The organism is Endozoicomonas acroporae (assembly GCF_002864045.1).
Lineage (GTDB): Bacteria > Pseudomonadota > Gammaproteobacteria > Pseudomonadales > Endozoicomonadaceae > Endozoicomonas > Endozoicomonas acroporae.
Window position 1 is genome coordinate 1 of the sequence record NZ_PJPV01000147.1, and the last position, 48380, is coordinate 48380.

Genomic DNA, 48380 nt, shown 5'->3' on the forward strand with positions numbered 1-48380 from the left:
TACACAAAACGGCTAGGCGTTACTATAGAGACTGCATCCATGCAGTCGTGCGGTTGCGATAAATTGGTCTAAAAATTCCTGCTTCTTCGTCAAATAGCCCCGCTATTCTCCTCAGAAGCAGAAATTTTTATCCTCAATTTCTCGCAATCCTCGCTACGGGGTCGCCTAGACGGACGCTTAAGTCCGACAGGCTCCTAGAACTGCTCTTCTTCCGTAGAGCCGGTTAATGCTGTTACTGAAGACTGACCACCCTGGATAACCGTTGTCATATCATCAAAATAACCGGTTCCAACTTCCTGTTGGTGGGCAACAAACGTGTAACCTTTTTCCGCAGCGCCAAACTCTGGCTCCTGGACCATCTCGACATAATGCTTCATACCTTCGCCCTGGGCGTAGTTATGAGCCAGTTCAAACATGTTGTACCACATGTTATGAATGCCTGCGAGGGTGATGAACTGGTACTTGTAGCCCATATCACTCAGTTCCTGCTGGAATTTGGCGATGGTTTCATCGTCCAGGTTCTTCTTCCAGTTAAAGGAGGGTGAGCAGTTATAAGCCAGCAGCTGATCCGGGTACTCAGCTTTGATCGCTTCTGCAAATTTACGGGCTTCATCCAGGTCTGGAGTGGCGGTTTCACACCACAGCAGATCCGCGTATGGCGCATAGGCAAGACCACGGGCAATTGCCTGATCAATACCGGCCTTGGTCCGGAAGAAACCTTCAGGGGTTCTTTCGCCAGTCAGGAATGCTGCATCGTAAGGATCGCAGTCAGAGGTGATCAGATCAGCAGCGTTGGCATCGGTACGGGCCAGAACAATGGTCGGTACATCGGCAACGTCAGCAGCCAGTCGGGCCGCAATCAACTTCTGTACAGCTTCCTGGGTGGGAACCAGCACCTTGCCGCCCATATGGCCACATTTTTTAACGGAAGCCAGCTGGTCTTCAAAGTGCACACCGGCAGCACCGGCTTCAATCATGCCCTTCATCAGTTCATAGGCGTTCAGTACACCACCAAAGCCTGCCTCTGCGTCCGCCACAATCGGGGCAAACATGTCAACATAGCCTTCATCACCCGCTTGTTTACCGGCTTTCCACTGAATCTGATCAGCACGACGGAAACTGTTGTTGATGCGTTTGACCACTGCCGGCACGGAGTCAACCGGGTACAGAGACTGGTCAGGGTACATGGTGCTGGCGGTATTATTATCTGCCGCAACCTGCCAGCCGGAAAGGTAGATCGCTTCAATACCTGCTTTAACCTGTTGCACGGCCTGGCCGCCAGTGAGGGCACCGAGACAGTTGACATAACCTTTTTTAGACTGGTTGCCATACACCAGGTCCCAGAGTTTCTCGGCACCCTGTCTGGCAATGGTGTTTTCGATTTTCACCGAACCTCTCAGACGAACCACGTCTTCTGCACTGTAGGTTCGTTTGACATTTTTCCAGCGCGGGTTCTCCGCCCAGTCCTTTTCAATGCGGGCAGTTTCTTCAGAGCGGTTATAGCGAGCCATGTTATTTTCCTCCCCCGGACAGCGAGGTGTAGTTATGCGACTGTTGAAATTCAAACAAATGTTTGATTAACGTCGCACATCCTAAACACCTGAGAAAGATTCTGGTAATTTATAAGAGTTATCTCGGGTATTTACAGAATGAATATTGCACGCATTGATCTGAATTTGATGGTTTACCTGGATGTTCTGCTCAGGGAGCGCAACGTAACCCGTGCCGCGGAACAGTTGGGAATTACCCAGCCCGCCATGAGCAATGGGCTGCGCAGACTGCGGGAGTTGTTTAATGATCCTCTGTTGATCCGGACCAGCGAGGGGATGACCCCAACAGAGCGTGCGCTTGAACTCCAGCCACTGATTCGTGAGGCATTACTGGCCATGGAGAAAACGATTCAGCCAAAAGAGAAGTTTGATCCTGAAACCAGTCAGCGGGTATTCCGGATCATGGCTTCTGATTATGCTGAATCAACCCTGATCCCTCTGGTGTTGAAGCAGGTTCGCTCATTGGCTCCGAATGTGACGCTGGATGTCCTGACGCCCAGTGATGTGAGCTTTCACGACGTGGAGCAAGGTTGGGTGGATATGGCCATTAACCGTTTTGACAGTCTGCCTCAGTCGTTTTACCAGTCACGGATCTGGCAGGATGATTTTTCCTGTGTGATGAGCAGGGAAAACCCGATACTGACTAATTTTACCCTGGACAGCTATCTTCAATCCCAGCATATCTGGGCCAGCAAAACCGGAATGGGGATTGGCGTAGGGGTTAATCCTGAGGATGTACAGCGACTGGGCTGGGTCGATGAAGCGCTGGCCGCTGTTGGCAAAAAACGTAAAATCAGTGTTTTTACCCGTCATTATCAGGTGGCGATGCTGTTGTCTGTCCAGAATGATCTGATCGCTACACTTCCCAGTCGGCTTGCAGATATTGAACGATTCAGTACCATGCTCGCTGTCGTCAGGCCCCCGTTTGAAATTCCATCATTTGACCTGTCCATGGCCTGGAGCCCTTTACTGCATCATGACTCTGCCCATCAGTGGCTGAGACAGATTATTAAATCCGTGGCGGAAAAGTGACCTTGTCGTTTGTTTTCACGCAGACAAACAAATAACACCATGAAATAACAGTCGCGACTGTTATTCTTTGTTTATCTGTGTTCTAATTTGCTTGCTTTCGCTGATTTGCGCGAAACAGAAGAGGAAAGTAAGACGTTATCCTCCGTTAAAGAAGTACAAAATCAGTTGGATTATTGGAGATAAAAATGGATTGGCTGAGTGACCTGGAAGCAGAGCATGCACTGTTTGATGTTGCCGAAGAGTGCAAGGAATTTATCGCCGAGTCATACTACTTGTTAATCTCTGAGCAGCAGCAGGGTGTTGTCCTGGACGACTGATTGACCAGAGCAGGCGTTATTGAAAAAGCCCTTTTCTTTTTCCCAAAAGAAAAGGGCTTTCTTTTTCCCTTCACAGAATCTGAAGCCGGACCAGACAGAACATCCGGATTTTGCACACTGGTTTCAGTTATATGTATTTAAAGACCGGGATTTTACCCGGCAGTTGATGGAAAGAGCCAGAAAGGCAGGTTGTAGCCATGGATCTACCCATCATGGGACAAAGGCATAAAGATGTAAAAAACAAGCTTTCAGCCCCTCCTCGGTTAACGGCTACATCACTGATTCAGTTCCTGAATCGCCCTGGCTGGTGTTTGAAGATGGCTTGCACATCACATCATACTTTCGGGAATATTGGCGAGACGAAAATCTCCAGCCTGGGCGCTCATAATTTGATTATTCCCGATCAATTTTCGATTTAACAGTCACCATTCACAGGATAAATAGACGTCATTGCGGGCATTAATTGGACATACCTTCTCGCTTCGATAAGATTGACGGTTGGATTGTTGTGTTTGTACATGGTTGCAGCATAATGTATACGTCAGTTGCATAATAATGATCAGGAAGTGAGGTTGAAATGACTGAACGCATCCAGAAAGGCGGCCTGCAAATCGCTCGGGTACTCCATGATTTACTGGTAAATGACATTGTTCCGGGAACCGGTGTGGACCCGGAGAAGTTCTGGCTGTCCCTCGAAGCCTTGGTTAATGACCTCGCCCCTGAAAACAAAGCGCTTCTGGCGCGTCGGGATGAACTTCAGCAGAAGATTGATGCATGGCACCAGCAAAACCGTTATACCGAAGAAACTAAGTCTGAGTACAGGTCTTTCCTTGAGGAAACAGGCTATCTGCTGCCTGAAGGGGATGACTTTGCCATCTCCACCAGCAAGGTCGACAGCGAAATAGCTCGTCAGGCAGGGCCCCAGCTGGTAGTTCCTGTTATGAATGCCCGCTTTGCCTTGAATGCAGCCAATGCCCGCTGGGGTAGCCTGTATGATGCACTGTACGGAACGGACGCTATTTCGGACAGCGAAGGAGCAGAAAAGGGCAAAGGATATAACCCCGTTCGTGGCAGAAAAGTGATTGAGTTTGGTCGTGAATTGCTGGATACAGCGACTCCACTGGCTTCCGGTAGCCATAAAGACGCCGTTCGCTATCAGGTGCTGGAGAACAGTCTGGCCATTTCACTTGAGGATGGTTCAATCACATCCCTGAAAGAGCCGGAAAAGTTCTGTGGCTATACCGGAACACCTGAAAAGCCCGACTCAATACTGTTGAAAAATAATGAGTTACACATTGATATTAAGATTGATTCTGAAGGTGTGATCGGCAGGGATGACGCTGCGGATGTACAGGATCTGATCGTTGAGGCGGCCATTACCACCATAATGGACTGCGAAGATTCCGTGGCGGCAGTGGATGCAGAAGACAAGGCCCTGGTATATCGCAACTGGCTTGGACTGATGAAAGGTGATCTGGAAGATACTTTCGTTAAAGGTGGCAAGCCGGTGACCCGAAAGCTGAGTTCTGACCGGATTTACACGGCACCAGACGGCAGTGAGCTGATCTTACCCGGCAGAAGCCTGATGTTTGTCCGAAATGTCGGCCACCTGATGACCAATGATGCCATTCTTGATGCTCAGGATAATGAAATCCCGGAGGGCATTATGGATGGTATGTTCACCGCCCTGATTGCCATTCACGACCTGAAGAAAAAAGCAGGTAACCAGCAGAACTCCCGGGAAGGCAGCATTTATATCGTCAAGCCCAAGATGCATGGTCCCGAAGAAGTCGCCTTTACCTGCAAGCTGTTTGCACGTATCGAAGCGGCGCTTGATCTACCTGCCAACACCTTGAAGGTGGGCATTATGGATGAAGAGCGCAGAACTTCCATAAACCTGAAAGCGTGTATCCGTGAGGCCAGAGATCGTATTGTCTTTATCAACACCGGTTTCCTGGACCGTACCGGGGATGAAATACACACCAGCATGGAAGCCGGACCTGTTATTCCCAAAGGAGAGATGAAACAGTCGACCTGGATCCAGGCCTATGAAGATCAGAATGTTGATATTGGTCTCCATACAGGACTGCCCGGCAAAGCCCAGATTGGTAAAGGCATGTGGGCGATGCCAGATGAGATGGCCAAAATGATGGAGCAGAAGATTGCTCACCCCCTGTCAGGGGCTAACACCGCCTGGGTGCCGTCGCCCAATGGCGCAACACTTCATGCCGTTCATTATCACAGAGTTAATGTTCTGGCCCGTCAGGAGGCGCTGTCCCGTCGTCAACAAGCCAGTGTTGATGACATTCTGCAAATTCCGATAATGACCGATCCAGGTAAATTATCCGCAGAGTTGATCCAGAAAGAGCTGGACAATAACGCCCAGGGCATTCTTGGCTATGTGGTGCGCTGGATTGATCAGGGTGTTGGCTGTTCCAAGGTTCCGGATATCAACGACATTGGTCTGATGGAAGACCGTGCCACGCTGCGAATTTCCAGTCAGCACATTGCCAACTGGCTTCGTCATGATATCTGTTCAGAAGCGCAGGTAATGGCAACCATGAAGCGTATGGCTGTGATTGTAGACCGACAGAATGCCGCTGATACCGCCTACCGGCCCATGGCACCAGACTTTGACGAGAGTATTGCCTTTGCGGCAGCCTGCGACCTGGTTTTCAGGGGTTGTGAGCAGCCTAACGGTTATACCGAGCCTGTACTTCATCAACGTCGAAAAGAGTATAAAGAGGCTCATTTTGCTTAAATGACTGACTATTCCGGTCGAATAAAAACGCTCTCAATCAACCGGTTAGCGGGTTAATTGAGAGCGTTTTCTCTATTGGGTCAACGATTCTCCCTGATCTTCTTTAACATTATTTTTAATGACTATGTGTCAGTGTTAAATAGCCAGAGCCTGCTCTACCGCATTACCAACATAGGTGGCTGGTGTCAGCGCTTTCAGCTCGGTCTTCACCTTGGCAGGAAGCTCCAGATCATCAATAAACGTTGCCAGAGTCGCTTTGGTAATGCCTTCCTGACCACGGGTCAGTGCTTTCAGCTTTTCATAAGGCTGTTCGATACCATAGCGGCGCATGACGGTTTGAATCGGTTCTGCCAGCACTTCCCAGGCGTTATCAAGGTCTTGCTGAAGACGGGCAGGGGAGGCTTCCAGCTTGCCAATACCTTTCAGGGTTGCGGCATAGGCAATCAGACTCTGGCCCAGACCAACGCCCATATTGCGCAGCACGGTGGAGTCCGTCAGGTCGCGCTGCCAGCGGGAAACCGGTAGTTTGGCAGCAAGATGCTGCATAATGGCGTTGGCGATGCCCAGGTTGCCTTCAGAGTTTTCAAAATCAATCGGGTTGACTTTGTGGGGCATGGTGGAAGAGCCTACCTCACCGGCCACCGTCTTCTGTTTGAAATACCCCAGAGAGATATAGCCCCAGACATCCCGGTCAAAGTCGATCAGAATGGTGTTGAAACGGCAGATGGCATCATAAAGCTCAGCAATGTAGTCGTGGGGTTCAATTTGGGTTGTGTAGGGGTTCCACTCCAGACCCAGGCTGGTGACAAACTGCTCGGCATGTTCAGCCCAGTCCACTTCCGGGTAGGCTGACAGATGGGCATTGTAGTTGCCGACAGCACCATTGATTTTCCCCATGGGGGCAATACTTTCGATGTGTTTCAGCTGACGCTTCAGGCGGTAAGCCACATTGGCCATCTCTTTGCCCAGGGTGGTCGGGGAGGCTGTCTGGCCATGGGTTCTGGACAGCATAGACTGGTCGGCATGGGTTCTGGCCAGCTGTTCAATGGCTGTGATGATGTTACGCATCTCAGGCAGCACGGCCTCGGTCATACCGGTTTTCAGCATCAGGCCATGGGCGAGGTTATTGATATCTTCCGATGTGCAGGCAAAATGGACAAACTCACTGATCGCTGACAGCTCATCATTGTTCTGAAAGCGCTCTTTGATCAGGTATTCCACCGCTTTCACATCGTGGTTGGTGGTGCGCTCAATCTCTTTCACCCGCTCAGCTTCGGCCATGGAGAAACCACTGACCAGACTGTTCAGCAGCTGGCTGGCTGGTTCAGACAGTGACGGAACCTCGGTAATGGCAGAATGGCTGGCCAGAGATTGCAACCAGTTAACCTCCACCGCAACCCGAAAGCGGATCAGTCCATATTCACTGAAAATGGTTCTGAGGGATTGGGTCTTATCACCATAACGTCCATCAATGGGAGAGACGGCGGTCAGTGCATTCAGCTCCATGTTTTATGCCTTAAGCTCAAGGGAAAAGGGCGCATGATAACGGATCCCTCTGTCAGATTCTAATCATTGGCCGGTTGGCCTGCAGAGAATGCTGAGCAGGAGGGAGATCACAGCCGGTTTTCCGATGCAGTGGATGGGGCGGGCACCGGGAAGTGCCCTTTGAAATTCAGCTATTAAGTCGCTTGAGGCCATCAAGTAACTTACTTCGGCTGATGAACAGGTGCCAGCGACTGCCACCACACTGACGCCAGAGGGCGGCCGAACGGATACCGGCCAGCAGGATGGCTCTGATCCGGTTGGCGTTAACCGGGTTTTGCAGGTGGCGCATATCGCCAGCCACCTGTATCCGGGTTTTAAAGGTGCTGATGGTATCCAGGTAGATGCTGGCCAGGCTGGCAATCACATTGTCATGCAGCATGCCAAAATGTTCGACCTGTTCTTTGGTTCGGTTGAGACGCTCACCGATGGTACTCAGCATCTTCCGGTTACGACTCAGCTTTTTCTCAATGTGAATCAGAGCCAGGGCATAGCGGATAACATCCCCCTGAATGGCGGAGCTGTCCCTGCTTAACACCGACTCCAGGGTTTTTCGTCCCATGGACAGACCATTGAAACCACCGTAAACCTGGGAAACATCATCCGGTGAGGTGACAAAAATACTGTGGATGGATGGGGTCAGAGCCTCTTCACTCCACTGCCCGGTCCTGGCCAGCTTGTCTACCAACTCTGCGGCCTGGAACACGCCAGATAATGCCGCCGCCTGGTCCTTTGTCGAATATCGCACCAATCTTCTTCTCTGGGATTTCCGTTGTCGTTGATAAGATTTTCAGTTTCGTGAAGGTCAAGCTGACGCTTGTATTCGTGTTTCAATAACACCGCCGCCAAGGCATACGTTCTCACCATAAAGGTCATCATAAAAGACCACCGACTGGCCCGGAGTGACTGCCCGTTGCGGCTGATCAAAGATAACCCGGTAATCACCGTTGGCTTCCTGGGTAAGCGTACAACGCTGATCCTGCTGGCGATAACGCACTTTTGCCTTGAGCTGACAGGGCATCTGTGGCGCTTTTCCTGAAACCCAGTCGATGTGCGAGCAGGTCAGGCTATCTGAGAAGAGCAGGGGGTGATCCTTGCCCTGGCCAGCGATTAGCACATTTCTTTCAAGGTCTTTATCAAGTACATACCAGGGCGCTTCATCGGCATTTTTCAGTCCGCCGATCCCCAGTCCCTGTCTCTGGCCAATGGTGTGGTACATCAAGCCCGAGTGTTCACCAATCACCTTGCCATCTTCCGTTTCAATAACGCCGGGTTGTGCTGGCAGGTACTGCTGCAAAAAGTCCTTGAATCGGCGCTCGCCGATGAAGCAGATGCCGGTGCTGTCCTTTTTGTTATGGGTAATCAGTCCGTGTTCTTCGGCAATGCGTCGAACTTCAGTTTTTTCCAGGTCACCGACCGGAAAGAGAGTGCGGGCAATCTGTTGTTCGCTTACTGCATGGAGGAAGTAGGTTTGATCTTTACTGTTATCAACCCCTTTCACCAGATAGCTATGGCCATCACGATCCACACGACGGCAGTAATGCCCCATCGCTATGTAATCGCTGCCGAGGGTGAGTGCGTAATCCAGAAAGGCTTTGAACTTGATTTCTTTATTGCACAGGATATCCGGATTCGGAGTTCTGCCGTTTTTATATTCATTGAGAAAATGTTCGAAAACATTATCCCAGTATTCAGCGGCAAAATTGGCTTTATGAAGATGGATGCCAAGTTTGTCACAGACGGCCTGGGCATCGGCCAGATCGGTCATTGCGGTGCAGTATTCAGACCCGTCATCTTCCTCCCAGTTCTTCATAAAAAGTCCTTCCACCTGGTAGCCCTGCTGTTGCAGAAGCAAAGCGGATACGGACGAGTCAACACCGCCGGACATGCCAACAATCACTTTGGTTTGGGAAGGATGCTTTATCACTGGGGTATACTGCCACCTGTCAAAAAATAGCTGGTCATTTTACCTTTCCCGCTAAATAAGCGCCATACCGCTGGAAATTTATAGTGGTAAATGCAGATGCTGGTTTCGCTTTTGTAACAAAACTTCATTTATTCCTGGCTAAGGATGGTATATGGTATACGCGTTTTTGTGCGGTCAGCTTGCCGTTGTCAGTGGTGCTTTTACCCTGCTGACACAGCTGTTGGATATGGCTGCATGCTTTAAATAACGACAAGAAGCGTTGAACCAGTCTTTGATCTGGCTAAACCGATGATTAGAGAACGGAGTTGATAATGGGATACCAAAAGATCAAGGTGCCTGCCAACGGTGACAAAATCACTGTCAACGAGGACCTCTCCCTGAATGTTCCCGATACCCCTGTCATTCCTTATATTGAAGGCGACGGTATTGGTGCTGACGTTTCACCAGCGATGCTGAAAGTTGTTGATGCTGCTGTGAAGAATGCCTACAGAGGGCAGCGCAAAATCGAGTGGATGGAAGTTTTCTGCGGTGAGAAGGCTACTCAGGTTTACGACGATAACACCTGGCTTCCGGAAGAAACACTTGAGGCTCTCAAAGAGTATGTTGTCAGCATTAAAGGCCCACTGACAACGCCGGTTGGTGGTGGTATTCGCTCGCTGAATGTGGCTCTTCGTCAGGAGTTGGATCTGTTCGCCTGCATTCGTCCTGTGCGCTGGTTCAAGGGTGTGCCAAGCCCGGTAAAAGAGCCGGAAAAAACGGATATGGTGATCTTCCGTGAAAACTCGGAAGATATCTATGCGGGTATCGAGTGGCAGGCTGGCAGTGCCGAAGCCGAAAAGCTGATCAACTTCCTGCGCAATGACATGGGCGTTACCAAAATCCGGTTTGAGCAAGATTGTGGTATTGGTGTCAAGCCTGTTTCAAAAGAGGGTACCGAACGTCTGGTGAAGCAGGCAATTCAGTTTGCCATCGATAACAACCGTAAATCGGTTACCCTGGTTCACAAGGGTAATATCATGAAGTTTACGGAAGGTGCTTTTAAGGATTGGGGCTATCAGACAGCTGTTGAATATTTCGGCGGCCAGCCTCTGGATGGTGGTCCATGGCATACTGTCAAAAACCCGAATACCGGTGAAGATATTGTCATCAAGGATGTGATTGCTGACGCTTTCCTGCAACAGATTCTACTGCGTCCGGCAGAGTATGATGTCATTGCCACCCTGAACCTGAATGGCGACTACATTTCTGATGCGCTTGCCGCCCAGGTTGGTGGTATCGGTATTGCTCCTGGTGCCAATATCGGTGCGCCAACGGCCGTCTTTGAAGCCACTCATGGTACTGCTCCAAAGTATGCAGGCCAGGATAAGGTAAACCCCGGTTCCGTCATTCTTTCTGCCGAAATGATGCTTCGTCACCTGGGTTGGAATGAGGCGGCAGATCTCATTATCAAGGGTATGGATGGTGCTATCGGTGCCAAGACCGTAACCTATGATTTTGAGCGACTGATGGAAGGCGCAACGTTAGTCAAGTGCTCTGAGTTTGCCGATGAAATAATTAACCACATGTAAGTTTTCAGTTAACTTTTCATCAGTTAAAGCCGGAAATTCATTTCCGGCTTTAATATTTTACCCCCCCTTTTTTATTGTACTTTCCACGTTTATCTCCTGTTGTTGTGAGTCGCCCGATCAATTTTCGAAAGTCGGTCATTGTGATTTGCTCCAGTATCTTTAGAATGAGAAGATAAATCCTGGCAAATTTGTCAATTTATTAGTAGGTGTGCACTAATTTATCTTCTGTCATCAAATGTCTGTAAACCGTGCCGATCAGTATTTTGTGCTCGTTGTTTTTATGATTAGCTTTTATGATTGGCAGTAGTAAATACTTGCGGTGCCATGAGTGTGCTGTTGGTTACCAGACAGTTAAGTTACAAATCGAAGGTTGGCAGTCATAAAACCATGAGTAATCTCGAACTGTTTCGTCTAAGCTTGCAAAAAGAGGGAGAGGAACAGGAAGGTGATCTGAGCGTTGCAGTCGTTCCGGAAAAAACCAGACTGGCTCCCCCTCCCATGTATCAGGTCTTGCTCCTGAATGATGATTTTACACCAATGGATTTTGTTGTTGAGGTACTGGAGAAGTTTTTCAGTATGCCAGAAGGGAAGGCGACTCAAATTATGCTGATGGTACATACCCAGGGAAAAGCCGTTTGTGGTGTATACAGCAAGGATGTCGCGGAAACCAAGGCTCAGCAGGTTAATGAATATTCCAGAGAAAACGACCATCCCCTGCTGTGCAAGACAGAAAAGGCCGATTAGCGTTTTCAAGGTTACACCATATGCTTAACAAAGACCTCGAAGCAACACTGAATAATGCATTTAAAGACGCCCGCGATAATCGTCATGAATTCATGACGGTTGAGCATCTTTTACTTGCTTTGCTTGATAATGAATCCGCAGCCAGAGTCCTGGTTTCCTGCGGAATTGATCTTCATAAACTTCGCCAGGACCTCACTGAGTTTGTCAGCTCAACGACCCCATTAATCCCCGGCGATGACCATGAGCGTGAAACGCAGCCAACACTTGGCTTTCAGCGAGTACTGCAGCGTGCTGTTTTTCATGTGCAAAGCTCCGGTAAAAAGGAAGTGACCGGTGCCAATGTACTGGTCGCTATTTTCAGTGAGCAGGAAAGTCAGGCTGTCTACTTCCTGAAGCAGCAGGATGTGGCCCGCATAGATGTTGTTAATTTTATTGCCCACGGAATATCCAAGACGCCGGGGCAGGAGCTCGAAGAGCTTGGTCACGACTTGTCCGATGATATGGAGCCGGAGAGCAGCAGTGGTGGCAGCAGCAAGAACCCCCTCAAACTGTATGCCACTGATCTGAATGATCAGGCGCGTCTTGGCAGAATTGATCCCCTGGTTGGTCGGGCTGAAGAAGTGGAGCGGGTCTGCCAGATTCTTACCCGTCGGCGGAAAAACAACCCTTTGCTGGTTGGCGAGGCCGGGGTAGGGAAAACGGCCATTGCTGAAGGCCTGGCCCGTCGGATTGTTGATGGTGACGTGCCTGAGGTTTTATCCAAGGCTGTTGTTTACTCCCTTGACTTGGGTTCGCTTCTGGCCGGGACCAAGTATCGCGGTGATTTTGAAAAGCGTTTCAAGCAGTTACTGAGTGAACTTAAGAAACTGGATCATGCGATTCTCTTTATCGATGAAATTCATACCATCATTGGTGCAGGTGCAGCTTCTGGCGGAGTGATGGATGCCTCAAACCTTCTGAAGCCAATGCTGACTTCCGGCGAGCTGCGCTGTATCGGTTCTACCACATTCCAGGAGTTTCGTGGGATCTTTGAAAAAGATCGGGCACTGGCAAGAAGATTCCAGAAAGTGGATATTGTCGAGCCCAACGTTGAAGACACCTTCCAGATACTGCTTGGACTGAAGAAGAAATTCGAAGAGCATCATGCTATCAAGTATCAGGATGAAGCCCTGAAAGCGGCGGCCGAACTGGCAGACCGCTACATCAATGATCGTCATATGCCCGATAAAGCCATTGATGTTATTGATGAAGCAGGGGCGTATCAGCGGCTTCAGCCTGAGTCCGAACGGAAAAAAGTTATTGATGTCGATGATGTGGAAAGGATTGTCGCCAAGATGGCCAGGATTCCGCCAAAGTCTGTCTCTTCCTCTGACAAGGAATTGCTTGGCAAGCTTGAGCGCAATCTGAAAATGGTGGTGTTCGGACAGGACGAGGCGATCACTTCATTATCCACGGCTATCAAGCTTTCAAGAGCAGGCCTCAAGGCACCTGAAAAACCCGTTGGCTCCTTCCTGTTTTCCGGACCAACCGGTGTCGGCAAAACAGAAGTTTGTCGCCAACTGGCAAAGGCCCTGGGTATTGAGCTCGTGCGCTTTGATATGTCTGAGTATATGGAAGCCCACACTGTCTCACGCCTTATAGGGGCACCCCCGGGTTATGTCGGGTTTGACCAGGGCGGTCTGTTAACTGAGGCCATCAATAAAACGCCGCACTGTGTGCTGTTGCTCGATGAAATAGAGAAAGGCCACTCCGATGTGTTTAATCTGTTACTGCAGGTTATGGATCATGGCACCCTGACGGACAACAATGGTCGTAAGGCTGATTTCAGAAATGTGATTCTGATCATGACCACCAATGCCGGTGCTGAAAACATGACCAGAAGCTCCATGGGCTTTCTTGAGCAGGATCATACCACTGACGGCAATGAGGCCATTAAGAAAACCTTCACGCCTGAATTCAGAAATCGTCTGGACGCCATTATTCCCTTTGCCTCACTCAATGATGAAATTATCAAGCATGTGGTTGATAAATTCCTCACTGAACTTCAGGCTCAGCTGGATGAGAAGCGCGTGCAGCTGGATGTTGATGACAAGGCTCGCAGCTGGCTGGCGGAGAAAGGTTTTGATCGCCAGATGGGTGCAAGGCCTATGGGGCGGGTTATTCAGGAACACTTGAAAAAGCCCATGGCAGAACAGATTCTGTTCGGAAAGCTTGCCGAGCATGGTGGTAATGTAAAAGTAACTGTTCGCAAGGGAGAGTTGTACCTCAAGTTTGAGGCAGCGAAAAGCCGTGCTTCCGATCTGGAGGCAATTGATGGTGGGGCAGGTTAGAAGACAGCGGGTAGGTGCTCAGGGGTGAGCACCGCTGTTAGCGAGAACGGTAAGTTATACGGCCTTTCGTCAGGTCGTATGGCGTCAGTTCTACCTTCACCCGGTCACCAGTCAGAATGCGGATGTAGTTCTTGCGCATTTTTCCGGAGATGTGCGCGGTAACAACATGGCCATTTTCCAGTTCTACACGAAACATCGTATTAGGAAGGGTGTCAATAACGACACCCTCCATTTCCAGACTCTCTTCTTTTGCCATTAAATAACTACCTCAAAGGGGTTGGTACGGCTTGGTTAAATTTGTTGGGCATTCTGCCTGAAAACAATTGGTAAAGCAAAGCACCCTTTACTGTCAGTCGTATTATTTCAATTGTCGCCATTCCTGACTGACATAAAGCTCCACGGGGTGGTATTCGATTTTGTAATTCATTTTCTGGCATTTCCGGATCCAATAGCCCAGATGGAGATAGGGTAGCCCGAGTTTTCTGGCATGATCGATAAGCCATAAAATACAATATCGACCAAGGCTGCGTTGTGAGCAATCCGGATCGTAAAAGGTGTAAATTGCGGAAAGACTGCTGCGTAAATGATCTACCACCGATACTGCAAGCAGTTGTCCGTCCAGACGGAACTCATAAAATGCGGTAAATTCGGTGCTTTCAACCAGAAAAGAGGTGAACTGTTCAATCGTTGCAGGATACATATCACCATCCTGGTGGCATTGATTGATGTACTTTTCATAGAGCAGATAATGTTCATCCTGAAAGTCTGAAGACACCTTGGCAACCCTGAGTGCAGAGTTGCGATTCCAGGTCTTTCGCTGCGTTCTTCTCATTTGAAAGGCATCTACGGGGATTCTTGCCGGTATGCAGGCCCGGCAGCGGTTACAGTGTGGGCGGTAAATATGCTGGCCACTTCGTCGAAACCCAACGTCGGCAAGGTCACTGCACAACTCTTTGTTCAGCGGAATTTCCGGATCCATAAATAGTGTGGTTGCCTGCTCCTCTGGCAGGTAACTGCATTCATGGGGTTGTGTGGCATAAAATTTGATATTTTTGTACTGGCTCATGATCGAAGGTCATTCCATTGCCATTCCTGTTTCCAGTCTGAACAGGAAGGTGCCTGTGAGCAATAGCGGTCCAAATAATCTACAAATCTGGATCTTGAAATCAATTTTGCCCCAAGAGAGTCCAAATGGTCTGAATAGACCTGACAATCAATCAGTTCAAATTGCCAGACTAAAAGTTGTTCAGAAAGGGCTGCCATGGCAATTTTGGAAGTATTGCTCTCTCGACTGAACATGGATTCAGCGAAAAAAATTCGCCCTTGAGCTACCCCATAAAGCCCTCCAACCAGTCTGTCTTCTTGCCAGACCTCAACAGAGTGTGCATGCCCGGCATTATGCAAAGCCGTGTAGGCGTCAATCATCTCATCGGTAATCCAGGTCCCTTCTGAGTCCCTGCGGATACTTGAGCAGGCCGTTATAACCGCCGCAAAGTCGTAATCAAAAGTAACCCGGTAGAGGCCTTTTCGCAGCAGCTTGCGTAATGATCGGGATAAATACAGCTCTCCCGGTTTCAACACCATTCGTGGGGAGGGTGACCACCATAAAATAGGGTCACCCTCATTAAACCAGGGAAAAATGCCTTGCTGGTAGGCCATTACCAAAGTGTCCACCGCAAGATTGCCCCCAATAGCCAAAAGCCCGTCCGGCTGTTTAAGCGCATGCTCAAGGGGAGGAAAGCCGATAACATGATCCGGCAAAAGTGTTATTGTCTCAGGCATTGTCTAACGTGTTGTTTTATCAAGCTGTTGAGTGCATTGGTGCGGTATCAGGATTACTGCTCCCATCAGAATACCCTATAACCCGGGCTTAGCCCATGAATTTGCAAGTTAGCCATGTATGGCTGCAACTTGGTAAAAAATTCCCTGAACAGGCAAAGTTATCTGTTCATTTTTCAGATAAGCCTTTCCATATGTCTTTTTATGTATTAGAATCCGCCAACTAGTCTACTGATATTCTGCTTTTAACCAGCCGCTTAATGAAGAATAACTCATATCTTCTTAATATTTCTCTCGCTTCAGTGCGTAACTCTCGCGCTGGTGGAAGCTTTTTATTAATTCCTATCTTATAAAACTCCCCGGAGGTAATCGAATCTATGGGTACCCTGAGCATGGGCGGAAGCATTGATACAAGCAGTGAAATGGATATCATTGAACAGCAACGCCTGGCAGCTCTTATTGAAATTACAGAGCAACACAACCGGGAAGTAAGCCAGCTCAAATCGCGCTTGGAAACTGCCGAGAAGAAAGCTGAAAAAGCTGCTGCCCAGCTGAAAAACATGGAAAATGAACTGAAAGATCTGAGAGCCAGCAATCCTGATCGAATGAAGAAGCAGATCAAGCGTCTTCAGGAACAGAATCGCACGCTTACTGGTGAAAACAGTGGTCTGAAAACCAAACAAAAGCAGCTTACCCAGCAGCTGAATACCGCAACTCAGGAGCTTGAGCAGCTGAAGTCTGAAGAGGCTGAAACAGAAACTGAGAAGGCGTAATTCCTAACCAGGATTACTGGTGACTCCTGGCAGTTCAGTAGGCATCCGGCAACCGCTCACCCCATGCTTTGGGTTGTTGCCGGTAAGTGCTTCGCAAGTTTCTTGTAGATATAGACTGCCTCGCAGGGTCTGTGTATTTTCTCCATAGCATGACCAGACAATTTACTTACCGGCATTTCTGGTGCCATCCCCTTATATTTGAATTAGACTGAATTTCGGTTTTTATTCAATAACAGGAGTGCACGTATGAATGACTGGGTTTCCTGTCAGTATGACAGCATTGATCATATTGAAAAATCCTTCGACTTTAAAAAATACTCTCGAGCTTTGGCATTCTGTAACGCCATTGCCTGTCTGGCTGAAGCTCATGTTCACCATCCGCGAATTGTTATTGAGTGGGGCAAGGTAGCTATTGCCTGGGGAACCCATCAATCCGATGAGGGTAGTGGCGTGCTGGCTATTGATCGGGCATTGGCACAGCGTTGCGATACTTTATATGAACAGATGAATGCCCCCGTTTCCTGATCCCCCGATACTCTGGGTATTTCGCCCAGAGTGAGCTCCCTTTGCGTGCGTATGAATCAGTGCCTGGGTCCTCATGCTTTGATTTTGAGAGTGGTTCATCCTGCTTCAAATCACACGCCCAAATGGCGAATGTGAGCCGTGAGCTATTGATTTCTTTGAATTTCTCTTAATATTATAAAATGATCTTAATCTTCAATGGACGTATTTTGATTCTGAATCATACTTACGATGCTGGTTTGATCGACTTCCCCCTACGATCAAATCAGCCTAGGTCAGTAATGACCTTGGTACTTGGATTGTGTACCTATGTTTCACTCCTAATGGTCTTAGCCCGTGTCTTCTTCCCCCAGAAGCGCGGGTTTCTTTTTGGCTGCCTTTTATGTTTCAGGCCTTGATCCACGAGGCTCTTAAAGATTTTTAGTTGGTCAGGCGAAGAACAAGTTGGCATTGTCTGCTTTTGTCTGCATGCACGGCATTTCGTTTGTTATGCATCAAAAACCCGGAAAATGATTAAATGGTATCATGCGCCTGGAGTGATCAGTGAGTTGAAGAAAAAGAGCCGCTCTCACCGCTGTTTTTCTTATCAGGAGAGAGGGGAGCCGCATCACTCAAAACCTCATGATCCACAGTGCTTTCTTTCTGTAGCTGCTCAATTTGCTGGGAAGACATATAAAAATCCGCTTCTCGACCCTCCAGCACCCGCTGACCATGCCAGGGCAATAGTCGATAATCTGCGTGATGACTGTAATCGAGAAATGGATACTTGATAATCTGAAAGTAGGGGGAGTAATCAAAGTCACGGGGCGTGCAAAGTTTCGGATTTCGTTGAAAGAGTTGTACGCCAGCATCGCCATCGTGTTTAACCAGGGGCAGGATGGGAAAGTGGATAAAACTAAAAGCTTCAGCAATCATGGTTGAGCAGACGGTTTTTGTTTCCTGGCCCGGAGAATGCTGAAATAATGAGGAGCCAAGTCTTCTGGGCAGGAAAGAGTAGGGGAAGAAGAACCGGGCAAGATCAAGAATCTGCCTGACATTGTAATCCATACCCAGGCGGCTGGTTGCGTAGTGTATGACTTTCTGGCTGTCACTGTAGCTCAGACCTTTAGGTCGGCATATCCGCAAATGCTCACCTTCATAGTTTTTCAGGGGCTGGATAGCGGTACCGATTCCCAGTTCACTCTCAATAATCAGTTGTTCATCAGGGGAGCCGCCATAGGATTCACTGACAATCTGGCGAATTCTGTCATCCTCAATATCGTGTAGTCGGCCAAGGTAAAGAATGGCATGGGACCAGGGGCTTTGAGTGGTTTGCTTGATAACCCGGCTGACTCTGGATCTTCCTTCAACCAACAGAACATCGCAGGGTTTAATTTCATGCCTGACACGTTCAAAATCACACAGAGGGCTTGTTCTTTCCTGAACGTTGTGGCTTAGCCAGTCTGTAAGGCATCCCGCAACCATTTTGAAGAGTTCCATACTCCAGTCCTGAGCCAATCTTTATTTCTTTATGTTAGCATTGGTTATTCTTTACATTATGAATTGATATAAATTTGACATTTTTTCATGAGTTCATCTGCTTGATGGCAAGCACCCTGAAAAACATCAAAAAGCTGTTATTACCAAATAAGGCATAATAATGGGCTGAATAGCCAGCAAGCATGGGAGTATGCTTTGTGAACAATGGATCAAAGCCGGAAAATATTGTGGCAAATCTGCAGTTTTTGAATAAGAAAAAAGGATTGCCTCCGGTACACAGCTGGAACCCTCCTTTCTGTGGTGATATTGATATGCGCATCAGTCGGGATGGCCGTTGGCACTACAATGGCTCCCCCATTGGCAGGGAATCAATGGTGAAGCTGTTTGCTTCAGTTCTCAGGCATGATGATGATGGCCATTACTACCTGGTTACTCCGGTAGAAAAAGTAAGAATTCAGGTGGATGATGCGCCATTTGTCGCGGTTTCTGCTGAGGTTCGGGATGGTGCGAATGGACCCGAATACCTGTTTACCACCAATGTTGGTGATGAGGTAGTGCTTAGCAATGAACACGGTTTGAAAATGATCAAAAGTATGAAAACCGGAGAATTCGTGCCTTATATCCGGGTTAGAGATCGACTGGATGCATTGGTAAATCGCAATGTGTTTTACCAGTTAGTGGCAGAGGCCGTTGAAACCCGGGTGGCTGAGGGGATAGAGTTAAGCATTCGCAGTCAGGGGCAAAACTATTCCCTGGGAGTTGTTGAGGGTGGCTGAACCACCCTCATCGCAGGAAAGGTCACATGTTTGGATAATTCGGGCCGCCAGCACCTTCCGGGGCAATCCAGGTGATATTCTGAGCGGGATCCTTGATGTCACAGGTCTTACAGTGAACGCAGTTCTGGCTGTTGATCTGAAACCGGTTTTCTCCGCTATTCTCGTCCACCACAATCTCATAAACCCCAGCGGGGCAGTACCTTTGTGCTGGCTCATTATAAGCCGGAAGGTTTTGCTTAAGCGGAATGGTTGCGTCTTTAAGCTTCAGGTGACAAGGCTGATCCTCCTCGTGATTAGTATTCGAGAGGAACACTGAACTCAACCGGTCAAAGGTGATCACACCATCAGGTTTTGGGTAGTTGATGGGGCTGGACTCTGCCGCAGGCTTAAGCTGGGCGTAATCCGCAGTGGTATCGTGCAGGGTGAATGGCAATTTGCCATTGAAAATATTGAGGTCTGCAAAGGCAAAGGCGGCACCAAAGAGGTTACCAAATTTATGCATGGCCGGACCGAAGTTCCGTTGCTGATGTAGTTCTTTATAGAGCCAGGACGCTTTGAATGCCTCATCAAAGGATTCCAGTTTATTGCCGCCCTCAGAGCCTGCACTCACCGACTTGAATACTTCTTCTGCCGCAATCATGCCGGACTTCATGGCGGTATGGGAGCCTTTTATTTTGGCGCCATTCATGGTTCCGGCGTCACAACCAATCAGGAGTCCGCCCGGAAAAGTCATCTCAGGTAATGATTGCGGCCCACCTTTGGCCAGTGCTCTTGCGCCATAGGAAACCCGTTTTCCACCTTCCAGGTATTGTTTGATAACCGGACTCTTTTTGAATCTCTGGAACTCTTCAAAAGGGCTAAGATGCGGATTTGAATAGCTCAAATCGGTAATAAGGCCCAGTACTACCTGATTATTCTCCAGATGGTAGAGGAATCCGCCACCGGTAGACCCGCTTTCAGCCAGTGGCCAGCCAGCAGTATGAACCACCAGGCCCTGTTGATGCTTCTCGGGTGCGATATCCCACAGCTCTTTAATGCCGATGCCATAATGTTGAGGATCACGCCCTTCATCCAGCTTAAAATGGCTGATAAGTTGCTTGCCCAAATGCCCGCGACATCCTTCGGAAAAGAGCGTGTATTTGGCGTGCAGCTCCATACCTGGCATAAAGCTGTCTTTCTCGTCACCGGAGGCTGAAATCCCCATATCTCCGGTGGCAATGCCCCTGACACTGCCATCGTCTTTAAACAGCACTTCCTGGGCGGCGAATCCCGGGAAAATTTCCACCCCAAGTGACTCGGCCTGCTCCGCCAGCCAGCGGGTGAGATTGCCGAGACTGATGATGTAATTGCCTTCATTGTGCATGGTTTTAGGCACAAACAGGTTGGGTACTTTTATGGATTTTTCTTCAGAACGAAGTACATAAATATCATCGGATGACACTGGAGTATTTAACGGCGCACCCAGCTCTTGCCAATTGGGAAACAACTCATTAAGCGCCGTTGGTTCAAAAACTGCCCCTGAGATGATATGAGCGCCAACTTCGGAGCCTTTCTCGACAACGCAGACACTAAGTTCTTTATCCTGCTCCTGAGACAATTGCATCAGCCGACAGGCGGCTGACAAGCCGGAAGGGCCTGCACCCACGATAACGACATCAAATGCCATGGATTCGCGTTCCATGATGAGCTTCCTCCCTGTCGGAGTGTTATTTTCAGAACGGTATTCAAACAACTGTTTGAAATTGCTTGGCATTATACTCAGTGTTTCCCCGAATGGACAACACGTCATTAGTTATTAATACCTATGCCCAGAAATGTTCCGGCTGCTGAACAGCTGCTATCTTGTCCCCCACAGCTATTCTGCAATCAGCAGAATCAGGTGTATTTCCGGTAATGCATAGTAACAGACACCTGTCTTAAATAAGAATATCTGAGTGAACTGATTGAAACATACGTTTGAACCCTTATTGACGTACTGGTAGACTGCGCTCAAGCAGATGTGTGAACACAGGTTGCTGAATGATAATAAAATTTGTCTGTCCGGTTGTTCGTTATCTGCTCGACAATTCAAGACCTGGCCAATAACGAGAAGGGAAGGCTGCGAACTCATGAAAATATTAGTAGCCGTCAAAAGAGTCATTGACTATAACGTCAAGGTTCGAGTGAAGGCGGATAACACTGACGTCGATCTCACCAACGTCAAAATGGCAATCAACCCTTTCTGTGAAATTGCTGTTGAAGAAGCAGTAAGACTCAAAGAGAAAGGTGTCGCTACAGAAATCGTTGCCGTATCCCTTGGTGCCAAAGAGTGCCAGGAGCAGATACGAACAGCGCTGGCTCTTGGTGCAGACCGAGGCATTCAGGTTCAGACTGATCAGCCGCTGGGTTCCCTGGCAGTTGCCAAACTGCTTAAGGCCATTGTGGATGAAGAAAAGCCTGACCTTGTTCTTCTGGGTAAACAATCCATCGACAGTGACAATGGCCAGACCGGTCAGATGCTTGCGGCACTTGCCGGTATGTCTCAGGCAACCTACGCCTCAGAAGTCAATGTTGACGGTGATAACGTTAATGTTACCCGTGAAGTGGACGGCGGTTTACAGACGTTAAGCCTGAAGCTGCCCGCAGTGATTACCACGGATTTGCGTCTGAATGAGCCGCGTTACGCATCACTGCCCAATATTATGAAAGCCAAGCGTAAGCCTCTGGATGTCAAATCACCAGAAGACCTCGGCGTAGCAGTGTCGTCTACTTTAACGACGATCAAAGTAGAACCACCGGCTGAACGACAGGCGGGTATCAAGGTGGCCAGCGTGGATGAGCTGGTAGAAAAATTAAAAAATGAGGCGAAGGTGATCTAATGGCCATACTAGTCGTTGCTGATCATGATAACAGCTCGCTCGGAGCGGGAACTCTGAACACGGTCGCAGCTGCTACCGCAATCGGGGGAGAGATTCACCTGCTGGTTGCAGGGTCCGGGTGTAGCGGAGTTGCAGAGCAGGCCTCTGCCGTAGCGGGTGTATCAAAAGTCTTGCTGGCCGAGAATGCTGCACTGGAAAACCGACTGGCAGAAAATGTCAGTCTGCTGGTTGCCGAACTGGGCAAGGATTACTCTCACCTACTGGCATCCACCTCAACCGATGCCAGAAATATGATGCCAAGGGTGGCAGCTTTACTGGATGTTGATCAGATATCCGACATCATCCGTGTGCAAAGCGAAGATACCTTTGCTCGTCCGATCTACGCCGGTAATGCCATTGCCACGGTTCAGTCCAGTGCATCTATCAAGGTTATTACCGTTCGTAACACAGGTTTTGACCCGGTTTCTGCGGAAGGTGGATCTGCCAGTGTAGAAACCGTCGCCAGCAGTCATGATGCAGGGGTATCGAGCTTTGTCAGTGAAGAGCTGGCTCAGTCTGACCGTCCTGAGCTGGCGGCTGCGGACATCATTGTGTCCGGTGGTCGTGGCATGGGTAATGGAGAGAACTTCGAGTTACTTTACAAAGTAGCGGACAAGCTTGGCGCTGCAGTCGGTGCTTCCCGTGCTGCCGTGGATGCAGGCTATGTACCCAATGACATGCAGGTCGGACAAACCGGTAAGATTGTTGCTCCCAAGCTGTACGTCGCCGTTGGTATTTCCGGAGCTATTCAGCATCTGGCTGGAATGAAGGACAGTAAAGTCATTGTTGCTATCAACAAAGATGAAGAAGCGCCCATATTTCAGGTTGCAGACTATAGTCTGGTAGCAGACCTGTTTGAAGCTATTCCGGAACTTGAAGGCAAGCTCTGATCAATAGACAACTTCCTTTTATAAAAAGTACCACTTTCGTTGAAAGTGGTACTTTTCTACTGGTTTTATGCCTTTTTTTTCTCCCGGGGTTTTAAGCTCCATCAACTCTGTGCATAATCTTTCACAATAAAGCGATAAGAAACATACCGGAGTAGATTTTGATACGAGTTCTGGTTGCGGATGATCATGATTTGGTGAGAGCTGGAATTTCTCGCATGTTAGCTGATGTTGAGGGTATTGCAATTGTTGCCCAGGCTGTCAGTGGTGAAGATGCTATCAGCCTTTATCGGGAATTTGCTCCGGATGTTACGTTAATGGATGTCAGAATGCCCGGCATTGGCGGGCTGGAAGCTACCCGGAAAATCTGCCAGATCAACCCTCATGCAAAAATTATTGCCGTAACCGTCTGTATGGATGACCCATTTCCCACCAGGCTGCTTGAAGCCGGCGCGTCAGGTTACGTCACCAAAAGTTCAAATATTACCGAAATGGTTACGGCCATTCGCACTGTATTTACCGGAAAGAAATACATTTCCCCGGAAATTGCCCAGCAAATGGCTTTAAAAGCTATAGAGCCAGACAGTGCGTCACCCTTCAATCAGCTCTCTCATCGCGAAATGCAGATAGCTCTTATGATTGTTAATTGCGAGAAAGTACAGACCATATCTGATAAGTTATGCCTGAGTCCCAAAACGGTGAATAGCTATCGCTACCGGATGTTTGAAAAGCTGAATATCACCAGTGATGTAGAGCTGACACACTTGGCTATTCGCCATGACCTGGTAGATACCATAGAGTGAACGCTGCCTTACAGGCTCTGATGAACCTCTTGTTGAGTTCCTTCCGCTACTCCCGGTGCTGATGCCCGAAAATACTGTTACCTGTACTGAAAAATGCAGGCTTATTCGTTTCTACCGCGCTGTGAAGATATAATGAGCAGTTGATTTGATAACCGTTGTCTGGTGGTTCATGACAGGTAGTGAAGAAAGCAAAAAGTTTGATCACAAATCATTTCTGGAAAAGGTGTCCAGCCGTCCGGGTGTCTATGATATGCGTGATCACCGTGGCAAAACACTCTATATCGGTAAAGCGAAAAATCTTAAAAATCGTCTCTCAAGCTACTTCCGGGCAACGGGTCTTACCACCAAAACCATGGCTTTGGTAAGCAAGATTGCTGATATTCAACTGACGATTACCCACACTGAAACTGAGGCGCTGCTGCTTGAGCAAAACCTGATAAAAGACAGAAAGCCACCCTACAACATTTTGCTGAGGGACGATAAGTCATACCCCTATATCTATATCTCCGGTGATGATGATTTCCCCAGGATGGACTCCTGTCGTGGACGTAAACGACAAAAAGGCCAGTATTTTGGGCCGTACCCCAGTAGCGGAGCGGTTCGGGAAAGCCTGCACCTGCTGCAGAAGATTTTTAAGATACGTCAGTGTACTGACATCTATTTCAACAATAGAACCCGGCCCTGCCTGCAATATCAAATCAACCGTTGCAAGGCCCCCTGTGTTGGCCTGGTCTCAAAAGAAGAGTACCAGCAGGATCTTGAGGATACCCGGCAATTCCTGGATGGCAAAAACCAGCAGTTAATCCGTTCGCTGATAAAGCGCATGGAAGATGCTGCGGAATCCCTGGATTTTGAAGAGGCGGCGGCAACCCGGGATAAAATCAACCACCTCCGGGCTGTTCAGGAACAGCAGACGGTGACCAAGTCGGCCGGTGATATTGATGTGATCGGGTTTGCCCAAATGGGTGGCAATACCTGTTTTGATGTGCTTTTTGTTCGTTCTGGCAGGTTGCTTGGTCATAAATATTACTTTCCTGATTTTAAGCTGGAAGCTGAACGGTCTGATTACCTGGAAGATTTTATGGCCCAGTTCTATGTAAGGCTGTTTGCCAGTCGTGATTTTCCCGAGGAGATCGTGGTTCCGTTTGGGCTGGCCGGTGCAGATACTATTGAAGACGCGATCCAGGCGGTTTCTGGCAAGAAAATCAAGATCAAGGACAAAGTACGTTCTGAACGGCACGATTGGTTAGGTTTGGCTAATAAAAATGCGCAGCAGAATCTTGAAAGTCACCTGGCGAGCAAGAGCCATTTAAACCAGCGATACGCACAACTTAAGGGTTTGCTGGACATTGAGCAACCCATCCTGCGTATGGAGTGTTTCGACATCAGCCATACCATGGGGGAGGCAACCGTTGCGTCCTGTGTGGTATTTGGTCCGGAAGGGCCGGTGTTCAGTGAATACCGTCGTTACAATATCACTGGTATAGAGCCCGGGGATGATTATGCCGCCATGGCGATGGCTCTTGATAAGCGTTATCAGAAACTGGCGGAGGCAGATGCAGGGGAGGGGGCCAGGCCGGATCTTATCATTATTGATGGGGGTAAGGGGCAGTTAGGAAAGGCGTCGGAGGTGATGACCAGGCTGCAATTGCCAATTCCCCTGCTTGGGGTTGCCAAGGGGGTAACCCGAAAGCCCGGACTTGAAACATTGATTTACCAGGATCAGGAGCTCAACCCCGAAGGTGCTGACGCAGCATTGCTGTTGATACAACAGATCCGGGATGAAGCACACCGCTTTGCCATCACCGGGCATCGACAGCGCAGGCAAAAGGCCAGAAACCGTTCCGTGCTGGAAGATATTCCGGGTATTGGCAGCAAAAGGCGATCAGCTCTATTGAAGTTTTTTGGTGGTCGTGAAGGCGTGAGTGGTGCAACCATCGAAGAATTGAAGAAAGTTGAGGGCATCAGTCTGAAGCTGGCGCAGCAGATACATGAATATTTTCATAATGACTAGCACCGAAGAGCAGGACTGTGTACCGTATGCCCTGCTTTGATTTCTGGGATCATCCCGAAAGAGCAAGGCGCTATGTCAAACCGTCCCAATACCGTCCCAAGGCTGCCAGCTGCATGCTTCATAGCCTTACAGCACAAGGGCTTAATTAAGTAGTTATGAACGTCCCGAATTTTCTAACACTAACACGAATTGTTCTGGTCCCATTTCTCGTCGTTATTTTTTATCTCCCATTTGAGTGGAGTTACCTTGCCTGTGCTGGAATATTTGCTTTCGCTGCCGCAACGGACTGGTTTGATGGGTATCTTGCCCGTCGGCTCAACCAGACAACCCCTTTCGGCGCATTCTTTGACCCGGTTGCTGATAAAATAATGGTTGCCACGGCGCTGTGCCTGCTGATTGATGAGTTTCGTGCCTTCTGGATGACGGTGCCGGCTCTGATCATTATTGGTCGGGAGATCGTCATCTCGGCCCTGAGAGAGTGGATGGCTGAACTGGGTAAGCGGACCAGTGTTGCCGTGAGCATGATCGGTAAGGCGAAAACCATGGCTCAAATGGCGGCCATTACCTTACTGCTATTATCGCCAGTGCCTGTTGATTCCTGGATTGGTTTACTTGGTATTGTTTTGCTGTACCTTTCGGCAATTCTGACACTATGGTCCATGTATATTTATCTGAAGGCTGCCTGGCCAGATCTTTCTCCGTTCAATAAGCCTGACTGATGTGACGGAAAGCGGTTGACATCAAAGCAAAAAAACCTAAAATACGCTTCGTGTTCGGGCGCTGACAGGCAGTTAGCCAAAGTCGTCTAGCTTTGGTTCTTGATTATCGATTGCCGATTTTCAAAAAAGCGTGCGGGAATAGCTCAGTTGGTAGAGCGCAACCTTGCCAAGGTTGAGGTCGCGAGTTCGAACCTCGTTTCCCGCTCCAATTATTCAGTTTATGTTATTTAATTGCATAAATACGAGCACGATACATTGAAGCTTTCAATGTTCAGGTTTGTCTCTTACATCAAGAACAGACCAGGCTCCAGATTTTGGCGAGTTAGCAAAGCGGTTATGCAGTGGACTGCAACTCCATTTAGACCGGTTCGACTCCGGTACTCGCCTCCAGAATAAAATTACAGGCTGAGTCTGTTTTTTTATACTTTTACTCTGTACTATTCAAGTACTGCCCGAGTGGTGAAATTGGTAGACACAAGGGACTTAAAATCCCTCGATCGCAAGATCGTGCCGGTTCGAGTCCGGCCTCGGGCACCAAACATCTTTCTTCTTTTCAGAAGGGCGAGTTAGCAAAGCGGTTATGCAGTGGACTGCAACTCCATTTAGACCGGTTCGACTCCGGTACTCGCCTCCATTTCTTTTCCTTCCTTTAAAAAAAGAAAGAACTCCAGCGGCCGGGGAATTTCTGTTTATCCCTGATAAATTCCAGTAGTGTGCTCAGCGGCATATGCTTCAATGATTCTCTGGCCTCCCGAAATCCATCGCCATAAATTGGGTCGGCACTCAGCTCTATCTGCTTTTTTCGAAATTCAGCATCTTTGGTGTTAAGGTTTGTTAACCAGATATACTCCATTAAAACGCACATTCCTTCCTCTACCTTCAGCGGCAGATTTTCATAATAATTGTAAAAAAACCAGGCATGGGTGAGCTCATGAATCATTACGGTTCGGAAATGTTCTTCCGGCAGATTGATCTGGATTAAAATGCAGTCAAAATTTCTGGCTAATATCTGTCCTTTCCGGTGAGTTGTCGTGGTTCGGGTAACTCCCAGAATGGGGTGATTATCATGAAAGTCATGATGGCTGGCGTCATTTAGTTCATCACGGCCACAGAGTTTCACAGGTGTTTGTGTCGAGTTAAGACTAAGTCCAACCGATGCCAGGGCTGAGCGCATTTCAATAGCAATGCGGTCCGCGCGCTCCTGGGTAGAAACGCCATTGAGACTGCATTTGTTGCAGATAACAACCCCGTCGGGATACTGCATACCGCCATTGGTGAGATTTTCACAAACAAGCCGACTGCAGCTGGAACACTCCGGATGCCCATCATGGTTATTGCAAAAAGCATTGCCCCAAAAGTCCACAAAGTAGTTTCTGGTGAGAGGGTTCCGACAGACAGAGCAGAGTGGGGCGGTCTGCTTTTGTGCGCAAATCGGGTGCCAGGCCATTTTATCAAGTTCCACATAGTTTCCCTTGACGGGCTTTCTGCAACTCGGACACCTCAGGCAGTCAGGATGAAAGGCCCGGTTCCTGAATACGACAAAAGCCTTTCCTGCGAATGGCTTCCTGCAGCCACTGCACCTGAAACACCCCGGGTGCCAGCGCATACCCATTGCCTTAACGCATTGGCCTTTGAGTGGTTTTTTACAGCCCTGGCAATAGTTCATGACCTTCCCTGATGTATGAGTAATCAGTCCCCAGACCATTTACGGAAGAATTCCTCCTTTATCACTGGTAAAAACAATTCTTCATGGTGATATGGTCTTCTTTTCAGCGTAATCAGATATGATGATCGGCAGCCATCTTTTTCAGTCTACTTGCTTCTGCATGGTAATACTGGCTTGTGGTATTGATTGAATCATGACCTGCAAATATAGCAAGGTCTTCGATATCCATTTTTCGAGCCAGGTGTGTCAGCGCCGTATGGCGCAGGGTGTGAAATGGCAGCCCCTGTAATCTGTGCCTGATATCCGGTGAGGCCTTGCTCTGGCAATTTTCCATAAAGGATCGCCACCAGAATCGAAGCCCCCGGGCTGAAAGCGGGGTGATCAGCCCCCCGGTTTTGCGTGTTTTTGGTGCCAGGGGAAAAGGGTCTCCGTACAGGCCTGAGAATCCATTCATGCGCCTGTATTCAATGATTTGCTGTTGAAGCACTTTATTCAGGGGAACCTGCCTTCTTTTTCTGCCCTTACCCAAAACACTGAGATAAAAACCGTTGTCATTATCGGGGTGTATATCTGAACAGGTATGCCCGGTCAGCTCAGATTCCCGTAAAGCCAGCCCATAACTTAAAGAGAGGATAAGGCGGGTTCGGGCTGATTCCATCCGTTCTCTTTCGGTGCCTATTGGCAGGCTTGCCAGGCACTCTTTAATAAATTGCCACTCATTATCATAAAAATATCGGATGATGGTGTTGCCCCGGGCCACCTTTTCACCCGACCGAATAAGTGATGCGGCTGGATTGCCAGCGGTATAACGATTTTTCTCCAGAAAAGAGAAAAAAGAGGACAGCACATCAATAACCTGATCGGTGCTTTTTCCCGGCTTGATGGGTGACCTGAACATAATCCTCTCCGGCTGACCGGGAAGGATACCAGGCATTAGCCAGCGCGGTGGTAAGTTCTGGATAAAGCTGACATAGGCTTGCAGGTGTTTAAGGCGCACATCTTTATACCCAATTCGCAATTCAAAGTATAAAAACGCTGTCAGTCTGGTTATTTCTCGCTCATAACGGCGCAGGGTCTCTTCTGAGCGGGCCCCGGACTTGTTCAGGAAAAGCACCATTGCTTCACCATCATTGCCTGCTCCCATCATGTTGTCATTTGCACCATGATGAGCGGGCAGGGCGGGGAGGGCATTCAAAAAAACAGAAGGGTGAATCGGCTGGCTCACTGCGCTACCTCAGGAGTATCGGTTTTTTGAGACAGTGCTTTTTCAAAAGCCTCGGCAATACCACGGGCTCTTTCAAGTTCAAGTCGAAGAGTGCTGATTTCATCAAGTCGCTCTTCTGTTTCCAGCAGCCGACTCTCCAGCTTTTCTTTATCTGAAATTGCGGTCCTGTATTGCTCTTGCATCATATTGGATTCCCTGGCTCCCACCAGAAGGTTGCGCACTGCGCCTAATAGATTGCCCTGATCACTGTCCAGCAGCACCATTAGCTGATTAGCAAGCTGAACCGTGGCTTCTGTCTTGCTTTTCTCTGAAGACAGGCTGTTTCTTTCTTCGCAGACCTGAATATATGCCTTCGACTTGCTGTCCAATCGGCTTTGCAGCTCCAGATTGTGTTTTTTTAACTCCTGCTGTTCCTGGAGCTGGTTGCTTATCTTCTTTTCCAATCCCTGCTTTAACCTTCTCTCATCATCGACCACGCCAATCCAGTGATTCAGTTGCTCCTGGCTCCGTTGATCCATCTGTTTCTCCAGGTTACTGACGGCCTGAAGATGAAGGGCTTTTTGCTCAGCAGCCGCAGATTGCAGTTGTTCAGTTTGTCTCTGTTCTGATTTCAGCAGTGATTCCAGTTCTTTCAGGTCCTGATTTCTCTGCTGCAAACTGAGTCTGGTAGCATCGAGCTCTGCACCGATCTGCTGAACCTGAACCTGAAGTTCAGAGTTGCTGCGGGACAGTTGACTATTCTTTTCCAGCAGTTGATTCAGGCTTTCCTTTAGCTCATCGATCTCCTGGTTAGCGGCCTCTGTAAAATCCCGCTGCTCTTCGGATAACTGATGCTTCCATTGGGCAATTCCTCTTTTCAGGCCTCTGACCAGATCCTCCGGCAATTCAAGCTCTTCGGCTTCGCCCAGAGCGCCTAAATATCGCCATTCATTGTAATAAGGCAGCACAGTCTGCTTCCCCATTTTTCCGATGCGGGCGACTTTGTCGGCGTTAATTCTCTCACCTTTTTCTTTCAAATCATCAAGGATGCTGAAAATGTGCTGCCTTCTGACTTTGTCCTGCTCTGAGTTCTTCATATTCGCTGTAGTATCCCAAAATATAGAACCAATAATACCGGTATTGTAATACCAGTATTATCAGTCTCACAATATAAAACTTTACTGCCGGTAACTGAACTTACCGGCAGTAATTTGTATTTGATAGCGAATATGGGTAGCAATAGACAGAGGGCAGAGCCTGTTGACGTTTTATTGGGTAATTCGACGTGTCGTTGCGTCCCTAAGACGAGACCGGGTTGCTTTAGGAATAAGTGAGGAAGATCCGGATTTCTCGACAGCCCTAAAATGCCGAAGAAAAATGAGCGGTGGAAATAGTGAGGATAAGAATAGAGGAGAGAAGGGTTAGGGCCCTAAAGAGTAACTTCTACAATACTCCCACAACCGTGTAGAGCCCTGGTGATACTGGCTTGTTCATTTCAGATATCGAGCTTTCTGCTTGATTTTTTCCACCAGTTTTTTGCCTTTGGCCGTCAGCGTCAACTTGAAATAGCGACCATCATCTTCGTGCTGAACCTTTTTGATCAGCCCCAGGCCAGGCCTGTCGTGCCGTCCTTCACCCAGACGTTTCACGCTGACCGCGATATCACTTGGGGTGCCACAGGTGAGCTTTTCAGCATTGACAAGATCTGTAATGGTTTCCCCGGGGTTTTCTGCAACCACGAGGAGAATTTGCCATTGGATAACCGTCAGTGGTTGTTCCTGCATCAACTGGGTTAATTTGATAAGACCTTTTAAAGTCATTGGCAGTTACCTTTCTCTAGTTAGTTATGAGGTTTGTTGTGGACTAGTAGCGTCGTTTACTTTCCATGCTATTAGGCTTAAGCCTAGTCTGTACAACTGTTACGGCGACTGCTATACCAGAGTAAATGTTAGACAGTTTTCTACTGTTATAGCAAGTTTCCGTTCACAGTCGTTAAACATTTCGGCAATGAGTAACAAAACTGTTACGTTAGGAAACAAACGCTCAGAGGGCGATCCTTTCAGTCATGGAGCATCCGGATCGTCATTCAACCCGCCAATTATTACGACTGAAGGCGGATAGAGCACGATGACGTCTAATGAGCAGTGTCTCCTTAATATTGGTAAAGTGTTAGACAACGATTTTTGGAAAAAATTCTCTAAAAAAATACATTACGTATATTTTGTCGTGAATAAAGCCCATGACAGGTGTTATTTTTTCTGAGAGACAGTGTTTGTGTCGATGATATTAATATTCGCATAATATATATTATGTTAAATTAGTAATATTGGTTACACCCTCTCGATGGCAACACCCAGACAACTCTGAAACTGCCCTAAGGTTATGATAAAACGATGAAAATAGTCAGTTTTAATGTAAATGGTGTGAGGGCGCGCTTGCATCAACTCTCCCGGGTAATTGATGACCATAGTCCTGATCTGATAGGCCTTCAGGAGATTAAAGTATCTGATCAAGACTTCCCGGTGAAAGCCATTGAGGATCTGGGCTACAGCGTCTTGTATCATGGCCAGAAAACCCATTACGGCGTTGCATTACTCAGTAAGACGCCTGCAGTGAGTGTTCAAAAAGGATTCCCTACGGACCTGCCTGACGCCCAGCGTCGCGTTATTATTGGCGACTATGAGTTGAACGGGCAAATGTTGAGAGTCATTAATGGCTATTTCCCCCAGGGAGAAAATCGCAGCCACGAGACCAAATTTGCCGATAAAACCAGGTTTTACAATGATTTACAGGCTTATCTGCAAAACTCCTGTTCCCCCTCCTCCAATATTTTAGTGATTGGTGACTTTAATATCTCTCATACAGACCTGGACATTGGCATTGGTCCCGCTAATGCCAGACGATGGCTAAGAACCGGCAAATGCAGCTTTTTGCCAGAAGAACGGGAATGGTTTGACCGACTTCTTGAGTGGGGGCTAACTGATTGTTTCAGGGAGCTATATCCTGATGAAGACAATCTCTTCAGCTGGTTTGATTACCGTAGCCGTGGGTTTGACAGTGAGCCAAAGCGTGGCTTGAGAATAGATTCTATTCTTGCAACCAACTCTTTAATGCAGATATGCCAATCCATTTTTATGGATTATAAAATCAGAGCCATGGAAAAGCCCTCTGATCATGCACCCGTCATCGCTGAATTTTCTGAGTTAATATAAATTATTTTTTATAAGATATTGAGAATCTTTATTCTGTTTGCCATGTGATAATCATTCGTATTTGCATCTTGGCAAAGCCTGACTATTCTAACCCCATTCAATAACAAATGATTGGGATATAAATATGAACGCTTTGCAAAAAGGCAGAATGCTTTTTATCATTCTCTTTGTTTCTCTTCCCGGGTATTGTCTGGCAGGACTGGATGACGGTGTAAAAAAGCATGAAATATCATTAAATTACCTGGGTAAGGGGACATTTAAAGGTCATATTTGTGTGCAATGCTCTGACCAAAATAATGCTTGTGAATCTGTCCTGGAATTTGAACAGGATGGTGATTTTCCATACCTGCCCTCTTTAGCAGAAATGAAGTTTCAGGGGCACTTTCAAAGAGATTTAAGTGACTTATCAGAGCTTGGTTCCATCACCGTACAAAAAGACAGCAGGGAAACCAAAATTCCGTTAGGTATTGATTATGATGAACTGTCGCTTGGTGATAAAGACAATCCGACCACCAGGACTGTGATTGCGCATCTACACCCGTCCTTAATCCATCATGCCAAAAAAGAATTAGACAACATTACCGAGGCAGCGGACTACCTGACGGGTACAACCAGGAACTCCCAAACCCTGCACTTATTTAAGCCGGAACCACACAACCTTTCATTTAAAGATTCAGAGAAGCTGGCAAGCTCTGTCCATGGCGATTTTATGGTGTTGGATATTGGTGAAAGTTACTCGATGGTCCTTATATTCAACCAGGAAAATATTCCGGAATGTATCTACGTACTTGATCGCTGGAAACTGTACAGAGATCCAATATTCAAAACCATCATCGGCTATGGTGATCTGGTTGGCCTGGTGTTGCACGGCATGGACTTTATCAAATACAGCGGCTCATTGCTGGGCATAACAAGCCATGGTCATCATCATTCACACTTTGCCTTTATGAAAAATCTTGCCGGCTCTGTTGGCATTGGACCCACGGCGTATCATACCTTGACCAGTCTGATAAGTTCCGGTTTCCATATTGCCGAGATAATTGACCATAGCCATGGTGTCAGTGAATTTATCAGTGGTGGTCAGAAGCACTACCATGATCACCATCATGGTGCATGGGAAAACCTCTTTGGTCACATGCATTTAGCGCATACGGTTGTGGAAATGATTGCCGAGCCTTCTCTTGCCCATGGGCTTCAAACGGTTTTAACCTTTGCCAGCTTTGGCTATCACCATGTGCCACATCATTATTATGAACACCCAATGTCGGATGTTCTTCGTCCGGTATTATACTCCCTGGGGCAATCTACTCCTGATGCTAAAACTGTGAACTAACGCATTCCATTCACTCAGAACTCTGATCACTTCAGAAATGGTGGTCAGATTCTCCCCTTTCCTTTCATCACCCGGTTGAACTATAAGAAACTGGTCGCATTTCTTATGGGATATTGCGAGAATTCCGGATCTTATGGATACTAATACGCGTCCGGCGTTGTACTTTTTATAAATGATCCTTATCAGTGCTTCGGTAACTCGCCGGATAGACGATGAAATACGTCAGGGCAATGACTGCCAGCTCAGAATAAAAATATGATACTGGGGTAAACAAGAGTGCAAAAGTTAGTCAATGTGAACGGCTCATGGTTAGCCGCCAGTGTTATAGCGGTTGGCATTGGTATCTACCTGCTGACTGCGGATGTTGTTAATATTAACGACGCTGAAAAAGTCAGCCCTCCTTCCCGGGATAGTCTGGAAAATGCGGTTATTCCCGTCGTCCAGGCCTCTCACTTTGAGCAATCACCGGTCAATCGCACACTGACACTTTATGGCACCACGGAAACTGACCGGACCGTCACAGTCAGTGCTGAACTGGCAGCCCGGGTTATTAATATCAGTGCTGAACGTGGTCAGCTGATGGCGGCGGGCGACGAAATCATCCGGCTACGTGAAGGCAGTCTGAAGGCTCAACTGAAGTCTGCTGAAGCTCGTGTCAGACAAGCTGAGCAGGATTACCAGTCAGCCCTTATGCTGCAAAAGAAAAAACACATTGCTGATAATCAGATTACTCAGCTAGAGGCTTCCCTGGCTGAGGCGCTGTCGCAAAAAGAGCAGCTCCAGACGCATTGGGACAATACCCTGATTAAGGCCCCCGTTTCCGGCATTCTTAACAAGCGCTATGTGGAAGTTGGTGACTTTATTGATAAAGGAAAACCGGTGGCTGAAATTCTCGACCTTGACCCACTGGTGGTCCATGTCGATGTTCCCCAGAATCACATTAATTATTTTACCTCCGGCCAGAAAGCGGTTGTCCGGTTTCTCGGTGGAGCAACCAGCGAAGCCACTATCCGGTTTATTGATCGACAGGCTGATCCATCAACCCGGACATTTTCTGTCGAGCTAACCATCCCGAACCCTGATATGAAAGTTCCCGCAGGCCTCAGCGTTGAAGCCGACCTGTTGATGGAAGCAGTTATGGCACTGGAAATAAGTCCTGCATGGCTTGCGTTGAGTGAGGAAGGCGAACCGGGGATTAAATGGGTGACAATGGACAATCGGGTCGAGTTCACCCCCGTAGATGTCGTCAAGTCGGAAAGTGACCGCCTCTGGGTGACAGGCATTCCCGAACAGGCCAGGGTCATTACCCGTGGTCAGGGCTTTGTTCGGTCCGGTGATCAGGTTGATGTCATCAACCCTGATGTTTCTCTGGTTGCCGGGGAGTAATGGCCAATGCAAAGTCTGATTGCTGCATCACTCATGCGGACCCGTACGGTCATGATGCTGCTGGCGTTAATCCTGATGACCGGGCTGGCCAGCTATCTTACCATTCCCAGGGAGTCGAACCCTGATATTACGATTCCGGTCATTTATATCTCCGTATCACACGAAGGCATCTCGCCGGAAGATGCCGAACGGCTGCTGGTACTGCCCCTGGAGAATGAACTCAGGGCGATAGAAGGTGTAAAGGAACTCAAGGCCACCGCATCCCAGTCCCATGCCTCCATTACTCTGGAGTTTATCGCCGGACTGGATACGGATGAGGTCCTTGCAGACGTCAGGGATAAGGTTAACCTTGCTAAAAGTAAGCTGCCACAGGATACCGATGAGCCCATTATCAACCAGATTTCCTTTGCCAGTATGCAACCGGTGATTACGGCGGTACTGTCTGGCAATTTGCCCGAGCGCGCACTGGTGAGAATCGCCCGGGAACTTAAGGATGTACTGGAATCCAGAAAGCAGATTCTGGAGGTGGATATCGCCGGAGACCGAGAGGAAGTGGTTGACGTTATTATTGATCCTCTCAAGCTGGAAAGTTACGGGCTGGTGCCTGCGGATGTGATCAATCTGGTCTCCCGGAACAACCAGCTGGTTGCTGCCGGCAACCTGGACAATGGTAAGGGACGGTTCTCGGTCAAGGTCCCTGCTGTCTACAAAACCGTGGCTGATATCCTCTCCCAACCCGTCAAGGCGGACGGTGATCGGGTCATTACTTTTGGTGATATTGCCAGCGTTCTCAGTACCTTCAAGGACGGTGGCGGTTACGCCAGAATGAACGGCAACAACAGTATCGCCCTGGAAATCAAAAAGCGCCCCGGGGAAAACATTATTGAAACCGTGATGCTGGCCAAAGCCATTATTGCTGAAGGCCAGAAACTGGCACCGAAAACCCTGAAGGTTGACTATGTGGGTGATCAGTCAGTGGATGTGGTGGATATGGTCAACGACCTGCAGAACAGTGTTCTGGCGGCCATCACTCTGGTGGTAACGGTGATTGTCGGGGCGCTGGGCCTGCGCAGCGCCGTGTTGGCAGCCATCGCCATTCCCGGCTCTTTTCTGACCGGTATTCTGATCATCGCCATGATGGGCTTAACCATTAATATGGTGGTCCTGATCTCGCTGATGATCGCCGTTGGTATGCTGGTTGATGGTGCCATTGTGGTCACCGAATATGCCGACCGGAAAATGAGTGAGGGGGTTGCCCGCAGGCAGGCCTATCAGGAAGCCTCGTTACGCATGGCATGGCCAATCATCGCGTCCACAGCCACTACACTTGCGGCCTTTTTCCCGCTGATGTTCTGGCCGGGCATTATGGGTGAGATGATGAAGTACCTGCCATTAACCCTGATTGCCACCCTCTCTGCATCTCTGGTGATGGCGCTGATTTTTATCCCAACCATCGGTTCCCTGATAGGTAAGCCCAGAAAACTCAGTGAGCTGGAAAAAAAGTCCATCACCGAAGCGGAAACCGGAGATTTAAACAATGTTCCAGGTTGGGCCGGTGTATATATACGCACGTTGTCCAAAGCGATCCAGCACCCTTTAAAAATACTGTTCTCTGGTATGGCGATGGTGGTAGCCATTTACTTTGCCTTTATCAGTTTTGGCAAAGGCATTGAGTTCTTTCCTGATGTTGACACCAATAACATCATCATCAAGGTGCGCGTGAACTCCAGCAACCTGTCCATAGATGAAAAGGATGAGATTCTGCGACGTGTGGAAGCAATCCTGCTGCAACAGCCAGAATTAAAAACATTGTATGCACGAACCGGTGATAACCAGGAAGTGGGGACCATCCGCCTGAATATGGTGGACTGGAAATATCGCCGGAAAGCAGCCCTGGTGGCAGAAGAGATTAATGAGAAGCTTGCCCATTTCGCAGGTCTTGATATCACCGTTGAACGAAGAAAAGATGGCCCTCCCCAGGGTAAACCCCTGGAATTGGTGGTCAGTGCCAAAGACCTTGATGTCCTCCACGAGACCGTGGGCAAAGTCAGAACGGTTCTGACCGGCATTGATGGCTTTACCAATCTGGAAGACGACGGCCCTACTTCCGGCTATGAGTGGCGCATCGATGTAGACCGTGCCGGAGCTGCCCGCTATGGTGCCGATGTCAGCAGTGCCGGTGGTCTGGTACGGATGGTGACCTCGGGTTTAACGGTGGGCGGTTACCGTCCGGATGACAGCAGTGATGAAGTGGACATTCGTATTCGTTTTCCTGAGTCAGACCGCCACCTGGAGAGCATTGATCAGCTCCGGCTGATGACCCCGGCGGGCCTGGTCCCCATCAACAACTTCACGACCCGGGAAATTGCCCCCAAGGTTGACAGTATCAAGCATCTGGATGGTAAAAGAACCGTTACGGTCAGTGCCAACCTGGCCGAAGGCATTCTGCTCAATGACCTGCTGCCCGAGTTGCAGGCCAAGCTTGATGCATTGGAGGTGCCACAGGAAGTCAGCTTTACCATCAAAGGACAGAATGAAGATCAGCAGGAAAGTAGTCAGTTCCTGATCAAGGCATTCGCGGTTGCCCTGTTTGTGATGGCCATGATTCTGGTGACTCAGTTCAACAGCTTCTATCAGGCATTCCTGATTATGTCAGCGGTGGTACTGTCTACCGGAGGTGTATTATTTGGCTTGCTTCTGGCAGGAAAACCCTTTGGCATTGTGATGTGCGGTATTGGGGTCATTTCCCTGGCGGGTATCGTGGTCAACAACAATATCGTGCTGATTGATACCTACAATGTGTTGCGCAAACAGGGCATGAAGGCCGAAGAAGCGATTCTCCGAACCGGTGCCCAGCGTCTGCGACCGGTGATGTTGACCACCGTCACTACTATTCTGGGCCTGATGCCAATGGTGCTCTCCACCAATATTGATCTGTTCAACCATCGACTTGAGATTGGTGGCCCAACTGCCCAGTGGTGGAATCAACTATCAACATCCATTGCCGGGGGATTGGCCTTTGCCACTCTGCTGACACTGGTTCTGACGCCCTGCCTTCTGGTGATCGCAGGTCGCAGGCAAGATAGAAAGATGGCACAGAAATGATCTTCAAGAGTGAAAGGTATATACATTTGTTGACACTTTTCTGACTGCTATCTAGTATCTACATAGATAGATACTAAAAAGGTTTTACATGGAAACTGAAATCAAGCGATGGGGTAATAGCGCGGCTGTGCGATTACCCGCTAAAGTTCTCGCTAAAGCTGGCCTTGAGGTAAATAGCAGTATCACGATTGAAGCAATTGATGGTGAGATCGTTATCAAACCTGCCAGCTCCCATAAAGAGTACACAATGGACGAACTGCTATCAGCCAGTCCTGCCAGTGCCTTCATTCTGGATGAAGAAGATCGGGAATGGCTCAATGATGCACCAAAGGGAGAGGAGCTTCTGTAATGGCGTATATTCCCGAGCGTGGCGATGTGATCTGGGTTGACTTTGATCCAACGCGAGGCGTGGAAATACAGAAGGCTCGGCCTGCACTGGTTTTATCTCCAAAAGCATTTAACCAGAGGACAAAGCTGGTTCTGGTAGCACCTGTCACCTCCACTGCCCGTGGTCATGCCTTTGAAGTTTCAATAGCGGGCAATCAGGTTTCCGGGGTTGTAGTGTGCCAGCAGGTTCGAACGGTAGATTACCAGGCAAGACACATAAAAAAGGTGGAAAGGGCTTCAAAATCGGTCGTTGATGAGGCTTTGGCAAAGGTCAGGGCTATTGTGGCCTGACGAAAAAAGACATCAGGCAATAGCATCTGCTATTACCTGAATAACTCAATATTCCAGAATCGAAACTTTATCGCCTATCCGGATAATGCCTTCCCGATCCGGAGTAAGGTTCTGGCCAAAGATAACCCCCATTTTCGTTCGACGATATTGCGCCAGCGTAAATAGTGGTTCCCTCCCCTCTTTCTGTCCGGTTTCAGGGTTGACAGTGGTCATTACACACCGTGAACAGGGTTTGGCTACCCGAAATGTGATCTCTCCTACCCTGATCACTGACCAGGTGTCTTCTTCATAGGGCTGTTGACCACTGATAACAATATTGGGACGGAAGCGGGACATCGGCACTGCATCAGTCAGGCGTTGATTCAAATCAGCCAGAGATGCTTCATTGGTGAGCAGGAAAGGGAAACCATCGGCAAAGCTGGTGTGATCCTCTGGCCGGGAGTATCTGGTATCGGTTGGTCTTATTGATCGTTCCGGCTGATAAAACAGCCTGCATTGTATAGCCAGGAAATCACTGAACCACTGGGCAGCAGCATCCCCGGCATCCAGTGCCTGACAATCGTCTTTCCAAACCGTTACTGTGTAAGAGCAAGCGCCCTCCTCCGGTATCGCTACATAGAGGTTCTCGACCGCTGGCCGGGTAATCAGTAATCCCCCATCAACAATGGATGTGACCACGGTTGCCAGCTCTGGATATTGCCGTTGAGTGATAAACTTGCCATGTTCATCCGTCAACAGCCAGCGGCGATCATGCTCAAAACCTCTTCGGGTGACATGGGCGCTTTCCAGGGGTATTCCCCTGGTTGATTTGATTGGGTAGATCGCCAGCCCGGTGACTTGCATCCGCCATTGCTCCTGTAAATTTTTTAGCCTGAAAATATTAGCGCCTAAGGATACGGCTATTGCCTGTTGATGAGAACCTTGTTTATAAGCAGAATCAACAGCAAAATATCCGGCAAACATACGGGTTATAACAGGATTCTCAATGACACAGCAGCTGGTGGATATAGGCGTTAACCTCAGTGATAAGGCTTTTGACCAGGATCGTGATGAAGTTGTCAGTCGTGCGGTTGAGCACGGTGTTACCACCATGATCCTCACCGGTACTTCTTTGACAGAGTCACAGAAGGTACTGGGGCTGGCCAGAAAATATTCAAAACACTGCTTTTGTACCGCCGGTATCCATCCGCATGGAGCCAAAGATGCCAATACCCAGACCTTTAAAGAGCTGAAAGCCTTATACAGTGAACCAGAGGTGGTGGCCGTTGGCGAAACCGGTTTGGATTTTAACCGTGACTTTTCCCCACGGCCTGTTCAGGAGAAAGTATTTGAGCGTCAGTTGGAGCTGGCTATTGAGTCTGGCCTGCCACTGTTTTGCCATGAGCGGGATGCTTCAGAACGTTTTGCAGATATCATTAAAAATTACCGGGATCAGGTCAGCAAACTGGTTGTACACTGCTTCACAGCCGATAAGAAAGCCCTGTATCGATATCTGGACCTGGACTGCCATATTGGCATTACCGGTTGGATCTGTGATGAACGACGGGGAACCCATCTTCTCCCGCTGATGAAAGATATTCCTGCAAACCGATTGATGGTGGAAACCGATTCACCATGGTTGCTGCCAAGAACATTGGCGAAAAAGCCGAAAAACCGGAGAAATGAACCAGCCTTTCTCTTTGAGGTTGTGCAAATGATCGCCACGCACACCGGGCAATCCCCGGAACAGGTTGTCCGGCAAGCCAGGGCAACATCACTGGAATTCTTTAATCTCCAGGAGGCTGACCGAGAATAGCGCCCGTCTAGGCGACCCCGTAGCGAGGATGGCAGAAAATTGAGGATAAAAAGTCGGAAATTTTTAGTGAATAGTGGTTCTATTTACTAAAAATTTCCGACTTTTTAGACCAATTTGCTGCCACCGCAGTAGGGCAGTCTATTCTCGGTCAGCCTCCTAGTGATCATGCCCTTCCGGGTCAAGATGGACAATAACATCCGCTTCGGGCAGGTAGTCAAGCACTGCCCGCTTGGCCTGAACGCCGAGATCGTGGGCATAGATCAGCGGCGTATGTGGCTCAAGATCCAGATGCATCTGAATAAACGGGGTTGAGCCGGACATCCGGGTTTTAACGTCATGAATACCCAGAACACCGTCAACCGAGAGGGCCCGTTTCTCAATTTCCTGAAGTTCTTCCTCAGGCAGTGCCTTGTCCATCAACTGCTCGATGGAATCCCAGGCAAGACTCCTGACACTGAACAACATATAACCGCCAATCAGCAGGGCAAGAACATTATCTACCTGGTGATAGCCATAGCTGGTGCCAATCAGCGCAGCCAGCACCGCAATATTGGTCAGAAGATCCACCTGATAATGCAGTGAGTCCGATTTTATAGCCGCTGAGTTGGTTTTTCGGATGACATAGCGCTGTATGGATAACAGGATCAGTGTGGCAATGATGGAAAAGACCATCACCACAATACCGGCGCTTTCATTTTCCAGCATCACGTCCTCACCGGTTATCCGGTCAAGCGAGTTAAGCACCAGAACAATGGCCGAACCACCAATAAATGCTGACTGAGCCAGAACGGCAAGCTGCTCAGCCTTGCCATGGCCAAAGTGATGGTCTTCATCCGCTGGCGCAATGGCAATCCTGACGGCAAATAATGTGATCAGGGAGGCCAGAATATCCATGGTGGAATCCAGCAAGGTAGCCAGCAGGCTCATGGAGCCGGTCATAAACCAGGCAATAAGTTTGGCAATGATCAGCAGGCTTGCCGTTGCCACTGAGGCATAGGTTGCCAGTTTGAGGAGGCGGTTTTTGTCGTCAGACACGTTCTTTCCAGTGTTACTGTCATTAAGCCCGGACGATGCCATCCTGGCACGCGATTCTCGTCTTTGAGCCAGAGCGTAGTTAATCATGCGATCCCTGCCAATTAACAACCGTCGATGTTGCTATCCTATCCTGAAACGGGGGTTATCAGCCACTGATTCAACGCCTCAAGGGTAAATGGCCAGCCAAGTTCCCTGCCCTCTGCTGACGCGATGACCGGAATCCGGACACCATAACGATCAACCAGACGATCATCCTCACTGATCTCGACAGCTACCCATCGGCAAACCTGCTGCTTTTGCAGAAAATTGAGCATTTGTTCAGCTTGTTCACACAGGTGACATCCGGAAGTGGTATATAAAGTCAGTTGAATCATAAACTATTCCCTAAAAAGGGTGTCTATCATAGCGATAATATAACCGTAGAGTTAGTAAAGATTACGTAGATATAACTACAGTATGATGTTTTTGCTTATACTCTCTCTGGGCATTAATAAATTCAGCTGGCGATCCCATGGACTTTACATTTTTCAATCAACTCATGCTTATTCTGGCTCTGTCAGCCGTCACTATTGCCTTTTTCAAGCGATTCCAACTGCCGGAAAGCCTGGGTTATTTATTTGTCGGCATCATTCTTGGGCCAACAACTTCCGGACTGATACAGCAGGACTTTGATATTGCCCTGCTGGCCGAGATCGGGGTGGTTTTCCTGCTGTTTACCTTAGGCCTGGAATTCTCCATGAAAACCATTATGGCCATGAAAAAAGAGGTATTTGGCCTGGGTGGGTTGCAGGTACTCCTGACAGGCGTCGGCATTTTTGGGGTTCTGATCGCTTTTGATTTTGCCGTACTCACATCCTTTGTCTGTGCATCGGCACTGGCGCTCTCCTCCACCGCAATTGTCTCCAAGGAACTCACCCAGAGTAACGAAATACGTTCCCGCCAGGGGCAACTGGCCATCGGTGTCCTGCTATTTCAGGATATTGCCGCCGTTGTCTTTCTGATTATGATTCCTGCCCTGATCGGTGGAGGCAGTGACTCCATCGCCTCTTCCCTCGGGTTTGCCTTTGCCGAAGGGGTTGTGTTTGTGGTGATCATGCTGGCCATTGGCAAATGGGTTCTACCCCTTATTTTTCACGAAGTTGCCAAGGCCAGGTCTGAAGAACTGTTTGTTCTTATGGCATTGGTTATTGCCCTGATGGCCGCCTGGCTCTCTCACGCAATGGATTTATCCATGGCGCTGGGCGGTTTTGTGGCAGGCATGATGATGGGTGAGAGCCACTACAAGCATCAGGTTGAAGCCGATATCAAACCCTTTCGGGATGTGCTCCTCGGGCTGTTTTTCGTATCCGTTGGCTTAATGCTGGATATGGATGTGCTGGTCACTTTCTGGAAAGAGATTCTTCTGGGTACGGTAGCATTGATCGTCTTTAAGTTTCTGGTGATCTACACCCTGACCAGAACCTTTGCCGAGAGCAAAAATATCTCCCTCAGAACCAGCCTGTCACTGGCCCAGGGTGGCGAGTTCTGTTTCGCCCTGGTTGCCCTGGCATCGCAATATGGTGAGAGTGGCGGCAACCTGACTTCTGTTGTACTCGCGATTACCATCTTATCGATGATCATTGCGCCGCTTCTGATCAGAAACAGCAATGCCATCGTTAAACTGGTCAAGTTCGATAAATCCGAACAGAGTATTCATCGGATAAAAGAAGAGGAAGTCCGCAAGCAAACTGCCCATATACACCACCATACCCTGATCTGTGGTTATGGCCGTGTCGGGCAAACCATTGCCCGCTTTTTGACCCAGGAAAACAAAGCCTATGTTGCCATTGATGATGACCCTATTCATGTACATGAAGCGGGTCTTGCCGGTGATCCGGTCTTCTTTGGGGACTGCAGGAAGTTAGAACTGCTGATGGCGGTTGGACTGGAGCGGGCAAGTCAGGTGGTTATCTGTATCGACCGCCCCGAAAATGCGCTTAAAATCCTACAGGCTGTTCGACAGCAATCGCCCGAGGTTCCCGTTCTTGTCCGCACGCGGGATGACAGTCAGTCCGACGCATTGAAAAAGGCCGGGGCAACGGTGGTTATTCCAGAGGTTCTGGAGTCCAGCCTGGTCATTGTCAAGCATGCCCTGTTGATGCTGGGTATGAACCCTATTCGTGTTCGTCAAAGAGTCCATGAAGCCAGAACCAAAGGGTATGAAATCCTCAACGGCTTTTATCCGGGCATCAGTGATTACCTGCTGGAGAATGATACGAAAACTTATCGCCACGCCGTTACCCTGGGCAAAAAATGTGCGGCAGATCAGAAAACCATCGAGTCTCTTGATTTTAAAGGTACAGACGTTTCAATTGTCGAGGTCCGTCGAGATAACATGGTGCTGCAACCACAAGTCGGAATGATTTTAAATGCCGGTGATATTGTGGTTTTGACTGGAAGCAATAGCGATATTTCTCACATTGAGAAACTTTTTCACTAATTTATTGCCTAATAATAAGCAAACAACAATTATAATCGTCAGATTATTTCAGGCCCCTGGCCTGAAATAGTTAACCTTAGATTGAAATGGCAATGGAATGCCTCCCATTCAGGATGGTAGGTATGCCAAGAATAATTGTGTCCAATGACCCCTTCCAGAGTTTCCAGACCCTTCGATTTGCCGGGTTGATATCCTTGATTGTCTTATTGTGCAACTTCTCACTGGCTTGTGCTTCTCATCAAGATGAAGTTTACCTTTTATCACCAGACAGTAATTCTGATTTAGAAATAGTAGCTTCAGAACAGCAGGAAATCACAATTGCCATTGATACCAAAGATCTTGAGAAAGATCTTCAGGGTAAAATTCCTGTACAAATTATTTTGGAAAATGAGAGCCTGTTATTTGAAAATGGTGAGCAACAGATATTTTGGCACGATCAAATCAATGCACTGAAAAAAGAAAATAATAATAGAGTTAACCACAATGAGCTGATTTATTTAACGCTCACGCCAGAAGCAAGCCACCTCAACAAGATTATAAAAATCAGAATAAGAAAAGAGAAAGATCTTTCCAGGTTATCAGCCCTTGCTGCATTTTTCCCTCAAATGATTCCTGTTATCTTCATGGATGAAGTTACATTCGGTCCAAAGCCCGTTATTTTCTACGAAGCACTCATGAGATGGAATTATAAGCTATTGGGAGGTGATCTTGTTAAATCGATTCGAAACCTTGTTCTGAGCCAAACGTTTGGTAACCACAAATCCTTGGCAACGCAATGTTCAGCAGATTTTATTGAAGGGTTCCTGCTTTTTGAAGCTGCCAATTATGGAGAAACTTCGGCATCGTCCAGAACCAAAAGCCAAACCATCCGGGCTTATGTTATGAGTGCCCCCTTCAAAAGGCTGATGGACTGTATCTCAAACACAGTGGCATCAGCACTGTTTGATATCCAGAAAAATCACATTGGTGACGAGTGGCAATATTTGCAAGGACTGAACAAAGAGTCGATCAATGGCCTGGCAAAAATCATGGTCGGCTATGGCTTTAATACCTTTGCTTTTGAGGCGGGAGACTTCTTTAAGTTACTGAAGCAAACCATTGGTTTTTCTAATGCAATTGAGGATCTTGCATTGCAGAATGAACTGGACCGGTCAATCGTTAAAGCCACTCAGTATACTCTTCATGCAGGGTATGAAGATTTCTTTAAGGGCCAACTCAAATCTCATAATGTTAATGAGCGCTACGCTCTGCCAATGGCCACAGGTGCAGGGGTTATTGAAATCCTGCTGAGGCTGTATGCCCAACAGGGGATGTCAGGCCGGGACCAGACTCATCAGGTGCATTCATTGACCAAGCGGGCCGAAGCAATAGGAGTATCGTTCAATAAATCCCTGGCACTGCCGGAATTATCTGAACTTCAACTACTGACACTGGGTGTCGCAATACCTGCTGTTATTTATGGTGCATTTAAATTAACCACTGGATCTGATGTTTCATCTCCGTTGTTTAAACTATTTGACGCCACTTATGAAGGAATGGTGCTTGGTGCTGCCACGCATTTATTGTCCCCTGTTCTTCAGAGATATGGTATTTGGGCAGCGCACACTGTACAAAAGCCAATTCTTCAATTTATGGAGGCAGAGCCTGGAAGCTGGTCAGAATATTTTCTGGCAGATACGATTCGTTACCGTATAGATGTGGTTGCTGAAAATCAGCAGTCAAAAAACTGATTTTGATAATAGATGTAAATCTTTATCAATCCATTTATGGGAGTGCAAAGGGAATAAAAACAAATTTTGTATCCCAATTCATTATGATAAAAAAATATTAAATTCGTTTAAAATATTTGAAAATTTTTCTCTACAACAGAGATAACAACTTTAAACAATGTTATTCCAGATTTTTCTGTGGCAAAGGAGAGCCTGTCTACTTAGGTGCTAAATAATGGCTTTTCTATCATCCTTCAAATCCAGAAAAAAACCTGAAACATTTAAATCAGATACGACTGCTTATTATCCCCTCCCCCTGCTGCCCCTCGTATCTGAGTTGTTTAACAGTAAAATTTTTCTGATATTTTTTATCTTCTCAGTTTTTCCTGTTAATTCTTTTGCTGTTAATATTTCGAAGCTATCTCCCGGCAATAACAATTCTGTGGAGATTACAGTAAAAGACAACACACCACTTCAGCTGGAAATTGATACCGAGATATTAAAAGAACAAATTTACGGAAAAATACCCATACGACTTCAATCAGAACATGATCAGGCTTTTTTCAGTTCAGGAAACGCAGAGTCAAATAAAATGTATTGGCATGACAAGGAATCTTCTGTTGTTGATAATGGGAAAATTCAGCGTGCAAATAATGATCGGTTCATTAATCTGACACTGAACACCACGGATGAAATGGTGGGTAAAAAAGTAAAAATCATACTTGAGAAAGAGGAGAACCTGTCCAGGGTAGCAGCTGTGGGAGCTTTTGTTCCTCAGGTGGTCCCCATTATTGCCATGAACATGGTAACCTGGCAGCCACACTCATTCTGGCAAAATCTTTTACGCTGGAATTATTTACTTCTGGGTATTGATGTTATTCATTCAATCCGGAACCTTGTCCAGAATCAGGTGTTTACGGATACTGACTCTCTCTTTGCCCAATGCGCTGCGGATTTTGTTGAAGGCTTTACCGCATATTCATTACTGGCGAATCATGGCGGAAAGGTGCCCGGCGATCTGCACAGACCATCAGCGGCGGAGGTAAACACCGGGAAAATTGAAAAAAACGTAATTGAGATGAGCAAGACAGAAACGTTCAGACTATTCATGAGGACAACACCCACCAATCGAATGCTTAACTGCATGTCTTCCGTTGTTGGCAGTTCACTGAAGACGCTACATAACGAAGGTCGCTTGCATCAGGTCTTTGGGAAATGGCCCATGCTCCATAGCCTGAATGATGAAACCATTGACGGTATTGCCATGCTGATGGTCGGGTATGGCCTGAATATGATTGGCAACGTTCCCGGAGGTGCGCTGTCTTTAATTCGAAATGACCTGGGCTTTGACCATTTGCCTGACCTTGCCGGTGATTTTAACAACTCGATAAAGACCAGTATTCAATACACCATTCACAATGGCTATATGACGTACTTTAAAGGCAGGGGGTGGGATGCAACGTCAGCTTATGCTCTTGCCTCAGGAGCCGGGTTGCTGGAAATCGGGTATCGTTTTTACCAGTTAAATGAAATGATACCGGCAGGCCAGGATGAACGCCTGAGCCTTTCAGATTCAGACGACACAAGCCTGATCACCAACCTGCAGCATCAGATAACCTCTATTGGTGAGCGGGCGGAGGCGATAACTTCATCAGGATATCAACTGATCCCTCTGCCCGAAAACATCAGAGGCTATGTAGTTCCTGTAGCAGCAGCAACCATTCTTCCGATAGCAACCTATTACGCCATGAATGGGCTATTGAATTATTACACTACCGGTGGCTTGAATATTGCCTTGCAAAGGGCAGTGACATCCGCAACCAATGGCCTGGTTCTCGGTGCAATGGCTTATGTGTTACTGCCCTATGTCAAGGATCTGGGGGCCAGAGGTACCCAAATGCTGGCTGATCAACTGGTATCATGGACAGATGCTGATAACGATAGCTGGATCGGCTACTTTGCAGCCAGAGATACCCAATACAGGATCAGGGTTATCGTCCTCAATTAGTCTTAAGTAGTTGGCCAAATGGAATCGTATTTTCTGGCTAAGTGGGCAGTTACTATGCAAGGCACAACGTAGGGAGCATAGCCGTAGCTATGTGACCGTAGTTGTAACGCCGCAGAGTGACTGTCCACTTAGTCAGAAAATACGATTTCATTTGGTTAACTACTTACCTGTTTGCCAACTGAAATAACAAGATCATAATATGTTAACAGTTAATAAAGAGAGTTGGCTGATGTCAGAAAGAAAAGGAACAGGCATTAAATCAGGTGGTGTTGAGTGCGCTGGACTGAATAGCCAGTACATAAAGATGCCCAGGCAGTTGGCGACGATATCCCAGAACGATGCGTGAAAAA

General features: G+C 48.0%; 41 protein-coding genes, 4 tRNA genes and 2 pseudogenes. 29 read left to right on the plus strand and 18 right to left on the minus strand.

The features are described from left to right. Window positions 1–194 precede the first annotated feature (194 nt). Entirely contained in the window at window positions 195–1511 is a 1317-nt protein-coding gene (gene aceA / locus CX664_RS20345; RefSeq protein ID WP_101748509.1) for an isocitrate lyase, read from the minus strand. 138 nt (window positions 1512–1649) lie between these two features. Between aceA and CX664_RS20350 the strand changes: the two genes are divergently transcribed. From CX664_RS20350 to CX664_RS20360, 4 genes and pseudogenes are all read left to right on the plus strand, one after another. Beyond that, window positions 1650–2582 carry a LysR family transcriptional regulator gene (locus CX664_RS20350; protein ID WP_101748510.1) on the plus strand — a complete coding sequence of 311 codons (933 nt, stop codon included), beginning with the start codon at window positions 1650–1652 and terminating at the stop codon, window positions 2580–2582. 185 nt (window positions 2583–2767) lie between these two features. After that, the gene (locus CX664_RS27880) at window positions 2768–2899 is read left to right on the plus strand and encodes a hypothetical protein (RefSeq protein ID WP_269674385.1); all 132 of its coding nucleotides are present in this window, start codon (window positions 2768–2770) and stop codon (window positions 2897–2899) included. 19 nt (window positions 2900–2918) lie between these two features. Then, window positions 2919–3318: pseudogene (locus tag CX664_RS27885) on the plus strand (alpha-hydroxy-acid oxidizing protein). Window positions 3319–3476: 158 nt separating this feature from the next. After that, window positions 3477–5660 (plus strand): malate synthase G, encoded by a 2184-nt coding sequence (locus CX664_RS20360; protein ID WP_101748512.1) that lies wholly within the window; start codon window positions 3477–3479, stop codon window positions 5658–5660. Between the two features lie 135 nt (window positions 5661–5795). Here the strand turns inward: CX664_RS20360 and purB are convergent, their stop codons facing one another. From purB to mnmA, 3 genes are all read right to left on the minus strand, one after another. After that, complete coding sequence (gene purB, locus CX664_RS20365) at window positions 5796–7166, minus strand: adenylosuccinate lyase (RefSeq protein ID WP_101748513.1); 1371 nt, start codon at window positions 7164–7166, stop codon at window positions 5796–5798. A gap of 166 nt (window positions 7167–7332) precedes the next feature. Then, on the minus strand, window positions 7333–7950 hold the full coding sequence (gene hflD / locus CX664_RS20370; RefSeq protein ID WP_101748544.1) for a high frequency lysogenization protein HflD: 618 nt from the start codon (window positions 7948–7950) through the stop codon (window positions 7333–7335). A 57-nt stretch (window positions 7951–8007) separates the two neighbouring features. Beyond that, the gene (gene mnmA / locus CX664_RS20375) at window positions 8008–9126 is read right to left on the minus strand and encodes a tRNA 2-thiouridine(34) synthase MnmA (RefSeq protein WP_420810381.1); all 1119 of its coding nucleotides are present in this window, start codon (window positions 9124–9126) and stop codon (window positions 8008–8010) included. Between the two features lie 314 nt (window positions 9127–9440). On the opposite strand from mnmA, the gene icd reads away from it, so the two are divergent. The 3 genes from icd (at window position 9441) to clpA (ending at window position 13771) form a co-directional block, all read left to right on the plus strand. Further along, window positions 9441–10697 carry an NADP-dependent isocitrate dehydrogenase gene (icd, locus tag CX664_RS20380; RefSeq protein WP_101748514.1) on the plus strand — a complete coding sequence of 419 codons (1257 nt, stop codon included), beginning with the start codon at window positions 9441–9443 and terminating at the stop codon, window positions 10695–10697. Between the two features lie 387 nt (window positions 10698–11084). Then, complete coding sequence (clpS, locus tag CX664_RS20385; protein WP_101748546.1) at window positions 11085–11441, plus strand: ATP-dependent Clp protease adapter ClpS; 357 nt, start codon at window positions 11085–11087, stop codon at window positions 11439–11441. Between the two features lie 20 nt (window positions 11442–11461). After that, window positions 11462–13771 (plus strand): ATP-dependent Clp protease ATP-binding subunit ClpA, encoded by a 2310-nt coding sequence (gene clpA / locus CX664_RS20390; RefSeq protein WP_101748515.1) that lies wholly within the window; start codon window positions 11462–11464, stop codon window positions 13769–13771. 37 nt (window positions 13772–13808) lie between these two features. On the opposite strand, the gene infA is transcribed toward clpA, so the two are convergent. From infA to aat, 3 genes are all read right to left on the minus strand, one after another. After that, window positions 13809–14027: a translation initiation factor IF-1 gene (infA, locus tag CX664_RS20395; protein ID WP_020583463.1), complete on the minus strand. Its 219-nt coding sequence runs from the start codon at window positions 14025–14027 to the stop codon at window positions 13809–13811. A 102-nt stretch (window positions 14028–14129) separates the two neighbouring features. Further along, window positions 14130–14837 (minus strand): arginyltransferase, encoded by a 708-nt coding sequence (locus tag CX664_RS20400; RefSeq protein WP_101748516.1) that lies wholly within the window; start codon window positions 14835–14837, stop codon window positions 14130–14132. Beyond that, window positions 14834–15553, minus strand: a complete 720-nt coding sequence (gene aat / locus CX664_RS20405) for a leucyl/phenylalanyl-tRNA--protein transferase (protein WP_101748517.1) — start codon at window positions 15551–15553, stop codon at window positions 14834–14836. Before aat ends, CX664_RS20400 begins: the two co-directional genes overlap by 4 nt. Before the next feature lie 374 nt (window positions 15554–15927). On the opposite strand from aat, the gene CX664_RS20410 reads away from it, so the two are divergent. Both CX664_RS20410 and CX664_RS20415 read left to right on the plus strand, forming a co-directional pair. Beyond that, window positions 15928–16323, plus strand: a complete 396-nt coding sequence (locus CX664_RS20410; RefSeq protein ID WP_101748518.1) for a hypothetical protein — start codon at window positions 15928–15930, stop codon at window positions 16321–16323. A gap of 246 nt (window positions 16324–16569) precedes the next feature. Then, a complete protein-coding gene (locus CX664_RS20415) occupies window positions 16570–16848 on the plus strand; it encodes a 4a-hydroxytetrahydrobiopterin dehydratase (protein WP_101748519.1) in 279 nt (92 codons plus the stop codon). Window positions 16849–17385: 537 nt separating this feature from the next. Here the strand turns inward: CX664_RS20415 and CX664_RS20420 are convergent. Next, complete coding sequence (locus CX664_RS20420) at window positions 17386–18324, minus strand: YiiX/YebB-like N1pC/P60 family cysteine hydrolase (RefSeq protein ID WP_101748520.1); 939 nt, start codon at window positions 18322–18324, stop codon at window positions 17386–17388. Window positions 18325–18551: 227 nt separating this feature from the next. Between CX664_RS20420 and CX664_RS20425 the strand changes: the two genes are divergently transcribed. Further along, complete coding sequence (locus tag CX664_RS20425; RefSeq protein WP_244910700.1) at window positions 18552–19100, plus strand: DUF1285 domain-containing protein; 549 nt, start codon at window positions 18552–18554, stop codon at window positions 19098–19100. 22 nt (window positions 19101–19122) lie between these two features. Here CX664_RS20425 and CX664_RS20430 read toward each other — a convergent pair whose 3' ends face one another. Next, complete coding sequence (locus tag CX664_RS20430; RefSeq protein ID WP_101748522.1) at window positions 19123–20781, minus strand: electron transfer flavoprotein-ubiquinone oxidoreductase; 1659 nt, start codon at window positions 20779–20781, stop codon at window positions 19123–19125. Between the two features lie 427 nt (window positions 20782–21208). Here CX664_RS20430 and CX664_RS20440 point away from each other — a divergent pair, with 427 nt between their 5' ends. From CX664_RS20440 to CX664_RS20480, 9 genes are all read left to right on the plus strand, one after another. Next, window positions 21209–21958 (plus strand): electron transfer flavoprotein subunit beta/FixA family protein, encoded by a 750-nt coding sequence (locus tag CX664_RS20440; protein WP_101748524.1) that lies wholly within the window; start codon window positions 21209–21211, stop codon window positions 21956–21958. Beyond that, window positions 21958–22887 carry an electron transfer flavoprotein subunit alpha/FixB family protein gene (locus CX664_RS20445; RefSeq protein ID WP_101748525.1) on the plus strand — a complete coding sequence of 310 codons (930 nt, stop codon included), beginning with the start codon at window positions 21958–21960 and terminating at the stop codon, window positions 22885–22887. The genes CX664_RS20440 and CX664_RS20445 overlap by 1 nt, the downstream gene beginning before the upstream one ends. Before the next feature lie 158 nt (window positions 22888–23045). Next, window positions 23046–23687, plus strand: a complete 642-nt coding sequence (uvrY, locus tag CX664_RS20450; RefSeq protein WP_101748526.1) for a UvrY/SirA/GacA family response regulator transcription factor — start codon at window positions 23046–23048, stop codon at window positions 23685–23687. 169 nt (window positions 23688–23856) lie between these two features. Then, window positions 23857–25701, plus strand: a complete 1845-nt coding sequence (uvrC, locus tag CX664_RS20455; RefSeq protein WP_101748527.1) for an excinuclease ABC subunit UvrC — start codon at window positions 23857–23859, stop codon at window positions 25699–25701. Window positions 25702–25856: 155 nt separating this feature from the next. After that, window positions 25857–26420, plus strand: a complete 564-nt coding sequence (pgsA, locus tag CX664_RS20460; RefSeq protein ID WP_101748528.1) for a CDP-diacylglycerol--glycerol-3-phosphate 3-phosphatidyltransferase — start codon at window positions 25857–25859, stop codon at window positions 26418–26420. 132 nt (window positions 26421–26552) lie between these two features. Continuing rightward, window positions 26553–26628 (plus strand) — tRNA-Gly (locus CX664_RS20465). A 108-nt stretch (window positions 26629–26736) separates the two neighbouring features. After that, window positions 26737–26810: transfer RNA gene (locus CX664_RS20470), tRNA-Cys, on the plus strand. Between the two features lie 60 nt (window positions 26811–26870). Then, window positions 26871–26957: transfer RNA gene (locus tag CX664_RS20475), tRNA-Leu, on the plus strand. A gap of 23 nt (window positions 26958–26980) precedes the next feature. Beyond that, a tRNA-Cys gene (locus tag CX664_RS20480) sits at window positions 26981–27054 on the plus strand. Between the two features lie 15 nt (window positions 27055–27069). Here the strand turns inward: CX664_RS20480 and CX664_RS20485 are convergent. The 6 genes and pseudogenes from CX664_RS20485 to CX664_RS28305 form a co-directional block, all read right to left on the minus strand. Beyond that, entirely contained in the window at window positions 27070–27882 is an 813-nt protein-coding gene (locus CX664_RS20485; RefSeq protein WP_244910701.1) for a protein DA1, read from the minus strand. 45 nt (window positions 27883–27927) lie between these two features. After that, window positions 27928–28125: pseudogene (locus CX664_RS28300) on the minus strand (LIM domain-containing protein); the annotation flags it as partial. 73 nt (window positions 28126–28198) lie between these two features. Beyond that, on the minus strand, window positions 28199–29311 hold the full coding sequence (locus tag CX664_RS20490) for a tyrosine-type recombinase/integrase (protein WP_101748530.1): 1113 nt from the start codon (window positions 29309–29311) through the stop codon (window positions 28199–28201). Further along, on the minus strand, window positions 29308–30387 hold the full coding sequence (locus CX664_RS20495; RefSeq protein ID WP_101748531.1) for a coiled-coil domain-containing protein: 1080 nt from the start codon (window positions 30385–30387) through the stop codon (window positions 29308–29310). The genes CX664_RS20490 and CX664_RS20495 overlap by 4 nt, the downstream gene beginning before the upstream one ends. A 393-nt stretch (window positions 30388–30780) precedes the next feature. Next, the gene (locus tag CX664_RS20500) at window positions 30781–31110 is read right to left on the minus strand and encodes a MarR family winged helix-turn-helix transcriptional regulator (protein ID WP_020583484.1); all 330 of its coding nucleotides are present in this window, start codon (window positions 31108–31110) and stop codon (window positions 30781–30783) included. Window positions 31111–31487: 377 nt separating this feature from the next. Continuing rightward, the gene (locus CX664_RS28305) at window positions 31488–31601 is read right to left on the minus strand and encodes a hypothetical protein (RefSeq protein WP_420810382.1); all 114 of its coding nucleotides are present in this window, start codon (window positions 31599–31601) and stop codon (window positions 31488–31490) included. A gap of 82 nt (window positions 31602–31683) precedes the next feature. Here CX664_RS28305 and xthA point away from each other — a divergent pair, with 82 nt between their 5' ends. The 6 genes from xthA (at window position 31684) to CX664_RS20530 (ending at window position 39004) form a co-directional block, all read left to right on the plus strand. Beyond that, window positions 31684–32502 (plus strand): exodeoxyribonuclease III, encoded by an 819-nt coding sequence (gene xthA / locus CX664_RS20505; RefSeq protein WP_101748532.1) that lies wholly within the window; start codon window positions 31684–31686, stop codon window positions 32500–32502. A gap of 124 nt (window positions 32503–32626) precedes the next feature. Continuing rightward, entirely contained in the window at window positions 32627–33835 is a 1209-nt protein-coding gene (locus tag CX664_RS20510; protein ID WP_146000179.1) for a hypothetical protein, read from the plus strand. 276 nt (window positions 33836–34111) lie between these two features. Continuing rightward, window positions 34112–35221, plus strand: a complete 1110-nt coding sequence (locus CX664_RS20515; protein WP_101748534.1) for an efflux RND transporter periplasmic adaptor subunit — start codon at window positions 34112–34114, stop codon at window positions 35219–35221. A 6-nt stretch (window positions 35222–35227) separates the two neighbouring features. Next, entirely contained in the window at window positions 35228–38326 is a 3099-nt protein-coding gene (locus CX664_RS20520; protein ID WP_101748535.1) for an efflux RND transporter permease subunit, read from the plus strand. Window positions 38327–38414: 88 nt separating this feature from the next. After that, entirely contained in the window at window positions 38415–38675 is a 261-nt protein-coding gene (locus CX664_RS20525; RefSeq protein ID WP_101748536.1) for an AbrB/MazE/SpoVT family DNA-binding domain-containing protein, read from the plus strand. Continuing rightward, window positions 38675–39004: a type II toxin-antitoxin system PemK/MazF family toxin gene (locus CX664_RS20530; protein WP_101748537.1), complete on the plus strand. Its 330-nt coding sequence runs from the start codon at window positions 38675–38677 to the stop codon at window positions 39002–39004. The genes CX664_RS20525 and CX664_RS20530 overlap by 1 nt, the downstream gene beginning before the upstream one ends. 45 nt (window positions 39005–39049) lie before the next feature. On the opposite strand, the gene CX664_RS25875 is transcribed toward CX664_RS20530, so the two are convergent. After that, the gene (locus CX664_RS25875; protein ID WP_180966569.1) at window positions 39050–39847 is read right to left on the minus strand and encodes an MOSC domain-containing protein; all 798 of its coding nucleotides are present in this window, start codon (window positions 39845–39847) and stop codon (window positions 39050–39052) included. A gap of 142 nt (window positions 39848–39989) precedes the next feature. Between CX664_RS25875 and CX664_RS20540 the strand changes: the two genes are divergently transcribed. Continuing rightward, window positions 39990–40799, plus strand: coding sequence for a TatD family hydrolase (locus CX664_RS20540; protein WP_101748538.1), 810 nt, complete (start codon window positions 39990–39992; stop codon window positions 40797–40799). Between the two features lie 156 nt (window positions 40800–40955). Here CX664_RS20540 and CX664_RS20545 read toward each other — a convergent pair whose 3' ends face one another. Both CX664_RS20545 and CX664_RS20550 read right to left on the minus strand, forming a co-directional pair. Then, complete coding sequence (locus CX664_RS20545) at window positions 40956–41834, minus strand: cation diffusion facilitator family transporter (protein ID WP_244910702.1); 879 nt, start codon at window positions 41832–41834, stop codon at window positions 40956–40958. Window positions 41835–41959: 125 nt separating this feature from the next. Further along, window positions 41960–42208, minus strand: a complete 249-nt coding sequence (locus tag CX664_RS20550) for a glutaredoxin family protein (protein WP_101748540.1) — start codon at window positions 42206–42208, stop codon at window positions 41960–41962. Between the two features lie 137 nt (window positions 42209–42345). Between CX664_RS20550 and CX664_RS20555 the strand changes: the two genes are divergently transcribed. The 3 genes from CX664_RS20555 (at window position 42346) to CX664_RS20565 (ending at window position 48030) form a co-directional block, all read left to right on the plus strand. Continuing rightward, window positions 42346–44313, plus strand: coding sequence for a cation:proton antiporter domain-containing protein (locus tag CX664_RS20555; protein WP_101748541.1), 1968 nt, complete (start codon window positions 42346–42348; stop codon window positions 44311–44313). A 122-nt stretch (window positions 44314–44435) separates the two neighbouring features. After that, window positions 44436–46043 carry a hypothetical protein gene (locus tag CX664_RS20560; RefSeq protein ID WP_101748542.1) on the plus strand — a complete coding sequence of 536 codons (1608 nt, stop codon included), beginning with the start codon at window positions 44436–44438 and terminating at the stop codon, window positions 46041–46043. A gap of 421 nt (window positions 46044–46464) precedes the next feature. Further along, a complete protein-coding gene (locus CX664_RS20565) occupies window positions 46465–48030 on the plus strand; it encodes a hypothetical protein (RefSeq protein WP_146000181.1) in 1566 nt (521 codons plus the stop codon). Window positions 48031–48380: the final 350 nt, after the last annotated feature.

Excerpts from the sequence above, each read along its gene's own strand:
- purB (WP_101748513.1), bottom strand. The coding sequence starts at position 7,166 with ATGGAGCTGAATGCACTGACCGCCGTCTCTCCCATTGATGGACGTTAT.
- CX664_RS20530 (WP_101748537.1), top strand. The coding sequence starts at position 38,675 with ATGGCGTATATTCCCGAGCGTGGCGATGTGATCTGGGTTGACTTTGAT.
- CX664_RS20440 (WP_101748524.1), top strand. The coding sequence starts at position 21,209 with ATGAAAATATTAGTAGCCGTCAAAAGAGTCATTGACTATAACGTCAAG.
- CX664_RS20510 (WP_146000179.1), top strand. The coding sequence starts at position 32,627 with ATGAACGCTTTGCAAAAAGGCAGAATGCTTTTTATCATTCTCTTTGTT.
- CX664_RS20555 (WP_101748541.1), top strand. The coding sequence starts at position 42,346 with ATGGACTTTACATTTTTCAATCAACTCATGCTTATTCTGGCTCTGTCA.
- clpA (WP_101748515.1), top strand. The coding sequence starts at position 11,462 with ATGCTTAACAAAGACCTCGAAGCAACACTGAATAATGCATTTAAAGAC.
- CX664_RS20560 (WP_101748542.1), top strand. The coding sequence starts at position 44,436 with ATGCCAAGAATAATTGTGTCCAATGACCCCTTCCAGAGTTTCCAGACC.
- xthA (WP_101748532.1), top strand. The coding sequence starts at position 31,684 with ATGAAAATAGTCAGTTTTAATGTAAATGGTGTGAGGGCGCGCTTGCAT.
- CX664_RS25875 (WP_180966569.1), bottom strand. The coding sequence starts at position 39,847 with ATGCAAGTCACCGGGCTGGCGATCTACCCAATCAAATCAACCAGGGGA.
- pgsA (WP_101748528.1), top strand. The coding sequence starts at position 25,857 with ATGAACGTCCCGAATTTTCTAACACTAACACGAATTGTTCTGGTCCCA.
- CX664_RS20430 (WP_101748522.1), bottom strand. The coding sequence starts at position 20,781 with ATGGAACGCGAATCCATGGCATTTGATGTCGTTATCGTGGGTGCAGGC.
- CX664_RS20410 (WP_101748518.1), top strand. The coding sequence starts at position 15,928 with ATGGGTACCCTGAGCATGGGCGGAAGCATTGATACAAGCAGTGAAATG.
- CX664_RS20540 (WP_101748538.1), top strand. The coding sequence starts at position 39,990 with ATGACACAGCAGCTGGTGGATATAGGCGTTAACCTCAGTGATAAGGCT.
- CX664_RS20445 (WP_101748525.1), top strand. The coding sequence starts at position 21,958 with ATGGCCATACTAGTCGTTGCTGATCATGATAACAGCTCGCTCGGAGCG.
- CX664_RS20525 (WP_101748536.1), top strand. The coding sequence starts at position 38,415 with ATGGAAACTGAAATCAAGCGATGGGGTAATAGCGCGGCTGTGCGATTA.
- CX664_RS20350 (WP_101748510.1), top strand. The coding sequence starts at position 1,650 with ATGAATATTGCACGCATTGATCTGAATTTGATGGTTTACCTGGATGTT.
- CX664_RS20550 (WP_101748540.1), bottom strand. The coding sequence starts at position 42,208 with ATGATTCAACTGACTTTATATACCACTTCCGGATGTCACCTGTGTGAA.
- uvrC (WP_101748527.1), top strand. The coding sequence starts at position 23,857 with ATGACAGGTAGTGAAGAAAGCAAAAAGTTTGATCACAAATCATTTCTG.
- infA (WP_020583463.1), bottom strand. The coding sequence starts at position 14,027 with ATGGCAAAAGAAGAGAGTCTGGAAATGGAGGGTGTCGTTATTGACACC.
- clpS (WP_101748546.1), top strand. The coding sequence starts at position 11,085 with ATGAGTAATCTCGAACTGTTTCGTCTAAGCTTGCAAAAAGAGGGAGAG.
- CX664_RS27880 (WP_269674385.1), top strand. The coding sequence starts at position 2,768 with ATGGATTGGCTGAGTGACCTGGAAGCAGAGCATGCACTGTTTGATGTT.
- CX664_RS20420 (WP_101748520.1), bottom strand. The coding sequence starts at position 18,324 with ATGGAACTCTTCAAAATGGTTGCGGGATGCCTTACAGACTGGCTAAGC.
- icd (WP_101748514.1), top strand. The coding sequence starts at position 9,441 with ATGGGATACCAAAAGATCAAGGTGCCTGCCAACGGTGACAAAATCACT.
- CX664_RS20360 (WP_101748512.1), top strand. The coding sequence starts at position 3,477 with ATGACTGAACGCATCCAGAAAGGCGGCCTGCAAATCGCTCGGGTACTC.
- CX664_RS20400 (WP_101748516.1), bottom strand. The coding sequence starts at position 14,837 with ATGAGCCAGTACAAAAATATCAAATTTTATGCCACACAACCCCATGAA.
- CX664_RS20500 (WP_020583484.1), bottom strand. The coding sequence starts at position 31,110 with ATGACTTTAAAAGGTCTTATCAAATTAACCCAGTTGATGCAGGAACAA.
- aceA (WP_101748509.1), bottom strand. The coding sequence starts at position 1,511 with ATGGCTCGCTATAACCGCTCTGAAGAAACTGCCCGCATTGAAAAGGAC.
- CX664_RS20495 (WP_101748531.1), bottom strand. The coding sequence starts at position 30,387 with ATGAAGAACTCAGAGCAGGACAAAGTCAGAAGGCAGCACATTTTCAGC.
- CX664_RS20415 (WP_101748519.1), top strand. The coding sequence starts at position 16,570 with ATGAATGACTGGGTTTCCTGTCAGTATGACAGCATTGATCATATTGAA.
- aat (WP_101748517.1), bottom strand. The coding sequence starts at position 15,553 with ATGCCTGAGACAATAACACTTTTGCCGGATCATGTTATCGGCTTTCCT.
- CX664_RS20520 (WP_101748535.1), top strand. The coding sequence starts at position 35,228 with ATGCAAAGTCTGATTGCTGCATCACTCATGCGGACCCGTACGGTCATG.